The 45,210-nt window shown below is 58.2% G+C and carries 43 protein-coding genes, 1 pseudogene and 1 riboswitch; of the genes and pseudogenes, 17 read left to right on the plus strand and 27 right to left on the minus strand.

Annotation, left to right across the window (positions count from 1 at the left end):
• Positions 1–446, plus strand: a pseudogene (locus PH552_RS31940) (bifunctional methylenetetrahydrofolate dehydrogenase/methenyltetrahydrofolate cyclohydrolase); the annotation flags it as partial.
• 145 nt (positions 447–591) lie between these two features.
• On the opposite strand, the gene PH552_RS31945 reads toward PH552_RS31940, so the two are convergent.
• The 5 genes from PH552_RS31945 to PH552_RS31965 all read right to left on the minus strand — a co-directional run bounded on the left by PH552_RS31945 (position 592) and on the right by PH552_RS31965 (position 3,754).
• Positions 592–1,089 carry a GNAT family N-acetyltransferase gene (locus PH552_RS31945; protein ID WP_113251771.1) on the minus strand — a complete coding sequence of 166 codons (498 nt, stop codon included), beginning with the start codon at positions 1,087–1,089 and terminating at the stop codon, positions 592–594.
• A complete protein-coding gene (locus tag PH552_RS31950) occupies positions 1,086–1,382 on the minus strand; it encodes a type II toxin-antitoxin system TacA family antitoxin (protein ID WP_113251770.1) in 297 nt (98 codons plus the stop codon). The genes PH552_RS31945 and PH552_RS31950 overlap by 4 nt, the downstream gene beginning before the upstream one ends.
• A gap of 338 nt (positions 1,383–1,720) precedes the next feature.
• Positions 1,721–2,146, minus strand: a complete 426-nt coding sequence (locus tag PH552_RS31955) for a type II toxin-antitoxin system VapC family toxin (protein WP_112340189.1) — start codon at positions 2,144–2,146, stop codon at positions 1,721–1,723.
• On the minus strand, positions 2,146–2,400 hold the full coding sequence (locus PH552_RS31960) for a type II toxin-antitoxin system Phd/YefM family antitoxin (RefSeq protein ID WP_112340188.1): 255 nt from the start codon (positions 2,398–2,400) through the stop codon (positions 2,146–2,148). Before PH552_RS31960 ends, PH552_RS31955 begins: the two co-directional genes overlap by 1 nt.
• 436 nt (positions 2,401–2,836) lie before the next feature.
• The gene (locus PH552_RS31965) at positions 2,837–3,754 is read right to left on the minus strand and encodes a LysR family transcriptional regulator (protein WP_112340187.1); all 918 of its coding nucleotides are present in this window, start codon (positions 3,752–3,754) and stop codon (positions 2,837–2,839) included.
• A gap of 125 nt (positions 3,755–3,879) precedes the next feature.
• Here PH552_RS31965 and PH552_RS31970 point away from each other — a divergent pair, with 125 nt between their 5' ends.
• Both PH552_RS31970 and PH552_RS31975 read left to right on the plus strand, forming a co-directional pair.
• Positions 3,880–4,416, plus strand: a complete 537-nt coding sequence (locus PH552_RS31970) for a hypothetical protein (protein WP_112340186.1) — start codon at positions 3,880–3,882, stop codon at positions 4,414–4,416.
• Positions 4,417–4,427: 11 nt separating this feature from the next.
• Positions 4,428–5,411, plus strand: a complete 984-nt coding sequence (locus tag PH552_RS31975) for an NAD(P)H-quinone oxidoreductase (protein WP_113251649.1) — start codon at positions 4,428–4,430, stop codon at positions 5,409–5,411.
• A gap of 331 nt (positions 5,412–5,742) precedes the next feature.
• Here the strand turns inward: PH552_RS31975 and ribB are convergent, their stop codons facing one another.
• The 7 genes from ribB to PH552_RS32010 form a co-directional block, all read right to left on the minus strand.
• The gene (gene ribB, locus PH552_RS31980) at positions 5,743–6,369 is read right to left on the minus strand and encodes a 3,4-dihydroxy-2-butanone-4-phosphate synthase (protein WP_112343067.1); all 627 of its coding nucleotides are present in this window, start codon (positions 6,367–6,369) and stop codon (positions 5,743–5,745) included.
• Between the two features lie 112 nt (positions 6,370–6,481).
• Positions 6,482–6,628: riboswitch (FMN riboswitch) on the minus strand.
• A gap of 100 nt (positions 6,629–6,728) precedes the next feature.
• A complete protein-coding gene (locus PH552_RS31985) occupies positions 6,729–7,511 on the minus strand; it encodes a glucose 1-dehydrogenase (protein WP_112342945.1) in 783 nt (260 codons plus the stop codon).
• 77 nt (positions 7,512–7,588) lie between these two features.
• Complete coding sequence (gene tpiA / locus PH552_RS31990; RefSeq protein WP_112343068.1) at positions 7,589–8,326, minus strand: triose-phosphate isomerase; 738 nt, start codon at positions 8,324–8,326, stop codon at positions 7,589–7,591.
• Positions 8,327–8,330: 4 nt separating this feature from the next.
• A complete protein-coding gene (locus PH552_RS31995; RefSeq protein WP_112342946.1) occupies positions 8,331–9,119 on the minus strand; it encodes an SDR family oxidoreductase in 789 nt (262 codons plus the stop codon).
• Positions 9,120–9,139: 20 nt separating this feature from the next.
• Complete coding sequence (locus PH552_RS32000) at positions 9,140–10,618, minus strand: sugar ABC transporter ATP-binding protein (RefSeq protein ID WP_112342947.1); 1,479 nt, start codon at positions 10,616–10,618, stop codon at positions 9,140–9,142.
• Positions 10,619–10,646: 28 nt separating this feature from the next.
• Positions 10,647–11,576 (minus strand): sugar ABC transporter substrate-binding protein, encoded by a 930-nt coding sequence (locus tag PH552_RS32005; RefSeq protein ID WP_112342948.1) that lies wholly within the window; start codon positions 11,574–11,576, stop codon positions 10,647–10,649.
• Between the two features lie 115 nt (positions 11,577–11,691).
• Positions 11,692–12,672 (minus strand): ABC transporter permease, encoded by a 981-nt coding sequence (locus PH552_RS32010; RefSeq protein WP_112342949.1) that lies wholly within the window; start codon positions 12,670–12,672, stop codon positions 11,692–11,694.
• A gap of 223 nt (positions 12,673–12,895) precedes the next feature.
• Between PH552_RS32010 and PH552_RS32015 the strand changes: the two genes are divergently transcribed.
• From PH552_RS32015 to PH552_RS32030, 4 genes are all read left to right on the plus strand, one after another.
• Positions 12,896–13,705, plus strand: a complete 810-nt coding sequence (locus tag PH552_RS32015; protein WP_112342950.1) for a transketolase — start codon at positions 12,896–12,898, stop codon at positions 13,703–13,705.
• Positions 13,705–14,661: a transketolase family protein gene (locus PH552_RS32020; RefSeq protein ID WP_112342951.1), complete on the plus strand. Its 957-nt coding sequence runs from the start codon at positions 13,705–13,707 to the stop codon at positions 14,659–14,661. Before PH552_RS32015 ends, PH552_RS32020 begins: the two co-directional genes overlap by 1 nt.
• Positions 14,662–14,838: 177 nt before the next feature.
• On the plus strand, positions 14,839–16,305 hold the full coding sequence (locus tag PH552_RS32025; RefSeq protein WP_112342952.1) for an FGGY family carbohydrate kinase: 1,467 nt from the start codon (positions 14,839–14,841) through the stop codon (positions 16,303–16,305).
• Positions 16,306–16,326: 21 nt separating this feature from the next.
• Positions 16,327–17,280, plus strand: a complete 954-nt coding sequence (locus tag PH552_RS32030; RefSeq protein WP_112342953.1) for a sugar-binding transcriptional regulator — start codon at positions 16,327–16,329, stop codon at positions 17,278–17,280.
• Positions 17,281–17,508: 228 nt separating this feature from the next.
• On the opposite strand, the gene PH552_RS32035 is transcribed toward PH552_RS32030, so the two are convergent.
• The 5 genes from PH552_RS32035 to PH552_RS32055 form a co-directional block, all read right to left on the minus strand.
• Positions 17,509–18,615: an ABC transporter ATP-binding protein gene (locus PH552_RS32035; RefSeq protein ID WP_112342954.1), complete on the minus strand. Its 1,107-nt coding sequence runs from the start codon at positions 18,613–18,615 to the stop codon at positions 17,509–17,511.
• A 9-nt stretch (positions 18,616–18,624) separates the two neighbouring features.
• Positions 18,625–20,568, minus strand: coding sequence for a glycoside hydrolase family 127 protein (locus PH552_RS32040; RefSeq protein ID WP_112342955.1), 1,944 nt, complete (start codon positions 20,566–20,568; stop codon positions 18,625–18,627).
• A 28-nt stretch (positions 20,569–20,596) separates the two neighbouring features.
• Positions 20,597–21,466, minus strand: a complete 870-nt coding sequence (locus PH552_RS32045) for a carbohydrate ABC transporter permease (protein WP_112342956.1) — start codon at positions 21,464–21,466, stop codon at positions 20,597–20,599.
• Complete coding sequence (locus PH552_RS32050; RefSeq protein WP_112343069.1) at positions 21,466–22,350, minus strand: carbohydrate ABC transporter permease; 885 nt, start codon at positions 22,348–22,350, stop codon at positions 21,466–21,468. The genes PH552_RS32045 and PH552_RS32050 overlap by 1 nt, the downstream gene beginning before the upstream one ends.
• Before the next feature lie 123 nt (positions 22,351–22,473).
• Positions 22,474–23,721 (minus strand): ABC transporter substrate-binding protein, encoded by a 1,248-nt coding sequence (locus PH552_RS32055; protein ID WP_113251652.1) that lies wholly within the window; start codon positions 23,719–23,721, stop codon positions 22,474–22,476.
• Between the two features lie 196 nt (positions 23,722–23,917).
• Here PH552_RS32055 and PH552_RS32060 point away from each other — a divergent pair, with 196 nt between their 5' ends.
• The 4 genes from PH552_RS32060 (at position 23,918) to PH552_RS32075 (ending at position 28,134) form a co-directional block, all read left to right on the plus strand.
• Positions 23,918–24,913 carry a LacI family DNA-binding transcriptional regulator gene (locus tag PH552_RS32060; RefSeq protein ID WP_113251653.1) on the plus strand — a complete coding sequence of 332 codons (996 nt, stop codon included), beginning with the start codon at positions 23,918–23,920 and terminating at the stop codon, positions 24,911–24,913.
• Positions 24,914–25,210: 297 nt separating this feature from the next.
• Positions 25,211–26,422: a S41 family peptidase gene (locus tag PH552_RS32065; protein ID WP_183765836.1), complete on the plus strand. Its 1,212-nt coding sequence runs from the start codon at positions 25,211–25,213 to the stop codon at positions 26,420–26,422.
• 554 nt (positions 26,423–26,976) lie between these two features.
• Positions 26,977–27,585: a DUF2026 family protein gene (locus PH552_RS32070; protein WP_113251656.1), complete on the plus strand. Its 609-nt coding sequence runs from the start codon at positions 26,977–26,979 to the stop codon at positions 27,583–27,585.
• Positions 27,586–27,879: 294 nt separating this feature from the next.
• A complete protein-coding gene (locus PH552_RS32075; protein ID WP_162737081.1) occupies positions 27,880–28,134 on the plus strand; it encodes a hypothetical protein in 255 nt (84 codons plus the stop codon).
• A 216-nt stretch (positions 28,135–28,350) separates the two neighbouring features.
• Here PH552_RS32075 and PH552_RS32080 read toward each other — a convergent pair whose 3' ends face one another.
• Entirely contained in the window at positions 28,351–28,584 is a 234-nt protein-coding gene (locus PH552_RS32080; protein WP_285166576.1) for a hypothetical protein, read from the minus strand.
• Positions 28,585–28,594: 10 nt separating this feature from the next.
• On the opposite strand from PH552_RS32080, the gene PH552_RS32085 reads away from it, so the two are divergent.
• Positions 28,595–30,559 carry a methyl-accepting chemotaxis protein gene (locus PH552_RS32085; protein WP_483315519.1) on the plus strand — a complete coding sequence of 655 codons (1,965 nt, stop codon included), beginning with the start codon at positions 28,595–28,597 and terminating at the stop codon, positions 30,557–30,559.
• A 165-nt stretch (positions 30,560–30,724) separates the two neighbouring features.
• Here PH552_RS32085 and PH552_RS32090 read toward each other — a convergent pair whose 3' ends face one another.
• A complete protein-coding gene (locus PH552_RS32090; RefSeq protein ID WP_113251659.1) occupies positions 30,725–31,240 on the minus strand; it encodes an NUDIX hydrolase in 516 nt (171 codons plus the stop codon).
• A gap of 350 nt (positions 31,241–31,590) precedes the next feature.
• On the opposite strand from PH552_RS32090, the gene PH552_RS32095 reads away from it, so the two are divergent.
• Complete coding sequence (locus tag PH552_RS32095) at positions 31,591–32,259, plus strand: HAD family hydrolase (RefSeq protein ID WP_183765829.1); 669 nt, start codon at positions 31,591–31,593, stop codon at positions 32,257–32,259.
• 160 nt (positions 32,260–32,419) lie between these two features.
• Complete coding sequence (locus PH552_RS32100; RefSeq protein WP_113251661.1) at positions 32,420–32,626, plus strand: hypothetical protein; 207 nt, start codon at positions 32,420–32,422, stop codon at positions 32,624–32,626.
• Between the two features lie 38 nt (positions 32,627–32,664).
• On the opposite strand, the gene PH552_RS32105 is transcribed toward PH552_RS32100, so the two are convergent.
• The gene (locus PH552_RS32105; protein ID WP_246698582.1) at positions 32,665–33,903 is read right to left on the minus strand and encodes a cytochrome-c peroxidase; all 1,239 of its coding nucleotides are present in this window, start codon (positions 33,901–33,903) and stop codon (positions 32,665–32,667) included.
• A 166-nt stretch (positions 33,904–34,069) separates the two neighbouring features.
• Between PH552_RS32105 and PH552_RS32110 the strand changes: the two genes are divergently transcribed.
• Positions 34,070–35,641, plus strand: coding sequence for an acid phosphatase (locus tag PH552_RS32110; RefSeq protein ID WP_113251663.1), 1,572 nt, complete (start codon positions 34,070–34,072; stop codon positions 35,639–35,641).
• Between the two features lie 144 nt (positions 35,642–35,785).
• The gene (locus PH552_RS32115; RefSeq protein WP_113251664.1) at positions 35,786–36,112 is read left to right on the plus strand and encodes a DUF2568 domain-containing protein; all 327 of its coding nucleotides are present in this window, start codon (positions 35,786–35,788) and stop codon (positions 36,110–36,112) included.
• 414 nt (positions 36,113–36,526) lie between these two features.
• Here the strand turns inward: PH552_RS32115 and PH552_RS32120 are convergent, their stop codons facing one another.
• The 4 genes from PH552_RS32120 to PH552_RS32135 form a co-directional block, all read right to left on the minus strand.
• A complete protein-coding gene (locus PH552_RS32120) occupies positions 36,527–36,949 on the minus strand; it encodes a DUF4279 domain-containing protein (protein WP_113251665.1) in 423 nt (140 codons plus the stop codon).
• On the minus strand, positions 36,942–37,766 hold the full coding sequence (locus tag PH552_RS32125; protein WP_483315520.1) for an RHS repeat-associated core domain-containing protein: 825 nt from the start codon (positions 37,764–37,766) through the stop codon (positions 36,942–36,944). The genes PH552_RS32120 and PH552_RS32125 overlap by 8 nt, the downstream gene beginning before the upstream one ends.
• Before the next feature lie 109 nt (positions 37,767–37,875).
• Positions 37,876–38,982 (minus strand): GAF domain-containing protein, encoded by a 1,107-nt coding sequence (locus PH552_RS32130; RefSeq protein ID WP_285166578.1) that lies wholly within the window; start codon positions 38,980–38,982, stop codon positions 37,876–37,878.
• Positions 38,983–39,073: 91 nt separating this feature from the next.
• Positions 39,074–40,789: a methyl-accepting chemotaxis protein gene (locus tag PH552_RS32135; RefSeq protein ID WP_112345233.1), complete on the minus strand. Its 1,716-nt coding sequence runs from the start codon at positions 40,787–40,789 to the stop codon at positions 39,074–39,076.
• A 455-nt stretch (positions 40,790–41,244) separates the two neighbouring features.
• On the opposite strand from PH552_RS32135, the gene PH552_RS32140 reads away from it, so the two are divergent.
• Positions 41,245–41,790, plus strand: a complete 546-nt coding sequence (locus tag PH552_RS32140; RefSeq protein WP_210279002.1) for a glycine zipper 2TM domain-containing protein — start codon at positions 41,245–41,247, stop codon at positions 41,788–41,790.
• Between the two features lie 555 nt (positions 41,791–42,345).
• Here PH552_RS32140 and PH552_RS32145 read toward each other — a convergent pair.
• The 3 genes from PH552_RS32145 to PH552_RS32155 form a co-directional block, all read right to left on the minus strand.
• Positions 42,346–43,944, minus strand: coding sequence for an MFS transporter (locus PH552_RS32145; protein ID WP_113251775.1), 1,599 nt, complete (start codon positions 43,942–43,944; stop codon positions 42,346–42,348).
• Positions 43,941–44,384 (minus strand): DoxX family protein, encoded by a 444-nt coding sequence (locus PH552_RS32150; RefSeq protein WP_285166580.1) that lies wholly within the window; start codon positions 44,382–44,384, stop codon positions 43,941–43,943. The genes PH552_RS32145 and PH552_RS32150 overlap by 4 nt, the downstream gene beginning before the upstream one ends.
• 162 nt (positions 44,385–44,546) lie before the next feature.
• Positions 44,547–45,210 (minus strand): amidohydrolase family protein (locus PH552_RS32155; RefSeq protein WP_285166581.1); only part of this gene is annotated, 664 nt, incomplete at its 5' end.

The following is a 45,210-nucleotide window of genomic DNA, read 5'->3' on the forward strand; positions in this document are numbered from 1 at the left end:
GTTCGATCCACGGCGAGGACCTGTCGGGTCTCAATGCCGTCGTCATCGGCCGCTCCAACCTGTTCGGCAAGCCGATGGCGCAATTGCTGCTTTCTGCCAATGCGACGGTCACGACGGCGCATTCGCGCACGAAGGATCTGGCTTCGGTCGCGAGGGGTGCCGATATTCTGGTGGCGGCCGTCGGCCGTCCGGAGATGGTCAAGGCCGACTGGATCAAGCCCGGCGCCACCGTCATCGATGTCGGCATCAACCGGATCGCGGCCCCGGAGCGGGGCGAGGGCAAGAGCCGGCTGGTGGGCGATGTCGCCTATGGTGAAGCCTCCGAAGTCGCCGCCGCCATCACGCCGGTTCCAGGCGGTGTCGGGCCGATGACGATCGCCATGCTGATGGCCAATACCGTGATCGCCGCTTTTCGAAAGGCCGGCAAGACGCTAGCCAGGTTCTGAGATCAACTGGACTTCAAACGCCTTTATTGCAGTTGAAGGGATTAGAACTCGCGGCCCTCATTTGAGGTCGGGCCCTTCTGCCGAAGGTTCAGCGACTTGCAAGCGAGATGGAATGCATTCAACCGAAATTACTGATGAGTTCCGGTTAAGGGTTCAGCGCGTTCTTGAGGTCATGCAATCCGACCATCAGCATCATGGGGTCGGACGGAGACGACAGGAAGCCGACGGCCTCGTAGAAAGCTCGTGCGTCATCTGAAATTGCATGAACCAACATGCCTCGGATGCCGAGTACTTCAGCGGCATTGAGCAGGCGCAGGCCCGCGTCGCGCACCAATGCCCTGCCGATACCGCGCCCTTGGTAGGATTGATCAATGGCGAGGCGACCAAGCACAGCGACCGGAATTGGATCAGGCATATTACGCCGAAAACGGCCAGGGGCTTCCGGCTGCTTGACGGCGCCGGAAGCGAGCGCATAATAGGCGACGACGCGGCTCTCCTCGCACACGACGAAGGTCCGCGATGCCCCGCTTGCTTGATTAGAACGGGCGCGGCGTCGCAGCCAATCGTCCAGTTCAACGACTCCGGAATTGAACTCGGCCAGTTCATGATGATCGGCCAGGGGCGCCGGTGCGCTGAGGGTCACGCCTCATCCCACGGTGCTTTGGTCGACATGGTGCGTGCTAAACGCTCATTGGACTGCGTGGGTGCATCGAGCCGGACAAGGTATTCAGCATAGATCTCCGGGCTTACCGTGAAGACAGTGCGGTCGAGCAGCACTTCCTCGGCTCGGCGCTCGGAAGCTTCCAACATGAAATCCGTGCGCGTCTTCCCAAGCAACTCAGCGGCGCGATCGATCAAGTTGCGGGTCGCAGGCTTGATGCGCATATTCAGCGGTACGCTTGCTTCGGTGCTTTTGCTCGTGTGTGAGGTCGGCATGGCAAACTCCTGTTTGCACGTTTATAGCGTAACGACAACATCTTTACAAGATCAGTAAAGATGTTGTTGTTACATGATCCGCGCATTTCTAATTCGCGGCATTTAGCTCATCTATGCTCTTGAAAGGATCAGAACCGCACATCATGCTATTTGGATCGGCTCAACGTCAGCCTTAAGATGCAAGGTAGATCAATAATTTAGCGTCCCGTCGATACCAGTTTTTCTGGCACCGCCGACGTAAACGCTTCCATTCTCATCTACCTTGACTTTGATCCGCCCATTTCGGCCAATGCAACGCCCTTGGGCCGCGACATACTCCTTGTCTGGAATCTCAACTGTTACGCGGGCATATCCCACGGATTCATGAGCATCACCCCCATGCCATCGAAATCCTTAACGTTTCGCGTAACCAGTATCATGCGCCGGGTGAAGGCTACCGCAGCAATGTAGGCGTCATTGATCGGCTTGGGATCGGGAACATGCCATTTCGCTGCCTGAACGGCCGACGCCTCGTCCAGCGGCAGGATGCGGCCGGAAAATGCCGTGAGGACGATATTTTCCAGCCAGCCGCGCAGCACCTTGCCTGCGACTGCGTCATTATGTTCGACCAGCCGGACGCCAATCTCTAGCTCGTGCAGAACCACGGATGAAATAAAGCATTCGGCCGGATCGACTGTTTCGTTCCAGACCACGACATTGGGGTCGGCCTTGCCGCTCGCGACCTTGCGGAGCTCGGACACGACGTTGGTATCGAGCAACAGCATCAGGACAGGTCAACCGGCCTGGCATATTCAGTACGCTGCGGGAGCGGCAAATCAACGTCATCCCCACCTGGCGCGGCCAGCATATCACCGAGAGTCCGCATTTTGCCGGTAAGCCGCTTGTACTCATCGAACGACAAGAGGACGTGCGCGGGGCGTCCCCTGTCAGTGATGATCACAGGTCCTTCCTGTGCGGCCCGCTTCGCGCGCCCAAGATCCTGATTGAGTTCACGGCCTGAAAGCATGGTGACGGTCATGGTAAGCTCCAAAGTTCGTGATCTCGATATTTGTGGTTACGTAACTACATTTAATTCACGGAAGCCGGAAACGCAAGGGGAGCGGTGCAACGGCTCGTCTCTCAGAGTTTTGGGGCCACCGTTTTGATTATCACCGGGGTAAGATTTGAGAGGTTCAGGGACGGCACCGCCCACAAGTGCGGAAAGCCTTCGAAGCCACTGTCGTCGGGACGGCAGGCTTTGAAATCATGTCGACCCGAGCTTAGTGACTGAAATAAAGGCGCAGAGCAGTCGTCCCGCACTTGGCTGTAGGGCCACTTTTCAAAGATCCACCCACAGTTAACAAAATCGGGTCCGTTAATGTGAAGGGATACGAACTTTCAGTGCAACAGAAAAAGCGAGCTCGACCCGCGTTTGAAACTACGAACTTTTGAGGGGCTTGGGTTTGCAAACAGCGTCATGACCAGATGGGCGGTGATCCGATAAAGGCCTTGAGCCTCTCCGTGAACACTCGAACCTTCGCCGAGGGCTCATGGAGCGCGCGCAGGAGGTGGATGCCCGGAGGCTTGCCGTTCCACGCCTCGTCGTCCAGCGGAATGCGGATCAGTTCGCCTGCCTTGATCGATGGTCCTGACACCCAAGCCGGAAGAAGGGCGATCCCCATTCCAGCGATCGCTGCACTGTTCAATGCCTCGAAGTCGTCCGAGCGGAAGGCGACGCAGTCGCAGACCTTAACGCTGGCTGGGCTGCCCAGCAGATCCGACCAGCCCAGCAGATCATTGCCGTGAAGCTTGTCGAGCAGTCTGTGCCTTCCCAGGTCTTCTGATGACTGTGGCATCCCCAAGCGCTCGAGATAGACCGGGCTTGCGGCCAAGACCCGCGTTAGAGGCGCGATCTTTGTGGCGATCAGCGAGCTGTCTTGAAGCTCCCCCATGCGGATGACCAGATCGAGTCTTTCGGCCACGGGATCCGCGAGGCGCTCTGTCAGATCGAGTTCCACCCTAAGAGCTGGATATTCGAACATCAACGGACCCAGGATCGGAATGACGTATCGTTTGCCGAACGTCGGGAAACAGGCAATCCGCAGGGTGCCACCGACAGCACCGTCGAACGCGGCAACTTCGGCATGAGTGTCGGCCAGGTCATCGAGCAGACGCTGGGCACGGTCATAGAGATGCCGGCCGGCATCGGTCATGGAAAGGGCCCGGGTGGAACGAACCAGCAGTGGAACGCCAAGATCCTGCTCGAGTGCATCGATCTGTCGAACAATCGCCGAAGGGGTTACCGCACGCCGACGGGACGCAGCTGAAAAGCTCCCGGAGCGAACAACCTCGACATACACGGCCAGATGTTCGGCAAAGCGTGGATCTCTCATCTTTGCCTACAGCGCAAAACGGTTTCGAGCATTGAGGTCGTTATCACCAAAGAACATCCGGAGCACATTCCTTCTCGTCAACAGGGCGCTTGTCTAGCCCATCACTCAACAGAAGGAAGTCCCCCATGGTCAAGGTTCTCGACACAATTCTCTCGCAGTCGGCATATTCGGCCGAGATCGATGTCCCCTTCGAAAAGATCGATATCGCCGATTGGCTCTTCACGCTGCCGGAAGCCGAATATCTGCGCTGCTGCGCGCCGGATCATATCGCAGCCGGCATCACGTGGACGGATGATGGGCGCCGCATGTCGATCAACGTCGAACAGATCGGCTCCGGGCTGGTCGTCCAGCACTATGTCGCCGAGGTTGCCGAGGCTGCCTATTGCCGCATGAACTCCATCTCGGATGTGTTCACAGCGAACGGCCGCACGCAGGTCAACGTAGTCTGGGAACTGATCGCCGAGAAGATCGACGAAAACCGGACGCGTTACACCAATCGGGTGACCGCGCATCCGACGGATGCCTTCATGACCTTTTTGGAAGAGCACGGCGTCACTTACGAGGACGCGGCCGCCGCCCGGCAGGCGGCCGGTGGCGATCACAATCGACGCGAAACGCCGTTCTTCGCCGCAAGCATCGCACGCCGTGCTCTCGCCAGGTAAGGAAAAGACCAATGAAGGCGATCATCTTCGACGACTTTGGTGGGCCGGATGTGCTCCGGCTTGCCGAGGTTCCCTATCCCGAGCTCCGGTCGACCGACATCCTCGTGAAGGTCATGGCATCTGGCGTCAATCGGGCTGACCTCCTTCAGCGCGAAGGCCATTACGGCTCGCGCGCCTTTGGAGACAGCCCTATCCTCGGCCTCGAGGTCGCCGGAGAGGTCATCGCTGTCGGCAAAGCCGTCTCGAAGTTTTCCGTCGGCGACCGTGTAATGTCGATCGTTGGCGGCGGAGCCTATGCGGAAGTTGCCAGAGCAGACAGTGGCCTGTCCATCCACATACCAGGTGCTATGTCCTATGTAGAAGCGGCGGCTGTCATGGAGAGCTTCGTTACCGCCTACGAAGCTCTGTGCCATCTCGGCCAGATACGACTACAGGAGAGCGTGCTCGTCCATGCCGCCGCCGGTGGGATCGGATCTGCAGTGGTCCAGCTTGCAGTGGCGATGGGAGCCAGAGTGTTCGCAACCGCCTCCGACAGCAATATCGACAAGGTTCGTTCTCTTGGCGCCGAGGCTGTGTGGGATTACCACCGGCAGGATTTCGAGGCGGAGATCATCGATGCGACTGGATCCTGCGGCGCCGATGTAGTCATCGACTTCGTTGGCGGAAGCTATCTCGCCCGGAATATCCGCAGCCTTGCTGAAGGCGGGCGCCTTGTGCAGGTCGGGCTGCTGGGCCGGGACGACAACGCGATCATTCCGCTCGACACAGTGCTCTACAAGCACCTGAGGGTGATCGGGACGGTTATGAAGTCGCGCGCCATCGAGGAAAAGCGGGCAATGGTTCGGCGTTTTGCGGAGAACGCGCTACCGATGTTCGGAGACGGACGGCTTCGACCACTCGTCGGGGAAGTCTTTCCACTTGATAGAGCCGCAGATGCCCATCGTCGCATGGAAGCAGGTGGTGGGTTTGGGAAGGTGGTTCTTGAGGCGGGATGAACGGCGGGGAAGGGGTGAGCTCTTGATAAGGAATCGAACCGCTGTTTTCGTGTCGCATCCCATTGCAGCGCGACAACGAAGATGAGACGCGGATCTCAGCCAGATTGTCGCTCTACATCCCATATTATCAATGGCTTGGCATCCAATCCGGCATAGTCGGATTTATGGAACCGGCGTGCACCTTGGACTCGGTTGAAGGATCGGAGCCCGCTGTAAACCTCCAGGAATATGACGATTGAAGCACATTATACCTGGGCATCGCGGTCTTTCAGATTCGTTCCCTGCGCTTTGGCGATGGGCGCTCAGCCTGCTGGCGGAACGCCCCGACAGATCAGGCCGCTTTCTCAGGCATGTTCGCCAATCGATAGGCGATCAGGTCCTCGATGGTGATCAAGTGAAGATGGTGACGTTCGGCAAAGATCTCGAGTTCCGGAAGTCGGGCCATCGTGCCGTCGTCGTTCGCTACTTCGCAGATGACGCCGGCCGGCGAAAGGCCTGCAATCCGAGCCAAATCCACGGCTGCTTCCGTGTGCCCCGGACGCGACAAGACGCCATTTGGATGGGCGCGAAGAGGGAAAATATGACCAGGACGGGCAAATTCCTCCGGGCGTACACCATCCCTGACGAGAGCTTGGACGGTTGCTGCTCTGTCAGCGGCGGATATTCCGGTGGTCGTTCCGGGGATGTAGTCGACCGAAACGGTGAAGGCGGTCTTGAGGACTTCGGTGTTGCGCGGCACCATCAACGGAATGTCGAGTTCGTCGAGCCTCTCACCCTCCATCGGAACGCAGATGAGACCGCGGGCATGGTTCATCATGAAGGCGATCGCCTGCGGTGTGACCGCTTCCGCAGCAATCACCAGATCGCCTTCGTTTTCGCGGTCGCGATCATCCACAACTACGATGATCTCGCCCCGCGCAATCGCAGCGATCGCATCTTCAATTTTCGAAATTGCCATTTTCCTGCCTTTCAAGGGTTGCCGTTCGAAACGGCGTGCATGGCCGGTCAAAGCCACCATTTTCCCTTGGGCGAACAAGCATGTGAACGCCGCCACGACGCGGCGTCTCCTGCGTTGCTCTCTTCCATCCGGACTATACCGTCGGCTCCGGCATCTCACCGGATCTGCTGACCCTTCCGAGGGCTCGGAAGGCGCTCGCGGGCTCGAGGAAACTCCCCATACCGCCGGTGGGGAATTACACCCCGCCCTGAGAACAATTGAAAGATAAGGGATCAATGCCTCATTCCGCAAGAGGCTTTGATCGCCAAATCATCGAGAATCCGATCCGCCCAATGAACGCACCGTTCCTCATTGTCGAACTACGACATGATCAAGCCGCCATCGACATTGATCGTCTGGCCGGTGATATAGGCCGCATCGTCGCTGGCAAGGAAAGTGACGAGACCGGCGACGTCCTCTCCAGATCCGGCCCGTTTCATCGGAATGCCCTCGACCCATTCCTTCATGAGTTCGCCGGGGCCGTAATTGCCCAAGAGCTTGCCCCAAGCCTGGTCGTTATAGGCCCACATGTCGGTTTCGATGATGCCGGGGCAAAAGGCGTTCACGGTAATGCCGTCTGTCGCGACCTCCTTTGCAAGGCTCTGGGTGATGCCGACCACGCCCATCTTCGATGCCGCGTAATGCGGTGTGTAGATGAAGCCGTCCCGCGCCTGGCCGGAAGCGGTATTGATGATGCGGCCGCCGCGGCCATGTTTGCGCATGCGGGCAATCGCCTCCTGGGCGCAGAGGAAGACGCCCTTGGTGTTGACCGCCATGACCTTGTCCCATTCGCCCTCGGTCATGTCCTCGATGCGGGCAATGGTGATGACGCCGGCATTCTGGATGGAAACATCGACGGCGCCGAAGGCTGTCTCGGCCGCCTCGTAGAGACCCTTCACACTGGCCTTGTCGGTCACGTCACCGACGAAGGAAATCGCCTTTCCGCCGTCAGCCCTGATCGCATCGGCGACCGTATGGACGGAATCCTCATTGGCCGAGACTACGAGATTGGCGCCCTCGCGCGCGAACCGTCTGGCGATCGCGGCCCCGATGCCGCGGCTTGCGCCGGTGATGACGACAGTCTTGTTTTCGAAGCGTTGCATTCTCTATTCCTTTCGCGATGACAGCCACGCCAGGCGCCGGCTCAAGGGGCCGATCGCCCTGCCTGTTGCTGGCGATTTCAAGCGGCCGCCGTAATAATCCCGGCAAACTCCGATGCCTTCAGCGACGCGCCTCCGACGAGAGCGCCATCGACGTTGGAAACGCCGAAGATCGCCTTTGCATTCGACGCCTTGACCGAGCCGCCATAGAGGATTCTGACACCCAGCCCATTTTCTCCCAGCCGCTTTTCAAGCGCCTGGCGGATAGACGAATGCATCTCCTCGATCTGCTCGAGAGTCGGAACCAGTCCTGTTCCGATCGCCCATACAGGTTCATAGGCGATCACCGTGTTCGAACTGGTTGCGGTGTTGGGAATTGATGCTTCTAGCTGGGCACAAACCACTTCGATCGCCCTGCCCTCGTCCCGTTCCGCACGTGTCTCCCCGACGCAAATGATGCTCGTCAGCCCGGCCTGATGGACCGCGATAGCCTTGGCCGCAACTGCGGCATCCGTCTCCCTATAGGCCGAGCGCCGCTCGGAATGTCCCAGAATTACGAAACGAGCACCGATTTCGGCGAGCATCTCGGCGGAAACATCTCCGGTATAGGCGCCTGAGGGCTGCGCGTGGCAATCCTGTGCCCCAATGGCAATCCTTGACCCTCCCACCCGTTCGGCTGCTTTCTCGACCAGCGTGAGAGGCGGGCAGACGACGATGTCACATGCCGCCTCGCCCGTAATTCCCTTCAGCGCCTCGATCTCAGCTAGGGAGGAAGCGAGACCGTTCATTTTCCAGTTGCCGGCAATCAGTTTCTTCATCACATCACCAGCAGCAGAAGCCACCATCGACGAGGAGATCGACGCCCGTTACGAAGCTCGCGGCATTCGAAAGCAGGAAGACGGCGGGGCCGACCATCTCATCGACCGTTGCCATGCGCTGCATCGGCGTCTGCTCTTCGAAAAGTTTGGTCTGGTGAACCATTTCCGGACGCGTGTTCATCGGCGTCGCCGTATATCCCGGCGAGATGGTGTTGACGCGGATGCCGCGACCGACCCACTCCATCGCCAGCGACTTCGACATGTGGATCACACCGGCTTTTGAGGCGTTGTAATGGGCCTGGCTCAGGCCGCGATTGACAATGACGCCGGACATGGAGGCAATATTGACGATCGATCCGCGTCCATTTTTCAGCATGGCGCGCGCTTCTGCCTGGCAGGACAGGAAGACGCCCTTCAGGTTGATGTCCATCAGCGTCTGGTATTGGTCCTCTTCCATCTCCTCCGCAGGGTTGGCGTTGGCGATACCGGCGGCGTTGACGGCAAGCGTCAAGGCGCCAAGCTCCGCCTCTGTGCGGGCAATCGCATCCGCAAGAGAAGATTTGCTGGTGACATCAGCCGCGATCTGGATGGAATGGCGACCGGCCGCTTCGATATGCGAAGCCGTGTTCGCTAGACCATCGTCGGATCGACGGTCCAGAAGCGCGACGTTGGCGCCGCACTGCGCAAGGCCGATTGCGATGCGCTGCCCAATCCCGCTTCCAGCGCCGGTCACAAGCGCGACCTGTCCACTAAGATCGAAAAGCTTCGGGGCATTCAGAGTGATGTCGGACACCGCTCTTCCTTTCTGTTTGTCTAGATTGTCGCGAGTTCCATGACAGAGACGTCATTGGCCTCGTCGCGGTTCAAGATACCTGCCTGCTTGCCCTGGGCGAGCACGAGAATGCGGTTTGATACACCGAGAACCTCTTCGAGATCGGAGCTGACGACGATGACGGCCACCCCCTGCTTTGCGAGGTTGACGATGATGTCGTAGATGCTGGCGCGCGCGCCGACATCGATGCCTCGGGTCGGCTCATCGAGGACGACAACTTTGGGATCGCGCATCAGCCACTTTGCGATAACGACCTTCTGCTGGTTGCCGCCTGACAGGTCCGAGGCATATTGCTCGGCCCGACCTTTGACGCCGAACTTCGCCACAGCCTTCTCGGCGAAAGCACGCTTGATGCGTGATGTGATCCAACGCCCACCGAGCTTGTCGAGATTGGCATAGATGATGTTCTCGCTGATGCGATGGCCGACGACGAGGCCCTGCTCCTTACGATCCTCGGGCACCATGACGATGCCCTTGGCGATCGCATCCGCCGGATCGCGAAGCTTGAGCTCTTCGCCCTCCAGTTTGATCGAACCGGCGCTGATCGGGTCCGCACCGGAAATGGCCCGAACAAGCTCCGTACGACCGGCACCCACAAGACCGGCGATGCCGAGGATCTCGCCGGCGCGAACATCGAACGTTACGTTTCGGAAGGAGTCATCAGGCGAGCTCAGTCCTCTGACCTGCAGAACAGGGCGATCCGTCGGTTCGGGAAGAGCCGGGAACATCCGGTCCAGCGAACGGCCGACCATGCTTTCGACGATCGTGCGAACGGGTGTGGCACTGTCGGCGAACTCCTGGACGCGCTCGCCATCGCGCAGGACGACGATGCGATCGGTGATCTGCTTGATCTCCTCCATGCGATGGGAGATGTAGATGATACCGACACCTTCCGAGCGGAGCTTCCTCACCTGCTCGAACAAGGCCTCGGTCTCCGCCCCGCCAAGTGCAGCGGTTGGTTCATCGAGGATCAGCAGCTTGGCATTGAGCGCCAGCGCCTTGGCGATTTCGATGAGCTGCTGATTGGCCGTCGACAGGCCCGCGACCTTGCGCGTCGCTGGAATATGCAGGTTCAGGCGAGCAAGTTGTTCCTGCGCACGCCGAACCATCTGGGGGCGATCGACAGCCCCGTTCTTCATCGGCCATCGACCGATGAAGACATTTTCGGCGATCGAAAGATGCGGCAGGAGCTGCAGTTCCTGATGGATCAGGACGAGGCCCTTGTCGATCGCCTCGCGTGGAGTGGCTGGGGCATAGGGCTGCCCCAGCCATGTCATTGTTCCCTCCGAGGGTGCGCGCGAGCCGGCGATAATGCCCGACAAGGTCGACTTGCCGGCCCCGTTTTCGCCGAGAAGCGCGACCACCTCACCTGGATAGATATCAAGGCTGACATTCTTCAGCACCTGAAGCGGTCCATAGCGCTTGGATATGCCTCTCAGGGAAAGAACGGGCTCGGTCACGGCGCACCTCCTCAAGATTTCAGGACCATTACGGATGGTTGGCGATGAAGCCGGCCACGTTTTCCTTGGTCGTCAGCGTCGCGTCCATCAATTGCACCGCAGGCACCTTCTCGCCGGCGACGAGCTTGACGGCATTGGCGACCGCATCGCGGCCCATCTTCTGCGTCTGCTGGGTCGCAGTGACGTCGAAGACACCCTTGCTGAGCGCTTCCAGAGCTGCCGTATCGCCATCGAAGCCGCCAACGACGATCTTCTGGGACGGGTTTGCGACCTTGATCGCCTGTGCGGCGCCAAGTGCAAGTGCATCGGCCTGAGCAAACACGATCGATACATCCGGATTTGCCTGCAGCATGTTCTGCATGATCTGGAAGCCCTCGTCCTGGGCCCACATGTTGGAATATTGCTCGGCAACCACCTTCACGCCGGGATTTGCCTTTAGCGATTCAGCGCAACCCTTGCTGCGGTCGACCTCAGGCGTCGTGCCCTTCTGACCGTGAATGATCACCATCTTGCCCTTACCGCCGGCCTGCTTGAGGATGTAGTCGCAAACGGCCTTGGCCGACGCGACGGAATCCGTTGCAAGGAAGGTGTCGCCAGGCGCGCCGTCGGCATTGCGGTCGACGTTGACGACGGGAATACCGGCATTCTTAGCGAGCTTTACGGGAATACTCGCCGCCGCAGCACCAGCCGGAATGTAGATCAGGGCATCGATATTCTGGGTGAGCAGATCCTGAATCTGGTTGATCTGCGTCGGACCATCCCCCTTGGCATCCACCGTTACGACCTGAATGCCACGCTTCTTGGCTTCATCCTCGACGGACTGCTTGATTTGGTTGAAGAAGTTTGCCTGCAGGTTTGCGACGGCAAGGCCGATCTTCTTGGTGTCTTTTGCCTGAACAGAACCCAACGACATCGCCAGCACGGCGGCCGAGGCCAGAAGAATGCGCGCAAGTTTCATTTCATTTCCTCCTTTTTTGTGAACCCTTGGGCATATCCTCCCCCTCGGGCAAATGATCCGCTCCAAACCTCTCGGAGAGGAAATCGCTGGGATCCGCCGAACGCGGACCCGAATGTCAGGCCCGTCGCCTGCGGATCGTCTCGGCACCGACCGCAAGCACGATGACGATGCCGATGATAACCTGCTGCAGGAATGGCGAGACGTTGAGCAGATTGAGGCCATTGCGCAGGACACCGATGATCAGGACGCCGATCAGCGTGCCGCCGATACCGCCCGATCCACCGGAAAGCGAAGTGCCGCCAATCACGACAGCCGCAATCGTATCGAGCTCATATCCAAAGCCGCTGGACGGCTGAACGGAGTCGAGACGAGCCGCCAGCACGATGCCGGCCAGACCGGCAAGGACTGCGCTTGCGACATAGACCGCAATCGTCACGAGCTGAACATTGATGCCGGCAAGACGAGCCACTTCCGGATTGCCGCCCACGGCATAAAGCATGCGACCTTCCGAGCGGAAGTGAAGGAACACCCAGGCCACGGCGACGACCGCCAGCATCAGGAAGACCGTTGCCGTCAGCACGCCGAAATGGCGATCGATCGCGAGCATCATGAACCAGTCGGGAAATCCGACGATCTGCTGCCCGTCCGTAATCATGTTCGCGACGCCGCGCGCGGCTGACATCATCGCCAATGTCGCGATAAAAGCCGGGACCCTGAAGAGGGTGACGAGAAATCCGACGATCAGCCCGCTGACCGCGGAGGCGACGAGCGCGACGGCAATCCCTGCGACAAGCGGCAGGCCGGCGATATTTGCCGTCCAGCCCATGACCATCATGGACAGCGCAAGAACCGAACCGACGGAAAGGTCGATGCCGCCGATCAGGATGACGAAGGTCATGCCGACGGCCATGATCCCAAGCACAGTGATCTGATCGAGAATGTTGAGGCCGTTGCGGAGCGAAAGAAACGCATCGGTGCTGAGGCTCAAGAAAACGCAAAGAGCGAGCAATCCGACAAGCGGTCCGGTAGCGCCGGTGAGCTTTTTCAGCCATGTCACGGACGGACGCTTTTCTTCGCTGACGTTGATCGCCACCATCATTCCTCCCAGAGACCTGAGGCTAGCGGCCATGCCTGGCGGCTAGGTTTTCAAACTAGAATATTTATTCACACATGCTGGAAAATGCATTACCAACTCACCTTGGCGCTGTCAACCGAGTCTTTTCGGCCTGTTTTGACAACAACTCATCCACGGGGGCTTGACTAACGACCCTCCTGTGCAAAAATATAAACAGATGAATATTTATGCACAAGAGGAAATGATGGAGCCTTCCGAACTTGAACGCGTTGCTCGGCAGATACGTCTGCGAGACCTCCAGGCAGTCTACGAGGCAGGGGCCGGACATATCGGCGGCGAGATGTCCGTAATCGATCTCCTGACCGCGCTGTATTTCCGCGTGCTGCGTATCTGGCCGGATCAGCCGAAACATCCCGATCGGGACAGGTTTGTGCTTTCGAAGGGGCATACTGCATGCGCGCTCTATGTCACTCTGGCGAAACGCGGCTTCATTCCGGAAGACGAGATTTCAACGTTCCTGAAGCCGCATTCGCGGCTCAATGGCCACCCCAATTGCAACAAGGTGCCGGGCGTCGAAACCAATACTGGTCCTCTCGGGCACGGCCTGCCGGTTGCGGTTGGCATGGCCAAGGCGGCGAAACTATCGGGCGCCGGCTACCATACCTACGTGATCACCGGCGACGGCGAGATGCAGGAGGGCTCCAACTGGGAGGCGATCATGGCCGCGGCGCAGTTCCGGCTTGATAACCTCACCCTGATCGTCGACCACAACCGTTTCCAGCAGGGAGCGGCACTTTCGGATACGAACGACATCGCGCCGCTTCGCCCGAAGCTCGAAGCCTTTGGCTGGGACGTCAGCGAAATCGACGGCAACAACATGCATGAGGTCGTCCCGGCGCTCGAGCGCCGAAGCGATCGTCCCCACTGCATTGTGGCCCACACCAACAAGGGACACGGAATCTCTTTCATGCAGGACCGCGTCGACTGGCACCACAAGGTTCCGAACAAGGAACAGTACGAAGTCGCATTGGCAGAATTGTCGGAGGCACTTTAATGAACGCGCCCGTGAATGCACCCAAGCTCCATGACTGCCGCGACGCTTTCGCATCGACGCTCGAACGCCTTGCCGCCGAGAACGAAACGATCGTCGCGGTCTGCAACGATTCGGTCGGCTCTTCGAAGCTCGGCGGCTTCAAGTCGAAGTTTCCCGACCGCCTGGTCAATGTCGGCATTGCCGAGCAAAACATGGTCGGCGTCGGCGCGGGCCTCGCCAATGGCGGACGCCTCCCCTATGTCTGCGGCGCCTCGCCATTCCTCACAGGTAGATCGTTAGAGCAGATCAAGGCCGACATCTCCTACTCGAATGCCAACGTCAAGCTCGTCGGTATTTCCTCCGGCATGGCCTATGGGGAGCTCGGCCCGACCCATCACTCCATCGAGGATTTCGCCTGGACGCGCGTTCTGCCCAACCTTCCCGTGATCGCGCCATGCGATCGCATCGAGACGGCGGCTGCGGTGGAATGGGCGGCAAACTACAATGGCCCGTGCTTCCTGCGCCTGTCGCGGGTCGGCGTGCCCGACCTTCTGCCGGAAGGGCACAAGTTCGAACTTGGAAAGGCCAATCTCCTGCGTGAAGGTTCCGATGTCACGCTCATCGCAAACGGAACGCTGACCCATCGGATGATGAAAGCAGCAGATATTCTCGCGCAGCGCGGCATCAAGGCCAGGGTGCTCAATCTCGCCACGGTTCGCCCGATCGACGAGGATACCATCATTGCGGCCGCGAAAGAAACCGGCGCGATCGTGACGGCGGAAGAGCATTCGATCTTTGGTGGGCTGGGATCGGCAGTGGCTGAGGTCGTCGTTGACAATGCCCCGGTCCCGATGGCGCGCCTCGGCGTTCCCGGCATCTATGCGCCGACCGGCTCGGCCGAATTCCTGCTCGACGAATTCGGCATGGCTCCGTCAGCTATTGCAGATGCGGCGCAAGCCCTTATCAAGCGCAAATAGACGAACAGCACGCATTGGAACCGAGGCGGATTGCCGCCCGTCCCTGTCATTAGAGCCGGATGATTTTAGCTCGAATCGAGCTAAAATCTGAACCCGCTCTGAAATCAAAGAAGTAGACCATGATGTCGTCCGAAAGCCGCTCAGACTTTTCGGCACCATGCTCCGGTGGAGGATATGATGCGGGCCATTCTGGCAATCGACCAGGGAACCACCAATTCGAAGGCGGTACTGGTCTCCGAGAACGGAGACATCATTGCCAGAGGCTCGGCTCCGGTAGGCATCTCCTATCCGCAGCCCGGCTGGGTCGAGCAGGATCCCGATCGGATTTACGCATCCGTCTGTGAAGCGATCGCACTATGCCTGCAAGTCGCGCCTGGCGCGACAATCGAAGCGATAGCGATCTCCAACCAGCGAGAATCCGTCACCATTTGGGATGCCGAAACGGGCAAGGCGCTCGGACCGGTCTTGAGCTGGCAATGCCGGCGCACGGCGCCGGACTGCGAGCGTCTCATCGCCGATGGACATTTCAAGCGCGTCGAGGCGCTGACCGGCCTCCCCCTTGATCCTATGTTTCCCGGCCCGAAATTCCGATGGCTTCTCGATCGGGTGGCGCATAGGAAAAAGGTCCGCATCGGCACGATTGACAGCTGGCTTATTCATTGTCTTACCGGTGGCCGCAAGCATGTCTGCGACGCCTCGAACGCCGCGCGAAGCCAGTTGTTCGACCTTGAGGCCCAAGCCTGGAGCGAAGAACTGGGCGCGATTTTCGGGGTCGATATCCGGCTCCTTCCGGACGTGCTCGACAGCTCCTCGGACTTCGGAACCACACGTGACCTTCCCGGCCTTCCGGACGGCACGCCGATCAGATCGGCCGTCGGGGACAGTCATGCGGCTTTGTTTGGCCACGGAGCCTTCAAGCCAGGCGATGGCAAGGCGACCTTCGGAACGGGGTCTTCGGTCATGACCACCCTTCCGCGCTTCATTGCGCCGCGCAACGGCATCACCACGACCGTCGCCTGGCGCATCGCCGGACAACCGACCTTCGCATTCGAAGGCAATATCCTCGTATGCGCTGCGAGCCTGCCATGGATGGCCGGCATCCTGGGTCTTCCGGACGTTGGCTCCCTTGTAGACCTAGCGGCAACCGCCGAGCCCGATGGCCCGGGCTTCGTGCCCGCTTTCGTAGGTTTGGGCGCACCTTACTGGAATTCCGACGCCCGCGCCCTTTTCTCGCAGATCAACTTCAGCACAACTCGCGCGCAGATGGCGCGCTCGGTTACCGACTCGGTCGCTTTCCAGGTTCATGACGTGATTGCGGCGATGCGGGCACAGAGCGGTGGTGATCTCGGCACGCTTTATGTCGACGGCGGCCCTAGCCAGAACCGCTTTCTCATGCAGTGCGTGTCAAACCTGGTGAAGCACGCTGTCATCCAGTGCGAGGCACCGGAAGCATCGGCGCTCGGAGCGGCTTATCTTGCAGGCCTTTCGATCGGCCTGTGGCCGGATCTCGATGCCATCGCGGCGCTTCCGAGAAACAATACGATCATCGAGCCGGAGAGCATCGACGGTCCAGCCCTTCTGAACAGGTGGAATGATGCGCTGGCCCGCTCGACGTTGCGCACAACTCCGGTTAAAGGTGAATAAAAATTCACCCCGGGATCAACGATGGCTCGCCTTAACGAACTCCGCCTCATCTCAAGAGTTGCCCAGATGTACCACATAGAGGGCAAGCGGCAGGCGGACATCGCGCAGCACCTTCGCCTGTCGCAGGCAACCGTGTCGCGAATGCTGAAGCGGGCCGAGGCGGAGGACATCGTGCGCACGAGCGTGATCCCGCCCGTGGGCACCTATAGCGAACTCGAAGGAGCCTTGCGCGCGAAGTACGGTCTTCCGGAAGCCATCGTCGTCGAATGCACCGAGGACCGCGACGGCGCCATCATGGCGCGGATCGGCGAAGCTGCTGCTCATCTTCTGGAAGTGACACTTGCACCCGGCGAGATCATCGGCGTCTCCAGCTGGAGCCAAACCATTTTCAAGATGGTGGAAAACATCCATCCCCAGAAGAGCGCCCAGGCCAAATATGTCGTCCAGACGCTTGGCGGGATGGGCGACCCGTCGGTCCAGACGCATGCCACCCAGCTGACCACTCGCCTTGCACGGCTGACCGGCGCCGAGCCGAAGCTTCTTCCGGTACAAGGTGTTACGACCTCACGCGAGGCCAAGCTTTTGATGCAAGCAGATCCGTTCGTACGGGAGACCATGGATCTTTTCGGCAGCATCACCCTCGCCATCGTCGGTATCGGCGCCGTCGAGCCATCGGAACTGCTGGCAAGATCCGGCAATATCTTCTCGTCGCGAGAGCTCGCCGATCTTGCCGAGGCAGGGGCAGTCGGCGATATATCGCTGCGGTTCTTCAACAAGGACGGCAAACCTGTCAAAACGCCGCTCGACGAGCGCGTGATCGGCTTCCCGCTAGAAGATCTCGAACGGGTCGATCGGGTCATCGCGCTTGCCGGCGGAGCGAAGAAGACCGCAGCAATCGCCGGCGCCCTAAGGATCGGAGTTATCGATACGCTGATAACGGACAAATTCAGCGCCGAGCGCCTGATCGAACTCTAGGCAACGACCGACAGATTGGGCTATCTCATTCTACTGATCCCATGCTGGGAGGCCCCCGCGTGCCGATCCCGAGGAGAAGCGAGGGCCTGCGAGCGACGTCAAACTACCGAGAAGCCGAAAGCTCAAAAGCGCTTGACTTCAACACGCCGAATAGAGAAGAGCCACAATTCTCGCGTTGCAAAAATTGTCACGACGCATGCCGCATCGACGACGCGTTCGACCACCTGGTCATACCTTTGCAACCAACAAAGCCGCTCCTGTTTCCACATCGAACAAATGCATCTGGTTCATGTTGAACGACAGCGGCATCGTCGTCTGTGGTTTAGGTTTGCTCTCCGGGTCGATGCAGGCGCATAGATTGGCATCGCCGATGGAAAAATAAACCATAGTTTCCGGACCAAGGGGTTCGACCAGATTAATCCTAGCCTCAACGTCTGCCAAACCTGGGCGCTGCTGACGATCGCAGATTGATTCCGGCCTTATGCCGAACACAACCGACTTCCCGGCATGGCGGGCGCACTCGTTGACGCGCGCGTCTGGAACGGCCAGCGAAGTACCATCTTCCAGAACGACCACAAGTCCGCGGCCCCTCGACGCCAATAGCGCCGGAAGGAAGTTCATCGCTGGCGAACCGATAAAACCAGCAACAAATTGGCTAACCGGACGATGATAGAGTTCCTGCGGAGGTCCCGCCTGCTCGATCAGGCCGCCATTCATCACGACGACACGATCAGCCATCGTCATTGCTTCCACCTGATCATGGGTGACATAGACCGTCGTCGTCGGCAGCAACTGATGCAAGCGTTTGATTTCCGTGCGCATCTGAACGCGCAATTTCGCATCGAGGTTGGAGAGCGGTTCGTCGAAGAGAAAGACCTTGGGATTGCGCACGATGGCGCGACCCATCGCGACGCGCTGGCGCTGTCCACCTGAAAGCTGGCCTGGCCGGCGGTCGAGGAGTTCGTGAATATGCAACGTCTCGGCCGCACGCTGGATGCGGGTGTCGATCTCGCCCTTGGCGAGCTTCTGCTGCTCAAGGCAAAAGGAGATGTTTTCCCTGACGGTCATATGCGGATAGAGCGCATAGTTCTGGAACACCATGGCGATATCGCGCTTGCCGGGACCAAGACGGTTCACGACCTGATCGCCGATGACGATATCGCCGGAGGTGATATGCTCCAGGCCTGCGATCATGCGCAGTGTCGTCGACTTGCCGCAGCCGGACGGACCGACGAAGACAACGAATTCATTGTCTTCGATTTCCAGGTTGATACCACGAACGGCTTCATAGATGCCGTATGATTTGACGAGGTTTTTCAGCTCCAGTCGTGCCATGATGCGCTCCTATATTTCCTGCAGCCAGATCGCCATCGCGCCGGCCTCGCGATTGGCCCAGAGATGATACGGGATTGCCCGGAAAGGCCTCGCCTTCAGCGCTGGTGGCAAGATCCGGTAAAGAGAATTGGCCCAATCCGCGGTATCGGCCTCGAGCGCCGTTCCCTCGAGGACGGCAGCACCACCGAGCAGTGCCGCGTCGTACCGGACACTGAGCTCCGCGGACGCTTGAAGACGAAGTCGTTGAGGCTCGCTTCCAATATCAGTCTCTTCAACGCAGTAGACGACTGGCCCGCGTCTAAGGGCGACACGACCGCCGTTCTCAGAGACCGCGGGATGGGCGTACAGGCGGTCGACCGGCATTGACAGGGCGATACGCACTTCATCACCATTGCGCCATTCCCGATCAAGTGCCGCATAGCCTTTGAAAGTGCAGGCGTCCAAGGCGATCACTTCGCTGTTGACTGACACCGAAGCCTCCCGGCACCAGGAAGGAATTCTCAAGCGCATGATGAAACTGGTCGGTTGGTCGATCGAAACCTGGAGCCTGATGTCGCCGTCCCATGGATAATTCGTATCCTGGCGCAGTCGCAGCAAGCGCTCGCCAAATGAAAGCTCCGCTACGTTCGCACCATAGAGATGAACGGCAAGCTCACCCGGCTTCGTGGAATAGAAATATTGTCCGAGCGAGGTGATGAAGCGGGCGATATTCGTTGGGCAGCACGGGCAATAATGCCATTTCCAGCGGCGGTGCTGCCCATGACTTTCAAGCACATTCTCATAGAAATAGTGCTCGCCGTCCCGCGCGATGCCCGAAAGAGCGCCATTGAAAAGAACCGTTTCAAGCTTGTCGGTGAACTTGCCGTCGAGATCGGTCTGGGCCATGCGATGGCTCCAGAAGCCAAGGGCGACCGCAGCGCAGGTCTCGGCATAGGCCGTTTCATTCGGCAAGTCGAATTCTCTGGTGAATCCCTCGTTCGAGGCAGACGGGCCGAGACCGCCGGTGACATAGAGCTGCCTTCCGGTCAAATTGTCGAAGAGCTTGTCGCAGGCGTCCTTCAGGCTCCGATCGTTATTCTCGTAGGCAAGGTCCGACATTGCCGAAAACAGATACATGGCGCGGACGGCGTGGCCGACGACCTGTTCCTGCTGACGCACGGGCATATGCGCCTGGCTATAGGCGTAGGTCTGGTAGACGTAGTCTTCCGGACGCTCACCGCGCTTGATCGCCTCCTCATCATAATAGGACGGCATCTGTCCTCTTTCATCAACGAAATAGCTGGCAAGCTTCAGATGTCGTGGGTCCTTAGTGACGCGATAGAGCTTGACGAGCGCAAGCTCGATCTCCTCATGTGCATCATAGCCACGCAGCTTGCCGGGCTCGCGTCCAAACGTATCGATAATATGATCGACAGCGCGGATCATCACGTCGAGGAAGCGGCGCTTGCCGGTTGCTTCGAAGTATGCGACGGCGCCTTCCAGAAGGTGACCCATTGAATACATCTCATGCAGGTCGCGCAGGTTCGTCCAACGCTTGTCCGGCTCCCGGCGGATGAACCAACTGTTCAGATAGCCGTCCGCCATCTGGCCCTGTTCGAGCTTTTCTACGATGGCGTCGATCTTGGTTTCCAGGTCAGGATTGGGATGCGCCCTCAAGGTATAGCTTGCGGCCTCGATCCATTTTCCAAAATCGGAATCGAAGAAGTGCTGCATAGACAGCCCGCTCGGCTGGATTGGCCTGGCGAGAGGGCCGGCTGGTTTGTCGAAGTCGAGGACTTCAAGGAAGCCCTCCTCTTTGAGCCGCTTGTGTTGGGTCGGAATGGTGACGTCGCGCACCGTTTCCGTCCAACCCTTCCAGAAGCCGCCATCGAAGGTGACGCGGGAATGGTCGACGGGCACAAAGCGCTCTGTTTCCGGCGCCGGATTGGATTGCTTGAGGGAGGACGAAGACATGGGAACTCCTTGGGCGGCAAGGCCGCCGTCATTTCACGGCGCCGGCGGTAAGGCCGCGCACGTAGTAGCGTTGCAAGAGTAGGAAGAGAACGATGCAGGGGACCATCGTGACGGCGATGCCGGCCTGAAGCGCGCCCCAGTCGATGATGCCGTAGATGCCGGAGGAGACGTTGACCAGCATGATCGGCAACGTGAACTTGTTCTGATCGGAGAGAAAGATCAGTGCTGCCAGGAATTCGTTCCACGAGTTCAGGAAAGCAAACATAGCAACGGTCGCAATACCGGGAAGTGCGATCGGCAGCATGATGCGCCGCAAAATGGTCCCTTGCGATGCTCCATCGATGCGCGCTGCTTCGATTAGTGCCTTGGGCACCGCATCGAAGGCATTCCGCATCATGAAGACTGAGAAGGGCAGCTGGAACGTAACGTAGATCAGCACCAGCCCGAAGAGGCTGTTCTGGAGGCGAGCCACTTTCAGAATGAGGAAAAGCGGCGTCAGAATCGATTGAAACGGGATCATCATCGTCGCCATGATCAGCGCGAAGAGCACCCCCTGCCCCGGAAAGCGAAATTTCGAGAAGCCGTAGCCCGCCGGAACGGAGACCGTGACCGTCAGCAGCACCGTGCCGGCGGCGATCAGGACCGAATTGCTGGCATACACGTACCAACCAGCGCCGACATGTTCGAGGCGGCGATAGTTCTCCAGCGAAAAGGCTTTCGAGAACAGCACAGTCGGATTGGCAAGGGCCTCGGCTGCCGGCTTGAACGAATTGGCAAAAGACCAGACGATCGGCATCACGAAGAAGAGCGCGAAGGCGACCGATAGCAGGATGAAGGCGGCGTAGCTCAGCCGCTCGACGGTAGGCTTGGGCTGCGGCGTGTAATTTAGACGGTCCATCAGCCCTCCTCCGGACGCTGTCGCAGAAAGACGAACTGAACCGTACTGATTGCGACGAGAACGATCAGCAGCGAAAGCGAGATCGCCGAACCATAGCCGAGGCGATAGGACGAGAAGGACGCAAGATAGATCGAAAAAACCGCGGAGATCGTGCTGTTGGACGGTCCTCCCTGTGTGATGATGAAGAACTGGTCGAAGGCAAGCATCGACGAGGTGACATTGAGCACGAGAGCGAGCACCACGGAGTTGCGCATCAATGGCAGGGTGATACGGCGAAAGCGGCTCAAGACGCTGGCCCCATCGATTTTCGCCGCCTCGATCACGTCTGTGGAGATGCTTTGCAGGCCGGTCAGCAAGATGATCATCGTAAAACCGGACGTCTTCCAGACCACCATCAGGATGATGACGGCAAGTGCCGGCCAGAAACTTTCGAGCGGTCGCGGCGCACTATCGACCAGACCGACGGCGCGTAGAACCTGAGCAAAGACGCCATTATCGGGATTGAGGAGCCACATCCACAAAGTCGATGCCGCGCCAAAGCCGATGACGACCGGCATGAAGTAGATCGTGCGGAAGAAACCGGCAATGCGAAGAGGGCGATCAACCAGGAGCGCCAACGGAAAGGCGACCAAAAAAATCGCTATAGTGACCAACAGCGTATAAAGCAACGTAAAGCCGAGGGAATGCCATAGCTGGGCATCACCCAGAAGCTCGGCATAATTGGCAAGCCCGATGAATTTCGCCCGACCAAGAAGTGGCCAGTTATAGAAACTCATCCATACCGTCATGATCAGCGGCACGAGGAAGAGTAAAACGATGAACAGGAAACCCGGCAGGATGAAGGCAAGGCCAAGCCAGCCTTTCGGCTCTGGCTCACCATGCATGACGGCAGGCTTCCTGCCGCGACGCAGCGACAGGCTCACGGCACCGCTCCTTTTTCTTGATCCGTCGAAAGGGTGTGGAGGCAAAGCGTCACGGGACGCCTTGCCGTTGGTCAACCAGGAGAGTTAGTTCGGATTGGTTCGCTCGAGGATGCGGGAAAAGTCCGCCTGGGCCTTGGCGATCGTGCCGTCGACATCCTCGCCAAAAATGGTTCCCTGGATCAGATTGAGGAACGGGCCGGTGCGGCTAACGAAAAGCTCATCGGACGAGAAAGTGTAGGGCGTGCGTGCCTTGGTCAGCACGTCATAGGCGACGAGGTTGCACTTGTCGAACTTGGCATAGGCCTCGTTCGCAAGGTCGGTTCTGGAAGGCATGCCCGATTCCTGGGTGATGTAGACTTGCTGCTCGGGCTGCATGTAAAAGTTGACGAAGTCGAGGGCGACTTTCTTCTTGTCACCGCTGATGCCTTTCATCAGCGCCAGTGCGTCGCCGCCAGCAAAGCTTGACGCGCCGCCCTTCGGTCCGGGAATAGGCGCGACGTTGAACTTGACGTCCGGATACTTGCTCGTCAGCAGATTGACGATGTAGGAGCCGGTCATGAGAATGCCGACCTTGCCGGATGCGAAGGCTTCCACCGCATTGTTGCCGTTGCCCGACCTCGACGTCGGGTGGATTGCACCAGCCTTTGCCATGTCGCGATAGGCAGCAATGGTGTCGCGCAGGGCGGGAGTATCGACCGTAGCCGTGCGACCGTCTTCGCTGAGGATGTCGGCTCCTGCCGCCCAAAGATGGGGCAGGAAGTCATAAATGAGCCAGCTGCCGGAATTTGCGACGAAGTAAAAACCGTAGGTGTCGTTGCCAAGCGCGGTAATCTTCTTTGCATCCGCGGCGATTTCTTCAAGCGAAGCAGGCGCCTTCTTCGCGTCAAGACCAGCCTTGGTGAATAGATCTGTGTTATAGGCGATGATCGAGGCGTCCGGCAGGGCCGGCACGCCATAGATCTTGCCGCCATAGGTCGCAAGGCGTACGTGCGAAGGGCTAAGGGCGGACGCATAGGGCAGGCTCTTGACGAAATCGGTGATATCCTCAAGGCTGTCCGCGGCAGCAAAGGTCGGAAGGTAGATCAAATCGAGCACGGCGCCATCCGGCGCCGCACTGCCAGCGATCGCGGCTCCAAGTTTCGGCACCATCTGTTCGGCGGTAATCTGCGTGACGTTCACCTTGTCGACATGGGTCGCATTATACTTGTCGGCCAATCCCTGAAGCACCGCACCCGAAGAGGTGCGCACCCACAGGGTGATGTCGGTCGCATTGGCTAGCGTCGCACTTGCCATCAATGCGATCGCAGAAATCGTCAACTTTAACTTGAACATGGAAGTTCCCCTTTTCCTTGTCGCCAACAGCCTGCAGATGGCGTGATCGAAACGTTAGTGGACATCCTTTTCGATGTCGACAGTCTGTATACAGGTTTTTGGAAGGAATCTGATAAAACCTTTTAACGTCACGATTATTTCTGCTAAAAGGTTTTATCTGCAGTTTTCAAAAGAACCGATTCGAGCCGAGAGAAAAATGCACCGACAGACTATTCGGGATGTTGCCAGGGCAGCGGGTGTCAGCATTTCGACCGCTTCAAATGCATTGAACGGCACCGGACGAACGAATGCGGAAACGGTAGAACGCGTTAAACGTGTGGCCGAGGAGATCGGGTTCAGGCCGAACGCGCTTGCGCGTGGGCTCTTGACCAAGCGCAGTCACGCCATTGGCATGCTGACGAACGATACCTATGGCAGGCTGACACTTCCGATGGCCGCAGGCGTTTCGGAAGTGCTTGTCGATCACGGTCTGTCCGTCTTTCTCTGCGCGACAAACAACGACCCGCGCCTTGCTCGATTGCATCTCGAAACGCTCCTGGACAGGCAGGTGGACGGCATCATCTTCACGGCAACCCGCCTTGACCTGAAACCGCCGCCAGAGCTTGCAAAGCTCTCGATACCCGTCGTCTATGCTTTTGCCGAGGGTCCAGAAAACAGTATCAGCTTCTTTCCCGACGATGCCCAAGGTGCTCGCCTTGCGGTCGAGCATCTACAGGCTTTGGGCCATTCGCGGATCGCGCACATAACCGGACCAGAGGATTACCTTGCGGTGCGCGTCCGCGCGAAGGCCTATCGCGACTGTGTCGGCCCTGGCGCCGTAGTCCTTTATGGAGACTGGTCAGAAGAATGGGGCCACGAAGCCATCGAGCAGATATTGTCGCGCGGCGGTGATTGGCCCGACGCCGTATTTTGCGGGAACGATGAAATTGCCCGTGGCGTAATCGACGCATTGCGTGACAAGAATCTCACCGTCCCGGGAGACATCGCGGTCGTCGGCTTCGATAACTGGGAAGTCATTTCTCGGCAAACCAGACCGCCACTGACCACGATCGATATGGAATTGAAGGAGATCGGGCACAGTGCCGGTCTCACCATCCTAAGTCTCACAAGAGGCGAAACCGTTCCCGCAGGAATTACGCGCCTGCCATGCCGACTGGTTGTGCGCCAATCCAGCGGTGGCCAAACTGGCTAAACTTGTGATCGGTCAAGCCAGCACCAGACCGTCAGTCTCAATCAGGTCGAGTCTGGCTGCCGAAACTGGCGCTCTTGAATGGATACGAACCGTCGGCTGCACTTTACTTCCTCTAACATATTGAAATCACGACACATTATGATGTCGCCACACGCCTCGGTGTGGTAATCAGATTTATGGAACTTAGCCGGCATGGCGAGCTCTTCGATCACACCGCCGATTAAACCTTCCTGAACCCTGTTGTGCCATGAGATAGCAGAACGGTAACCTGCCGTAGCTGTTAGCGAGACACCCCGCATGAGCCAGTTTCGTGACCCGGATCTCACAGATCGTGCCTATATTGGCGCAACTGCCTACCATACGATCAAGCGCTATTTTGCGCATGCTGAAGGACTGCCTGCAGGGTATGATTTCGAGGCCCGTTACCGCGCTTATCTTGGAGAAGCATTGGAAGCGCCAAATCGGAAAGCTTTTTCCCTCGCCACGATGCGTTTCTTCGCAAGTCTGCGCAATGGCCATACCTCCTTTTGGGACGAAGAACTGACGTATCAGACAGCGTCGATGCCGTTCCGTATAAGACGGGTCGAGGATCAGTGGACAGTCGTAAGAACAAGGCTCGTTGAGCTTCATCCCGGTGACGTCGTGACCGCCGTTGACGGCAAACCCGTCGACCAGTGGCTTGAGGACGTGCGTGAGCACATCGGTCAGTCGAGTCTGGCGGCACTGGATTGGATGACATGGCTCCGTCCTTTTCTGTTGCCCCAGCGTTTTACGATCGGCACGGATGACGGCAGGCAGGTGGCAATCGATTTGACCGAACCACCGACCGGCCCGGAACGCGGTCTTCTGCTCGCAACCGAAGTCGAAACCATCTACCGCTCAGACGGGGTGGTGGTGATTCGTATTCCGGGGTTTGACGATCCGAAATATGAGGAAGCTGCGGTTGGAGCCATTCGAGGTGTCGAGAATGCCGCTGCCGTCCTCCTTGATCTGCGCGACAACAACGGCGGCAGCTCACCCGGCAACCTGCTGTCCGCCATCATGACCAACCCTTATCGCGGCACAGTGGTTTCTACTCCGATGACGATTGCCAAGTCCGATGCTTCCAACTCGTTCAACGGCAGCATTCCGGCATTGCCGACAACGATGATGCGGAGTGGACCGGGCATCACGCTGCCCCTCCCGGACGCCCGGAAGGGAAAGATGGCGCTGCTCATCAATGGCGGCAGCGCTTCGGCTTGCGAGGATTTCGCCCTGCGCTTCAAGGATGGCAGTCGGGGCCTCGTGCTAGGCGAACCCAGCTTTGGATCAACAGGACAGCCCTACTTCGTGAGGTTTCCGGAATTCGGCATGTCATTCAGGGTATCGACCAAGCGAGAATATTTCCCCGATGGCCGACAGTTCGAAGGCATTGGTGTAACGCCGGCCGTGTCGATCCCCTTGACGCGGAACGAACTGAGGAAAGGTACCGACACCCAGCTCGAACTCGCGGCCGAGATGGTGTTGTGACGGTAACCAGCTGTCAGACGAAAATCTCTTACACAAATCCAATGACGGATGCGCCAAGCCGTTCTGCAGAGTCTTTTTAAGGAAGGTAATGTCCGAAGCACTGAAATTTACCGATCACAACGGGCAATTTCACCTGGCAAGAGCCCATGATGCCCGGCTAGCCGGTGGCGTGAGAACCACATGATTAATGGCCAGGCGAAGGCCGCGATAGACTGGTACGATGGCGTCCTCTGGATTTGGCGTGGGTTCCCCATGAAATAAACCTACGCGCAAGGCACTCGATCTAACTGATCCATGCTGGGCAACGTGGAGACGAAAACATAAAGTGGCTTGTGTCGGTTATAACACTGCTTGGCGCTACTAGCTTTGCCAACACGGCGCTAGCTCTGGACCGCTCGCAGGAAAAGACAAAGAGCCCTCACATTGCTGCAATTTGCCGTTCACGGACGTGACCGAAGTCGAATTCGTCGCGCCATATCGCCGCATATGGAGTTTACACGGCCCCCAACGTCACTTACGGGGATGCCAACCATCTGTATGAAGGGGAACCGGTGATGTTGATTACCCAAAGCGACTACAATCGGATTTACCGGGTCATCAACAGCCTGCTCGTCAACGAAAACGCCAATCCCGCCACGGCTTCGATGTATTTCAGCACCTTCGGAGCCTTCATTTTGGAACACCACTTCAAGATCAAGGCAAAGGCAAAAAGTGGGCTGGCCGCTTACAACCTCGACGGAAAACATATCCTGTTCGCAGACCAGCGCGACGATGGTTACGTCTCTGGCGCTGGCGAGAACTTCCATTGCTGGGTGGAGGCTGACGATTGGGCGATCGACTTCATGGCTCCTGCATTCTCAGAGAGCACGCTGGGTCTGGTGATACCGCCGAAGATGTTTCAGCGGCCGCTCTCGTCGATGCGCCTGTCCATCAATGATTTGAGCCAATCCGGCGACTTCTTCTATCGTTCCGAACCTGATGCAACGAGCCGACGTTTCGCAGATTGGCGCAAGAACCCAATGATTGGAGACCTTGCCAGCCTCGCCGCGAACTGGTTCCGGAAATCTCCCAGGAAGATGCAGGCATCGATCACGGTGCAGCGTCAGGACGGCAAATCCAGCGCCGTACCGCTTATCGGCAACTCCCTCGTTGGTGCCTGGTAATGGTCGCAGGAGCGCGTATGTCCACGATTGGAATATCCCCGCACTCCCCTTGAATTTGCTTGTGCACGGTGGCTGCACGATGCAGTGCCCCTCGCCTGCATGTTGCGGCAATAAGGGGCTGTTCCGGAGGCCATGGATCATGCGCTTGAATCAAGTGACGGTAACGATGGCTGACCTCGATGCAGGCTGTATGTGTACACTACGCCTGGCCAGAGTGACCAATATCTTCAGCCAGATGCAGCAACAGGTGAGATCTTCTAAAGTTGCCCCTCAGTGAAATTTCGGCGCAGCAATTTGGCGTCGAAGGCAAGCCTGCATGGCGCGAACAATCTCTTCGGCATGAGCAATGATTGCGCGGTGACGTGGATCATCGATCATGGCGAGATCCCCGCGCATCATGTGAAGTGTTCTATGGATACCGACGACCGTGCGAATGATGTCGGGATGAAAGTCCTCACCTGCTTCGCGGACGACCTCCGCAACGGCCGCCGTCAGACGATCAAGCAAGATCACGCGCTCCATGGCACTCAGCCGCGCAAAGTTCTGTGAGATGCTCCCGCCTGCCGACATCCGTCCGCCTCCGCCACGAAATTGACGTCCGACGCGCTGGCAGTCAATTCACAATATCGGCATTCTCGGCCTTGCCCTCAACTGCACTCGCTACGCAAATTCTACCTACATTTGCGCCAGGTTCGCTCAGCAAACCAAAGATCACAGTCGATCTGCGCAATTGATGGCCAATTTCCGAAATTTATCGTCCTTCGTTCAAAATCGAAGGCACTTATTTACCATTATAACAGTTTCATGACAGCACAGCGCGGCCGTCCAATTTACTGATACTCGCGCAATACTCGTTTGACGCATTGCATGACGCTTGGCGCGATTTTTCATTTCTGCTGGTCCTATGATGGCAACTTGCGGATCATTTTTTGAGCGACCAAAAATGTTTTGAGCTATTTCATCCCGCATCGGCGCAAAGCTCGCTGCTCTCTCGGCCATCGGCATCCTGATGGTCGCGATGATGCTTTCGATCGTACTCTACGGCGGTCAGATGATTGGTGACCGCTCGAACCTGCTCAAAAACCAGCTAGTTGTTTCCCGCAACATCGTCGACGCAAAAGCATCGCTGCGCGGAATGCAAATTGGCGTTCGCGATCTGAGACTGGCAGTGTCCCCGGAAGAGGTGGCCAAAGCCGTCGATTACCTTTCTGCACGCCATCACTCGGTGATCTCCTTTCTGGATGAGGCGAACAATGAGCTGAGGTTGCAGGCGGACCGGGATCGGGTACAAAACCTCAGAGCACTGAGCGAAAACTATTTCGCCATGGCAACCGATCTGGCCGATGTTTTGAAGACGACGCTGCAGAGTAAAGATAACTCGGCCGCTGGCCGGGCAAAATCTGCAGAGCTTCAGGCGAAGCTACTGATGATATCCGACCAAGCCGCAAAGCTGTTCGACGATGGGGTTAGCGCCGCGAAGAAAGCGGCAGATCAGGCGGACCAGGATATGAATTCGTCCGCAAATCTGGTCCTGCTGCTCAACCTTGGCATCGGCCTCCTGGCGATTATGACATTGATCGTCTCGGCCATCTATGGTTCCAAAGCGATTGCCCGTCCGATCATCGGTTTGACCAACGGCATGGATGAACTTGCACACGGAAATCTGGATACCTCCGTTCCTTACGTCAGTCGCCACGACGAAATCGGCGCGATGGCACGTGCCGTAGAGGTCTTCAAGCAAAATGGCATCAAAGTTCGCGATCTAAACGCCCAGGAAGCCGCCTTGCAGGCCAAAAGCGCGGATCTGCAGACGAATATAGCTACCGTCGTTTCCGCCGCGGTTGCCGGAAATTTCACGCAGCGCATCACGAAGGCTTACGACAATCCGGATCTCGATCGCTTCGCGGCCAGCGTCAACGAATTGGTGGCTTCCGTCGACAGTAGCATTGCCGAAACCCGCCGTGTTGTTGCTGCCCTTGCCAACGGTGATCTCACCGAAGCAATGCAGGGAGAGTTTCAGGGAGCCTTTGGCGAGTTAAAGGACAACGTCAACGCGACGATGGCCAACTTGAGCTCCATCCTGGGCGAAGTATCTGCCGCGGTCGATATCATCAACAGCAATGCTGGCGAAATGAGAATCGCCTCCGGCAGCCTATCGAAACGCACCGAACAACAGGCAGCCTCGCTCGAAGAGACGTCCTCAGCCCTTGAAGAAATCACTGTAGCAGTGAAGAACTCCACGGCACGGGCGCTTGAAGCCAGCCATATGGTCGATGAAGCGCGCAAAAGTACCGAACAGTCAAGTTCGGTGGTAAGGGAAGCCGTCGCGGCCATGGGCAGGATCGAGCAAGCTTCCGGTGAGATCGGTCAAATCATCAATGTGATCGATGAAATCGCCTTCCAGACAAATTTGCTCGCGCTGAATGCCGGCGTTGAAGCCGCCCGCGCCGGCGATGCCGGCAAGGGTTTTGCCGTCGTCGCCCAAGAGGTGCGCGAGTTGGCGCAGCGATCGGCAAATGCTGCCAAGGATATCAAGGCGCTGATCAATCGCTCCAGCGACGAGGTTAGTGCCGGCGTGAAGCTGGTCACGGCGACGGGGTCTGCCCTGGCGGCCATCGAAAGTCACGTCGTCAAGGTGAACGAACATGTGCACTCCATCTCAACGGCGGCAAGGGAACAGTCAACCGGTCTTTCGGAAGTCAGCACCGCCGTGAACCAAATGGACCAGGCGACACAGCAGAACGCTGCCATGGTGGAGGAATCGACCGCGGCGACAAGCGGTCTGGCCGATCAGGTGACGACGCTTCGCGAATTGATCGCCCGGTTCAAGCTGGCACCGGTGGCAGCGCCGCGTCTGGTTGCCACGACCACAAAGCCTGTTGCATCGCCGGCACGAGCGCTCGGTCGCAAGCTTGCCGATACATTCGCCACCAACGGATCGGCCGCACGCAACGCGGACTGGGAAGAGTTTTGATGCGCGACCGATTGCCCTATTCAAGTCTCGCTAGTCCAATCTCCGGCCGGCTTCTCCGCCAGGTACATGGCAGCGAGCTTCGAAACTTAATGCTTCCAAGGTCATCACGAATATCGGGGAGACGCTTCCCGGCTAAGACCGGTGGGCGGCCAACTTGCGCAGCGATTATTTCCTCTGCGGCTTGAAATTGATGAGCAGCGATTTGAGTTCGATTTCGCGCACGCGTCGTGCCGCTTCGTCGGGGCTAACCCAGTCGAGCCGACGCTGGCCTTGCTCCTTGAATTCGGTCCTGATTTCTTTCGCTTCGACCTGGAACATGTCGACAACACATGGCACGACCTTACCGTCAGCAAGCTCTTTGAGGTAGGTGTACCGGCCAACTGGTGTTTTCCGCACCTTACCGCGGACACCAGCCTCCTCCCAGGCTTCGATAGCGGCCGCCTCGTGGGGCTCCTTGCCTTTCATTGGCCAGCCCTTTGGCACAATCCAGCGGCCGCTCTCGCGCGAAGTAATCACTAATATCTCGATCTCGCCGTCACCATCTCTGTAGCGGAAGCAAAGTGCGCCAAACTGGTTGCGGAAGGCGCTTGAGAACAGCTTCTCGGGCGTCCTCGCAAGCTGCTGCAGCAGGTGCTTTGATTTAGCTGATGCAGGCTTTCCGCCTTCCTTTTTTGGCTTCATGCCATCCAGCTTGTCAGATTTTTACCTGCGCCTCAATTGCATCGCGTTGTTTTAAGCGTGGACGATCTCGTCGGCGTCCCGCTGAATTTCGATGCATTTCGCGATAAAGCGGGTGTAGGCAGCAGGAACAGAAAGCCCACGTAACGGCGTGGCTCACTTTTCAGAAAAAGACAGCAGTGATTTTATTGGAGAAGGTTTCTACACGAGTATTTTTGAAACTTGATGGCATATCCAGAAGTTTGCGACTAGCTTTGTGTTGTCGCATCAAACTCAGGCTTGTTGCGACGATTTTGAATATGGCTTGCTCGTTGGCGGGGATGTCGCGAGGTCCAAGGCGGATAAGACAAATCATGCTTGTCATCTTTGATTGTGATGGCGTCCTCATAGATTCAGAGGCCATTTTCTGCGCCGTCGATGCGGAAGCGCTGACCCGGCTGGGACATACCACCACCGCCTACGAGATATCGGAACGGTTTGCCGGTGTGCCGCACCAAACGGCTTGGACCCAGCTCAGCTCGGAGCTCAATCTGAAACTCCCGGAAAACTGGGTCGGAAATCTCCTGCTAGAATGCGAGCGACGCTTTCAAACCGAGTTGGCACCGATCCCTGGAGCGGCCAATGCCATCAGGGCAATTCTCGAGAGGGGCGAGCAGGCTTGTGTCGCCTCATCGACCGAACTTTCCAGTCTTCGCGTCAATCTCGACCGCGCCGGCCTTCTGACGCTCATCGAGCCGAATGTGTTTTCGGTCAGCCAGGTCAAGCGTGTGAAGCCGGCGCCCGATGTCTTCCTATATGCCGCGTCACAAATGGGCTTTGATCCAGGTGAGACAATCGTCATCGAGGATTCGGTCGCGGGGGTACTGGCTGCTAAGCGCGCTGGCATGAGAGTTTTCGGGTTCGCAGGCGGCGGCCACGCTTATGGTTCGCTCGCATCCCGCCTCTCGCAAGCAGGTGCTGCCTATGTCTGCAGCTCAATGGCCGAAGTGACGGATCGCCTCTCGTCCCAGTCGCTTGTGTAGGTTTTCCATTCCGGTGTCGCACAGATCCTTCCGTGGGGTGGATCGATAGAGCGCGCGCTTTTGCCGAGATTGATACTGACGCGATGCGGTGGCATGGTCGCAGGGCAAGCAAGCTCTTCCGCGACGCGGAACGGAGCAAGTTACCAGGGAGAGTAAAGGCATGGACGTCGATAAGGTTATTGCATTGGTTTCCGCCGCCGGGATCGAGCTGACGGACAGACGCCGAACCAGTTCAGATGATGGCTGGTCTCTCAGCTTCGCCAATGGCGCCGAGCTCACGATCGGTGACGACGGCAAGATCAATGCCTCTGGCAAAGGTTCGAACACTGTTCTCGATCTCCTTGGCCCGAGGGCAAGCGGCACCTAGAAATCAGGGACGCTGCGGCCGCGCACGACGCGTCCCTCTCACTTTTTCGGATCGTAGCCGTCGGTGAGCGTACGCAGGAACGCGACCACATCATCGATTTCGGCAGGAGCGAGTGCCGGGACCTCCCCTTGCTTGCGATCGAAGGGCGGATCCATATTGATGTTAGCCTTGGCTGTCCCCGGCAGATCGTCATACTTGTCTACGCTCCCATCAGGCGCCCGAGGATACCACCGCTCCGGATGCGTCTCCCGCTCGACATAAAAGCGTACGGCATCCTGTAAGGAATGAATGCTGCCATTGTGGAAAAAAGTCTTGCGCAGGGCGACATTGCGCAGCGTCGGCGTGCGGAAGAGCCCACAATAGTCCTCGCGCCCAATGAAATCGGTCCGCAAAGGACCGCATAGACCGAGATCGTGGAATGTCGGATCCTTGTTGGCGGGGATATCGCGATTGCGGGGCACACCAATGGCGATCAGACCATAGTCCGTGAATTGCGGCGGCGTGCCGTCATTCCCACGCTGGCTGACGTGGCACGAAGCGCAATTGCCCTTCTCAGGGGCATTGAACAATTCGAGGCCTCTTGCCTCTTGAGGCGTGAGCACGGCCTCGCCGGCCAACACCGCATCATATTTGCTCGAGTAGGGATAGAAGGTCCGATAGTCCTGCTGGAAAACTTCCAGAGCCTTGAGCGCCGTGCGAAAGGCAATCGCCGGGTCGGTGGCGGCATTTGGTCCGGCGATATCTGCGATCACTTTGCCGTAGCCCGCCTCAAGTACATGGCGGCCGACGTCAGCTTCGGATTTGTTGCCCATCTCGAAGTCGGAAAATAGTGGGATCTTCGCTTGCTCGCGGCCGCGGTCGACCCGACCGTCCCAGGTCAGACCGCCGGTCGGACCGTTGTCGATACTTTCATCCGCCTCATCCTCGGATTCGAAGAAGTGCTCGGTGAAGGGTGGGACGGCCTGCAGATATTTCAGCGAGGGAACCGCCCGCAAGCCTGGGTTATGAAGGTCGCCACCACCGAGCTGGACCGATCGATCGTTAGTCGGCCCAAAGCCGTGCTCTGGATCGTGGCAGGAGGAACAAGCCATCTTGCCCGACGCCGACAGCGAAGTATCGAAGAAGAGGACTTTTCCAAGTGTCGCCAAGGCCCGTGTCTGTCGTCGTACCTCGTCGCGCGATAATGCTTGGCCCGTGGCGGACGGCGTTACCTGCAACAGCATTGCGGCGACAACACCGATTGCGAACCATTGTCCTCTAAGCGGCTTCAATTGCATCGCTATGATCGCTGCTCCCTGTTGCGGTCCGCACATCATCCCGCGGCAATGGTTAGCGGGGTTTTAGAATCGTTTCAATTAGCGCTTGCCTTGGTCACTTGCCGGAATATGTTGCCTCAGAGAGGTGGAGGCGCATCCACTGAACCCCCGGGGAGGACAATCCAAAATGAAGTCGATCACTGCTACCGCCATCTGTGCGTTAAGCCTTTCCGTGGCCGCCTTTGGCTCGGCCGGCGCCGGAAGTTCCGGCGCAAATACCGGGTCAAGCGGGAAGATCGCCGATGACCTGAAGCTCATCGACACGGTCGTCGTGATCTATGCGGAAAACCGCAGTTTCGACAATCTCTACGGCAATTTCCCGGGCGCAAACGGGGTCTCGAAGGCGCCGACGGCCGCCCTCATCCAGCGCGACCGCGACGGCAAACCACTGAAAGAATTGCCGCCGATCTGGGACGGCCTCACCGCCAAGGGAGTAACGCCACCCGTAACGCAGGCTGAGACCGAGCATCTTCCCAATCGGCCATTCCATGTCGACGACCCCAGGGGTTTCAAGCTTGGGCTTGACACGATTACGCACGATCTCTGGCACCGATACTATCAGAACCAGATGCAGATCGACGGCGGCCGCAATGACATGTTTGTCGCCTACGCGGATTCAGGTGCGCTGCCAATGGGTCTATGGGATGGCTCAAAAATGCCGATGTGGAAGCTGGCTCAAAAATACGTGCTGGCCGACAACTTCTTCATGGGCGCGTTCGGCGGCTCCTTCTTCAACCATCAATGGCTGATCTGCGCCTGTGCACCATATTATCCGAATGCCGACACCAGTGCCGCCAAACCCTCCATTGCGGTCGTCGAGGCGGATGGCGTGACACTGAAGGCCGCACCCAACTCGCCGAAGTCTGCAATCGATGGCATTCCGAAATTTGTCAGCGATGGCAATCTCACGCCCGATTTCTATGCCGTCAACACCATGCAGCCCCCTTATCAGCCAAGCGGCAATGGTCCCGCGGCAGATGGCGACAAGGCTCTTGCCGATCCGAGCAAGCCAACGACCTTGCCGCCACAGACAGAGCCCACCATCGGCGACTTGCTTAGCCTTAAGCACGTAACCTGGGCTTGGTATGGAGGCGCCTGGCAGGATGTGCTCGACAACGGAAACAAGCAGCCGGCACCGAATTTCCAGTATCATCATCAGCCGTTCAACTATTATGCAAGTTTCGCCCCCGGCACGGCGGCCAGGACTGAACACCTGAGGGATGGCGGCCTAGCGGGTGCCGAGTTCATCAAGGCAATCGACGCCGGCACGCTGCCTCAGGTCTCTTTCTACAAACCACAGGGCAACCTCAATGAGCATTCCGGCTATGCCAGCATTGAAGCCGGCGACGCCCATATTGTCGATGTGATCGCGCATCTGGAAAAGAGCCCGCAGTGGCCACATATGCTCGTCGTTGTCACCTATGACGAAAACGGCGGCCTTTGGGATCATGTCGCACCGCCCAAGGGCGATCGTTGGGGGCCTGGTTCCCGCATTCCCGCCATCATCGTCTCGCCCTATGCACGGCATGGCTATGTCGATCACACACCAATGGACACGACCTCGATCCTGCGTTTCATCACGCGCCGTTTCGAGCTGCCGACGCTGCATGGCATCACCGTTCGAGACACAGCCGTTGCTGCCTATAAGGAAAAGCCGCTGGGCGACCTGACCAGCGCACTCGTTCTTAAGGACAAGTAGGGGCCTTGCATCTGCACGATGTGCAACGCTGCGACGGGCCTGGCGGTCGAACAACTGCTACGCCCGGGACTTGGCGAGCGGTCCGCATTGGCTTGCGAGAACCAGCGTCTTGAGTGAACCACAGCTGTGGGGCGAGGATGAAAGATGAAGGCGATAGCACTCGGCATCAGCTTTGCGCTCAAACTTTGCATACTCGCTTCGCTCGTCGCATTGGCCGCACACCTTGCCGTACCCATCCCGGCACAAGTGCTCTTGGGACTGGCGTTTTGTGCAGCAACTGCCGCAGCGTGGGTTACATTCCTTTCCCCGAAACGGAGATACGAAATTGGCGCAGCTGGAAGGCTCGTTCTCGAAGCCGGCATTTTCGTGGGGACGGCTTTGATTTTGAACTACCTCGGTTCGTCAACGATGGTGATCGCGCTAGTCTCCGTCGCGGCTGCCAATCGGATTGCCGTTGCGCCGACTCCATGATCGACGGCGAACAGCGCCCCACTGGCGTTATTGGCATAGAGCAGGCTTTCATCTTGCCGAGATTCAGTGACCCTCACATGCAATGAATAGCGTCGCTCTTGAAGGGAGTCGAACTTGCGGCCCTCGCAGAAAAATGCATTCGCGCATTGCTCGGAGATTGCGCACGTGATCGATAATGCTGTTAAATATCCCATTGTATACCGATGTAGCTTGGGTTTTCTAAAGCGATTGTGTTGTGTAGGCATCAGAGCCCATTAGTAATAGTCGACAATCTTAGGGGTCAGCTCGCTAGAGCCTGTAAAGGCGGTTGTCGGTAAGTAACGGTCTTTGGAGCTTCCGCCTTTGTCACCCTATGTTGCGATAATCAGAACGCTCCACGCTTGGAAAAATGCGGGGCCATAATTGCTACAGACGTTAGTCTCCGGCGATAGAAACCGTCACTTGAATGTCCAAGCCAGCATTAACAACGGCCGCTAACTCGGAATTCGGCAATCTCAATGTGTATCCAGCGTCGGCCTGCCGCTGGCTTATAAAAAGCAATACATCCGCGTATGCGCTGTCTATTCCGGGCACTGACAAGATTCTGAGAAAATTCTTGCCAAGTGTCTCAGTCAACTTTGCCAGTATATGGTCTAAGTCTACTTCCTTTAGTGGAACGGTCAGCGTCCACATGCCCGTTTTTGCTTTCACAGAGCTTCCACTACTAAGCAGTCTTTCGTCACCGGATTTCCACTGCTCATCTGGCTCGACACCGAGAAAATCAGTGATCCGTTCCGGTTCCAAGTTATCGCCATGTATATATACTGCAACAGTTCCGGCTTTTTCTGTGTTAGTCATCCAGGTTTCCAATCACTTCGCCTTCTGGATTCGCAATGTCTCCTGTTCCAGGGTCGACGCCGTAGTCGTCTCTTGCCTTTCCTTTATCCTTCTGTTTGGCACGATGAGCCTTGTCTTTAGCCTCTCTCGTGGGAACTCCGTTTCGACGCCCCCATTCGGCCGCTCCCGTGTCCAAGGGCCAATAACCTCGCGGAGGCGCCATTGCACTATCGCTGCCCAACAAATCACCGAGTGGATCCTGGGACGATAAGTCATCGGGGAGGGGGCACATGCCAAGTGATGGCTGCGGAGCCTGATGCCGTAGCAGCCACGGCAAGATCGATATTTGTCCATCACGGTCAGCGTAAACAACTGGAGCATTCTTCGCATAGGAATACAAATTAAATGTATGACTAGTTCCCTCACCAAGAGGATCTCTGGAAATCCAGCGCCCCACATTAGCATTATAAGCTCTGAACCACGTCAGGCCAAGGCCGCTCTCGGAGTGGGAGAACATTCCTGCGAAGCCATAGTCAGTGAGCGCCGGACCTGTTTGTACCGTTACGCCCCAAGGATCATAATCGTAAGCGGGAGCGTTGGTGGCGCTTTGGAATACGCGCCGAACGGAGCCGATATGATCTATTCCGTAGAAAAGTAAGGGATCATTCGTCCCAATCTTGAATTCACCCTCGGTGAAGTAGCCTTGTTTTGGTGCGTAGGCAGCATCGCGGGCTTGGCATAGCCTATTCCCGCACCAGACGTACTTGAAGGTAACTGTATTGCCGCCGCCTGCAGGAATCTCATCAATTTCAATGCGACGACCAATCCCATCATACACGAATCTCGTCTGCTTTCCCGCCTGCGATACATAGGTGGTACCAACCAGCCGATTTTCGCCGTCCCAGGCATAGGTTCGTTCGCCATCAGACAGCAAATTCCCGTTGGCATCATAGCTGTAGCCCTGACCGGAAACCTTCGTGGTCTCGTTGAGATTGTTGAATGCGACTGTCTGCGCTGCGGGGTTCGGTTCGGCGATGCTTGCGTCGCTGTCCTGCGTAATGCCGGTGATGAAATTCTCCGGCGAGGTTTGAAAGGTGAAATTCGTATACTGCCCACTCGTCAAGCCGGTGTTGGCGACAGCCTGTAAGAGGATCGGCGTTTGCTGCCCGGAGCAGACGTTGCTCATAGCGCACTTTCTCGGAAACATCCTGAACGATGCCGAACAGGCGTCTTGGCTCGCCTTGCAGGCGTTCGATATCGCTCACAACGCGAATCCATCGTTCGTCGCCTTCCGGCGTGATGATGCGGTATTCTTTGTCAACTCCGGTGCCTGTTCCGTTCAGGACGTCGCGGATTCTGCGCCTGACGCTGTCACGTTCTTCGGGAGCATAGCAGCCGATCACCTCCTCCGAAGTCATACGTTTGCCGATCGGCAATCCCACGGTGCGGTATATCTGATCCGACCAGACGATCGCACCGGTGCTAAGGTCCATCTCGAAACCACCGATCTTGGCAGAGCGCTCGGTTTGTTCGAACCGCGCCTGCTTCAACTCCAGTTCACGTTGCTGCTCCTTCAGCAGGCTTTGCTGACGATGCTCCCGGACAAGGCCCATGATGACGCTCGCCAGACTATGGAGCTGTTCGAGATCCCGATCGCTGAAGCGGCGGATCTTGGTGTCGAGGACACAAAAGCCGCCGTAACACGTCTCCCCTTCCGAAAGCGGAACCCCCGCATAGAACTGGACGGAACAGTCTCTGACGAAAATGTTTCCGCAAAAACGGGAGTCTGCGCTGACATCTTCAACGACGAGCGGAGAGCCTGTTTCCACGACGTAACCGCAAAAGGAACGCTCGCGCGGCGCCTCCGCCAAAGGAAAGCCTTGCCGAGCCTTGAACCATTGCCGGTGCTCATCGACAAACGAAATCAACGCCATCGGCATATCGAACATACTGCAGGCAAGACTTACGATGGCGTCGAATTCCGCCGTCGGCGGCGTATCAAGAATGCTTGCTTCGTAAAGAAGGTTCAGCCTCTCGTCTTCTGTCAATGACATGCGACCTTACTCCTCGCAGTAGCGACTGAGTGGGACCCTTCATGGATCGTGGAAGCGGACGAACTTGCCGCTGAGGGGGTGTAAAATTACGTCACCTCATGGATGAGGCGCGCGGGGTGGGAAGCGCCATTGCTCGTCCCACTTGCCGCAGTGCTGAAGTCTGGGCTGTGCCGACACTGAACTGCGCAATCAGGGCACGCAGCCGGCCTGCTTCTCCAGCAAGCGCATTGGACGCCGCATTCGATTGCTCGACCATGGCAGCATTCTGCTGGGTCGTCTGGTCCATGGAATTCACGGCGGAGTTTACCTCGGCCAAGCCGGTCGCCTGTTCCTTGGCGGAGGCAGCAATCGCCTCCATATGATTGTTGATCTCGATGATGAAGTCTCCGATGGTTTTCAACGCCTGGCCGGCATCGCGTACGAGCTTAACGCCGCTTTCGACTTCGGAGGTGGACGTTTGGATGAGGCCCTTGATCTCCTTGGCCGCCTGCGCTGAGCGTTGCGCCAACTCCCTCACCTCCTGCGCGACGACCGCAAAACCCTTTCCAGCTTCCCCGGCGCGCGCAGCTTCCACGCCGGCATTCAGTGCCAGCAGATTGGTCTGGAAGGCAATCTCGTCGATCACGCCGATGATGTTGGAGATCTGCTGCGAGCTGTCCTCGATTTTTCGCATCGCCTCTTCCGCATGTGAAACCACTTCGGCGGACTCTACCGCGGATTGATTAGCCCGGCTTGCGACACCACGCGCCTCTTCGGTCCGCTTCGTCGAGCTGTTGACGTTGGCGGTAATTTCGTCGAGAGCGGCTGCCGTTTCCTCGAGGGACGCCGCCTGTTGCTCTGTCCGCTTCGACAGATCGTTCGCACCTGCGGCAATCTCGCGAGTGCCGGAATCGATCCGTACAGTCGTCTCGGCCACGGAACTGAGAGCCATGCCGAGCTTGTCGACAGCGTCGTTGAAATTCTTCCTAAGGCTTTCGAAGTCGGCTGCGAACGGCTGCTCCAGGCGAAAATCGAGCCTGCCCTCGGCGAGCTGGTTGAGGGACGAGCCGATTTCCGTAACGGCAAAAACCCTGTCCGTGACGTCGGTGGCGTATTTCACCACTTTGGCGACTTTTCCGTGCTCGTCGAGGATGGGGTTGTATGAGGCGTTCAGCACGACTTTCTTGCCGTTTCGACCGACGCGCGTAAATTCACGCGCCTGGAATCGGCCGCTTTTAAGCTCGCTCCAGAACTCAGCATAGTCGGAACTGGCGGCGTAAGCAGAGTCGACAAACATGCTGTGATGCTTGCCACGGATCTCGTCTAGCGTGTAGCCCATCGTCTTGCAGAAGTTCTCGTTGGCTGTAACGATCTCTCCCTCCAGGGTGAACTCGATGATGGCCTGCACACGGCTGATCGCAGCCATCTGGTTTTGATAATCCAGGTTGAGAAGGCGCTCCTTTGCATCAGCCCATTCCACCACAAACGCCTTCGTCTTTCCGCCTTCTATGATGGGCGTGACGTGCAGATCGAAGCTATGGCTGCCCACGCGGATGGTTGCGCTGTGGGGCTTCGTCAACCGCGCGAGCATGTCGCGCTGGTGCGACGGATTCTTGTGAAAAATATCGATATTGCTTCCGATCAAGGTATCGACGGCAAAGCGCGGGAGTTCCTTCTTGAGGTCGTGTTCGGCGGCCGTCAGCAGCTTGCGGACAGCGTCGTTCATATAAATAATGTTCAACTTGCTGTCGGCAATCATGACGTTTGCCTTGAGGCTGGCCAATGCTGCAAGTTGAGCCTTAGTATTACCACCGATCATTCCAATCATTTCACTCCTTTCGAAGCCGTTGCTTCAAGTTGAAATCTTGAGCGATCGACAGTTCAGCTGAACTCCACTCTCACGCATGCGGAAATATTTGCACTCTCCTATTAATGGCGCCTTAATGTTAACAGAGCTGTTGGCCGTGCCGGCGATCGATATCGATGGCGCCATCGCGGGCGCCGGTCAGATCCTTCCCGTTCAAGACGCCACGACGGCCCAGGTAAGCGATTGGCCGGCACAAGGAACAACGAAGAACTGAGACTTCAGTGCGACCCTCTTCTATCATCACGAACAAACAAAACATTCGTCGATGGTGAACAGCACGAGTTGAGGCGCTCCGCGTCTCCCTATCCATTCTCCGAGCAGGATTTGCCGACACCAGTTCCAGGCATCTTAAGCAGTTGTTATTCATAATGTTCTACGGCTGGCGAAGTAAACTCTTGCCCCGAAGGACATATGAAATGTCACTACAAATAAAGCCTACCCGCCTTTCTCCGGTATACAAGAACTCGATTGCCGCGATCACGCTGTTCTCCGCTATCGCAACGCTGCCCGTAGCCACCCATGCTCAGGACATGTCCATCATAAACGGCCAGAATGTTGGCGCGGTCGGTGGCGCTGTCGCCGGCGGGCTGGTCGGTCGCAAAGTCAGCGGCAAAAAGCACAAAACACTGGGCACGGTCGCCGGCGCACTCGGCGGAGCCGTCGTTGGTGGCGTGGCCGGTCGTATGATTGACGGCAACAACAACCGCGCTGCCGCACAGGCACCGCAGTATCAGCCCACTCCGGTTGTCGACCCCCAGTCCACGGGAAGCATCGCAAACGGTGGCGGCAATTCCTTGATCAATGGCCAGAACGTCGGTGCAGTCGGTGGCGCCATCGTCGGTGGCATCGCTGGAAACAAACTTGGCGGCAAGAAGCATAAGACCCTCGGAACCGTCCTCGGTGTTGTCGGCGGAGCCGTTGCCGGGGGTGCGGTCGGCAATATGGTCGCACCGCAGCAATAAGTGCTTGCATTCTTCCTCGCAGCGCCGGACCTGATCTGGCGCTGCCGCTCCCCTGAACCAACGTCGCGCTCTTCTCCTACAAAGCCATCCTGCGCACTTCGCCGACATTCGCTCGAAACAGCGGCATGATAACCCCGAGCCCCACAGCCGCGTACTCGGCCCGATTGACCTGACATTTCCGGGCATTGACATAAAGCACCATCAATTGTCGGTCGCTGCTGAAGCTCCATCCCAACTTCAGTTTCCCTGGGGAGGCTCGTTAACCGGAACAATCCTGCCGGCTTTCCACATGTAAGATGAGAAGCTCGGTGGTATCTTGTTTCCCGTCGCCTTATCGATCTCCCGCCGGGATAGCTGCGCTCGGCCCTCGACTATCTCGCGCCGGACGCTTTTGAAGCCAGCCTCTCGCAACAGCGGCAAGAGACATCAGACGCAATTCACGGCCGGGAGAACTGTTACCGATTGCTGTCTCACCAAAGGGGTGCAGTCCATCAGCATAGTTCTCAAGATCACATGTTTGGGTGACGGCCGTAGCCGCCAGCCTTAACCTGTCCGTCACGCCGCCCACGGTCGATTGATCGTCAGGAAGTGACGGACAACCGGCTTGTCGGGACCGACATGGTAGGCCAGCACCTTGCCCTGCAGATCGGCGTCGGCGTTGGAAACCCGCTTGTGCTGGCGAAGATGTTCAGCCCAGGATTCAACCATGAACCACTCCACGATCTTCTCTGGGTCGGCCGAGTCCTCGGTGACGCCCCATCCGTAGGCACCGTCCCGGCGGCGTTCCTTGGAAAGATCGTCGAGGGCATGCAGGAATGCGCTCCGGTGCTGCGTCTCGGTCTTGTACTCGATCAGTATCAGAACCGGGCCACGGTCATGGGCAACGGGTTCGGCGACAAGAGGCTCGGGCCAGTGGTTCGACGGCACCAGGTCGGCATCGCCGGCCGGAAGCTTCACGCGGTGCAGGATGAACCCGGCGATAAGCAGTCCGATAGCTCCGATGATCAAGGTGAACTGGATGCCGACAGCTTCGCCGACCGCACCCCACCCCAGACTTCCGGCAGTCATCGCTCCGTTGAAGACGGTCAGGTAAACGGCAAGCCCACGACCGCGCACCCAGTTGGGAAGGACGGACTGCGCGGTGCCGTTGAGCGTTGTCAGGGCGGTGATCCATGCACCACCGAGGAGGAGAAGGACGATGATCGCAACCCACTTCGGTGGAGCAAGAGCAAGGACTCCCATGACGGCGGCGGTGACAACCGCCGCGACGAGAAGCAGGCCATCGGAATTCAGGCGCTGGCGCAGCTTAGGCATCACCAAGGCTCCACCGATCGCGCCCGCACCGACTGCACCGAGCAGGATACCGTAGAAGCTGGCATCACCACCGAGCAGTTGGCGGGCAACGAGCGGGAGAAGAGCCCATACGGCGCTGGCGAAGGCGAAGAAGATCGCGGCGCGCAGGAGGACGACGTGCAGTGGCGTGCTCGAGCGGGTGTAGCGAAGTCCGGCTCGAAACGCCCCAAAGAAGTTCTCCTGGAGCGCGTCGTTTCCATTCTTAGCCCGCGGCCACCAGACGAGAGCTGCGATCACCACGATGTAGCTGGCAACGTCGGCGCCGTAGGTGATCCCGGCTCCGAATGCTGCAAGAAGCAGGCCGCCCGCGGCAGGCCCGATGGAGCGGGCGATGTTGATGCCGAGCGAGTTCAGCGCCACCGCGCTCTTCACGTCCTCGCGCTTCACCAATTCCGGAACGATCGCCTGCCAGGTCGGCCCCATCAGCGCGGCTCCAATCCCGCCGAGGAACGTCAACCCGATCAGAGCGCTGACCGAGAGTATGCCCGTCTGCGAGAGAAGCATCAGCGAAATACTGACGGAGGCCAAGAGCACCTGGACGGCGATCAGGAACTTGCGGCGATCGAGGATGTCGGTGAGAACGCCTGCCGGAATGGCAAGCAGGAAAACCGGCAGGGTTCCGGCCGCCTGGACCATGGCGACCGCGGCCGGCGATGCCGAAAGATCCGTCATCAGCCAGGAGCTTGCGACGTCGCGCATGAAGCTTCCGGTATTGCCAAGGACCGTGGCGATCCAGAGGACCGCGAAGACAGGCTGGGCAAGGGGTGCAAAGGTTCCCTCCGATGTTTTTGCGACGCTCATCTGCCCGCCCCCCTTGGGAAGTCGAATGTGGCGACGAAGACGAATGCGCCGGCGAGACCGAGATGTTCGAAGAAGGCGTTGGTCGCCATCATGCGGTCGATGCCGGGCGCCATTTCCCAGAAGCGGAGCGCGATGAAGGTTGCAAGAAGCGTAAAGCCAGCGAGCGCCAGGGCACCTGCCCAACGCAGGAAGCCTGAGATCACCATGGACGAAGCGGCAAGTTCGAAGACGATGACGGCAACTGCGAAGAAGGTGGCGGGATGGAGACCGAAACGATCCATCTCGGCCAGGGCACCGTTGAAGTCGAAGATTTTGGTGAGCGGACCTTGGACGTAGGCTGCGCAAAGAGCCAGCAGTGACACCGTCCGGATGACCGGAGAGCCGACGGCGCGTGCCAGACTGCTCCGGACTGGGTTGGACATATGAGATTGAAAGGTCATTTCAGCTCCTGCATGTTCGCTGTCGAGGCCGCTTTTGATGGAGCGATATTGGCTGGTAACCGCCACGCCAACAATTGCAGCAATAGTTTCGATTTAATTGCGGATTTGGCAATGATGAGGTGACGCTCGGGCGGCGGTGTGGCCGCCCGGGCTGGAGGCTGGTCAGACTGCCCAGCACGAGCAGCCGAGCGCACCGAAGAAGCCCTTGAGGTCGGCGACCGGAAGCTTCGAGGTCCAGGCACCCGCGTGATCGTGGCCATGCACGCCGCAATCGGTGGCACATCCGCATGTGGAGATGGCGGTTCGGCGCAGCGAACGGGCACCCGCGCCTTCCGGTTCGCCCCAGGCCGCGTAGCCGCCGAAGCTGCGGACAGGAGACCAGTCCGGCATGGCGGGCGGGATGTCGTTCTCGTCGAGCGTCTTGAAGTCGCCTGCCCCATAGACGATCTTGCCGCCGACCATGGTCAGCTCCGAAACGAGGAAGGAGATCTCGTCCTCGGCGCAGGAGAAGAAGTCCTTGTCCGGCACCACGAGGTCGGCGAACTGGCCCTTCTCGATGCGGCCCTTCTTGCCTTCCTCGTTGGAGAACCAGGTGACCTTCTCGGTCCACATGCGCAGCGCCGTCTCGCGGTCGAGGCAGTTGGCGCGCGGGTAGAGCTGCATGCCGCCGACCGTCTTGCCAGTCACCATCCACGACAGCGAGACCCACGGATTGTAGGAAGCAACGCGGGTGGCGTCTGTGCCGGCCGAGACGTTGACGCCCTTGTCGAGCATGCGGGCGATCGGCGGCGTAGCCTCGGCCACGCCGTGACCGTACCGCTCCACG

This window comes from Rhizobium aureum (assembly GCF_030182495.1).
In the GTDB taxonomy this organism is placed as follows: domain Bacteria; phylum Pseudomonadota; class Alphaproteobacteria; order Rhizobiales; family Rhizobiaceae; genus Rhizobium; species Rhizobium tropici_C.

Excerpts from the sequence above, each read along its gene's own strand:
- PH552_RS31950 (WP_113251770.1), bottom strand. The coding sequence starts at position 1,382 with ATGCCGACCTCACACACGAGCAAAAGCACCGAAGCAAGCGTACCGCTG.
- PH552_RS31955 (WP_112340189.1), bottom strand. The coding sequence starts at position 2,146 with ATGCTGTTGCTCGATACCAACGTCGTGTCCGAGCTCCGCAAGGTCGCG.
- PH552_RS31960 (WP_112340188.1), bottom strand. The coding sequence starts at position 2,400 with ATGACCGTCACCATGCTTTCAGGCCGTGAACTCAATCAGGATCTTGGG.
- PH552_RS31965 (WP_112340187.1), bottom strand. The coding sequence starts at position 3,754 with ATGAGAGATCCACGCTTTGCCGAACATCTGGCCGTGTATGTCGAGGTT.
- PH552_RS31970 (WP_112340186.1), top strand. The coding sequence starts at position 3,880 with ATGGTCAAGGTTCTCGACACAATTCTCTCGCAGTCGGCATATTCGGCC.
- PH552_RS31975 (WP_113251649.1), top strand. The coding sequence starts at position 4,428 with ATGAAGGCGATCATCTTCGACGACTTTGGTGGGCCGGATGTGCTCCGG.
- ribB (WP_112343067.1), bottom strand. The coding sequence starts at position 6,369 with ATGGCAATTTCGAAAATTGAAGATGCGATCGCTGCGATTGCGCGGGGC.
- PH552_RS31985 (WP_112342945.1), bottom strand. The coding sequence starts at position 7,511 with ATGCAACGCTTCGAAAACAAGACTGTCGTCATCACCGGCGCAAGCCGC.
- tpiA (WP_112343068.1), bottom strand. The coding sequence starts at position 8,326 with ATGAAGAAACTGATTGCCGGCAACTGGAAAATGAACGGTCTCGCTTCC.
- PH552_RS32005 (WP_112342948.1), bottom strand. The coding sequence starts at position 11,576 with ATGAAACTTGCGCGCATTCTTCTGGCCTCGGCCGCCGTGCTGGCGATG.
- PH552_RS32010 (WP_112342949.1), bottom strand. The coding sequence starts at position 12,672 with ATGGTGGCGATCAACGTCAGCGAAGAAAAGCGTCCGTCCGTGACATGG.
- PH552_RS32015 (WP_112342950.1), top strand. The coding sequence starts at position 12,896 with ATGGAGCCTTCCGAACTTGAACGCGTTGCTCGGCAGATACGTCTGCGA.
- PH552_RS32020 (WP_112342951.1), top strand. The coding sequence starts at position 13,705 with ATGAACGCGCCCGTGAATGCACCCAAGCTCCATGACTGCCGCGACGCT.
- PH552_RS32025 (WP_112342952.1), top strand. The coding sequence starts at position 14,839 with ATGCGGGCCATTCTGGCAATCGACCAGGGAACCACCAATTCGAAGGCG.
- PH552_RS32030 (WP_112342953.1), top strand. The coding sequence starts at position 16,327 with ATGGCTCGCCTTAACGAACTCCGCCTCATCTCAAGAGTTGCCCAGATG.
- PH552_RS32035 (WP_112342954.1), bottom strand. The coding sequence starts at position 18,615 with ATGGCACGACTGGAGCTGAAAAACCTCGTCAAATCATACGGCATCTAT.
- PH552_RS32040 (WP_112342955.1), bottom strand. The coding sequence starts at position 20,568 with ATGTCTTCGTCCTCCCTCAAGCAATCCAATCCGGCGCCGGAAACAGAG.
- PH552_RS32045 (WP_112342956.1), bottom strand. The coding sequence starts at position 21,466 with ATGGACCGTCTAAATTACACGCCGCAGCCCAAGCCTACCGTCGAGCGG.
- PH552_RS32050 (WP_112343069.1), bottom strand. The coding sequence starts at position 22,350 with ATGCATGGTGAGCCAGAGCCGAAAGGCTGGCTTGGCCTTGCCTTCATC.
- PH552_RS32055 (WP_113251652.1), bottom strand. The coding sequence starts at position 23,721 with ATGTTCAAGTTAAAGTTGACGATTTCTGCGATCGCATTGATGGCAAGT.
- PH552_RS32060 (WP_113251653.1), top strand. The coding sequence starts at position 23,918 with ATGCACCGACAGACTATTCGGGATGTTGCCAGGGCAGCGGGTGTCAGC.
- PH552_RS32065 (WP_183765836.1), top strand. The coding sequence starts at position 25,211 with ATGAGCCAGTTTCGTGACCCGGATCTCACAGATCGTGCCTATATTGGC.
- PH552_RS32070 (WP_113251656.1), top strand. The coding sequence starts at position 26,977 with ATGTTGATTACCCAAAGCGACTACAATCGGATTTACCGGGTCATCAAC.
- PH552_RS32080 (WP_285166576.1), bottom strand. The coding sequence starts at position 28,584 with ATGGCCGAGAGAGCAGCGAGCTTTGCGCCGATGCGGGATGAAATAGCT.
- PH552_RS32085 (WP_483315519.1), top strand. The coding sequence starts at position 28,595 with ATGGTCGCGATGATGCTTTCGATCGTACTCTACGGCGGTCAGATGATT.
- PH552_RS32090 (WP_113251659.1), bottom strand. The coding sequence starts at position 31,240 with ATGAAGCCAAAAAAGGAAGGCGGAAAGCCTGCATCAGCTAAATCAAAG.
- PH552_RS32095 (WP_183765829.1), top strand. The coding sequence starts at position 31,591 with ATGCTTGTCATCTTTGATTGTGATGGCGTCCTCATAGATTCAGAGGCC.
- PH552_RS32100 (WP_113251661.1), top strand. The coding sequence starts at position 32,420 with ATGGACGTCGATAAGGTTATTGCATTGGTTTCCGCCGCCGGGATCGAG.
- PH552_RS32105 (WP_246698582.1), bottom strand. The coding sequence starts at position 33,903 with ATGCAATTGAAGCCGCTTAGAGGACAATGGTTCGCAATCGGTGTTGTC.
- PH552_RS32110 (WP_113251663.1), top strand. The coding sequence starts at position 34,070 with ATGAAGTCGATCACTGCTACCGCCATCTGTGCGTTAAGCCTTTCCGTG.
- PH552_RS32115 (WP_113251664.1), top strand. The coding sequence starts at position 35,786 with ATGAAGGCGATAGCACTCGGCATCAGCTTTGCGCTCAAACTTTGCATA.
- PH552_RS32120 (WP_113251665.1), bottom strand. The coding sequence starts at position 36,949 with ATGACTAACACAGAAAAAGCCGGAACTGTTGCAGTATATATACATGGC.
- PH552_RS32130 (WP_285166578.1), bottom strand. The coding sequence starts at position 38,982 with ATGTCATTGACAGAAGACGAGAGGCTGAACCTTCTTTACGAAGCAAGC.
- PH552_RS32135 (WP_112345233.1), bottom strand. The coding sequence starts at position 40,789 with ATGATTGGAATGATCGGTGGTAATACTAAGGCTCAACTTGCAGCATTG.
- PH552_RS32140 (WP_210279002.1), top strand. The coding sequence starts at position 41,245 with ATGTCACTACAAATAAAGCCTACCCGCCTTTCTCCGGTATACAAGAAC.
- PH552_RS32145 (WP_113251775.1), bottom strand. The coding sequence starts at position 43,944 with ATGAGCGTCGCAAAAACATCGGAGGGAACCTTTGCACCCCTTGCCCAG.
- PH552_RS32150 (WP_285166580.1), bottom strand. The coding sequence starts at position 44,384 with ATGACCTTTCAATCTCATATGTCCAACCCAGTCCGGAGCAGTCTGGCA.